This window comes from Virgibacillus sp. AGTR (assembly GCF_016919725.2).
Lineage (GTDB): Bacteria > Bacillota > Bacilli > Bacillales > Amphibacillaceae > Virgibacillus > Virgibacillus salarius.
In genome coordinates this window covers 1-47,726 of sequence record NZ_JAJERH010000029.1, presented here as the reverse complement: position 1 = coordinate 47,726, position 47,726 = coordinate 1, and the positions used below count along the sequence as shown (strand labels likewise).

General features: G+C 34.3%; 50 protein-coding genes and 4 pseudogenes. 44 read left to right on the top strand and 10 right to left on the bottom strand.

Annotated features, from left to right (window positions below):
* Positions 1–459: 459 nt before the first annotated feature.
* The 4 genes and pseudogenes from JUJ52_RS12215 to JUJ52_RS12200 form a co-directional block, all read left to right on the top strand.
* Positions 460–939: pseudogene (locus tag JUJ52_RS12215) on the top strand (sigma-70 family RNA polymerase sigma factor); the annotation flags it as partial.
* Positions 929–2,005 carry a DUF4179 domain-containing protein gene (locus JUJ52_RS12210; protein WP_228088983.1) on the top strand — a complete coding sequence of 359 codons (1,077 nt, stop codon included), beginning with the start codon at positions 929–931 and terminating at the stop codon, positions 2,003–2,005. The pseudogene JUJ52_RS12215 and the gene JUJ52_RS12210, both read left to right, overlap by 11 nt.
* Positions 2,006–2,211: 206 nt before the next feature.
* On the top strand, positions 2,212–2,499 hold the full coding sequence (locus JUJ52_RS12205) for a hypothetical protein (RefSeq protein WP_121605194.1): 288 nt from the start codon (positions 2,212–2,214) through the stop codon (positions 2,497–2,499).
* A gap of 201 nt (positions 2,500–2,700) precedes the next feature.
* Positions 2,701–2,868: pseudogene (locus tag JUJ52_RS12200) on the top strand (hypothetical protein); the annotation flags it as partial.
* Positions 2,869–3,026: 158 nt separating this feature from the next.
* Here the strand turns inward: JUJ52_RS12200 and JUJ52_RS12195 are convergent.
* Positions 3,027–3,920, bottom strand: coding sequence for a LysR family transcriptional regulator (locus JUJ52_RS12195; RefSeq protein WP_166530944.1), 894 nt, complete (start codon positions 3,918–3,920; stop codon positions 3,027–3,029).
* A 151-nt stretch (positions 3,921–4,071) separates the two neighbouring features.
* On the opposite strand from JUJ52_RS12195, the gene JUJ52_RS12190 reads away from it, so the two are divergent.
* The 16 genes and pseudogenes from JUJ52_RS12190 (at position 4,072) to JUJ52_RS12115 (ending at position 16,746) form a co-directional block, all read left to right on the top strand.
* Positions 4,072–5,139, top strand: a complete 1,068-nt coding sequence (locus JUJ52_RS12190; protein ID WP_166530945.1) for an NAD(P)H-dependent flavin oxidoreductase — start codon at positions 4,072–4,074, stop codon at positions 5,137–5,139.
* Positions 5,140–5,159: 20 nt separating this feature from the next.
* Positions 5,160–5,558, top strand: a pseudogene (locus JUJ52_RS12185) (YbfB/YjiJ family MFS transporter); the annotation flags it as partial.
* Entirely contained in the window at positions 5,550–5,939 is a 390-nt protein-coding gene (locus JUJ52_RS12180; RefSeq protein ID WP_226983659.1) for a YbfB/YjiJ family MFS transporter, read from the top strand. The pseudogene JUJ52_RS12185 and the gene JUJ52_RS12180, both read left to right, overlap by 9 nt.
* A gap of 803 nt (positions 5,940–6,742) precedes the next feature.
* Positions 6,743–7,336 (top strand): DUF1062 domain-containing protein, encoded by a 594-nt coding sequence (locus JUJ52_RS12175; RefSeq protein ID WP_026680532.1) that lies wholly within the window; start codon positions 6,743–6,745, stop codon positions 7,334–7,336.
* Between the two features lie 59 nt (positions 7,337–7,395).
* Positions 7,396–7,866 (top strand): SRPBCC family protein, encoded by a 471-nt coding sequence (locus tag JUJ52_RS12170; RefSeq protein WP_026680531.1) that lies wholly within the window; start codon positions 7,396–7,398, stop codon positions 7,864–7,866.
* A gap of 258 nt (positions 7,867–8,124) precedes the next feature.
* Positions 8,125–8,796 (top strand): hypothetical protein, encoded by a 672-nt coding sequence (locus tag JUJ52_RS12165; RefSeq protein WP_228088982.1) that lies wholly within the window; start codon positions 8,125–8,127, stop codon positions 8,794–8,796.
* Between the two features lie 251 nt (positions 8,797–9,047).
* The gene (locus JUJ52_RS12160) at positions 9,048–10,322 is read left to right on the top strand and encodes a hypothetical protein (RefSeq protein WP_026680529.1); all 1,275 of its coding nucleotides are present in this window, start codon (positions 9,048–9,050) and stop codon (positions 10,320–10,322) included.
* A gap of 252 nt (positions 10,323–10,574) precedes the next feature.
* Complete coding sequence (locus JUJ52_RS12155; RefSeq protein ID WP_026680528.1) at positions 10,575–11,177, top strand: DedA family protein; 603 nt, start codon at positions 10,575–10,577, stop codon at positions 11,175–11,177.
* A 169-nt stretch (positions 11,178–11,346) separates the two neighbouring features.
* Positions 11,347–11,610 carry a DinB family protein gene (locus JUJ52_RS12150; RefSeq protein WP_323755008.1) on the top strand — a complete coding sequence of 88 codons (264 nt, stop codon included), beginning with the start codon at positions 11,347–11,349 and terminating at the stop codon, positions 11,608–11,610.
* A 678-nt stretch (positions 11,611–12,288) separates the two neighbouring features.
* Positions 12,289–12,570: a hypothetical protein gene (locus tag JUJ52_RS12145; RefSeq protein ID WP_026680527.1), complete on the top strand. Its 282-nt coding sequence runs from the start codon at positions 12,289–12,291 to the stop codon at positions 12,568–12,570.
* Between the two features lie 489 nt (positions 12,571–13,059).
* Positions 13,060–13,239, top strand: coding sequence for a hypothetical protein (locus JUJ52_RS12140; protein ID WP_205388586.1), 180 nt, complete (start codon positions 13,060–13,062; stop codon positions 13,237–13,239).
* 715 nt (positions 13,240–13,954) lie between these two features.
* Positions 13,955–14,125, top strand: coding sequence for a hypothetical protein (locus JUJ52_RS12135; protein ID WP_162986412.1), 171 nt, complete (start codon positions 13,955–13,957; stop codon positions 14,123–14,125).
* The gene (locus tag JUJ52_RS12130) at positions 14,125–14,292 is read left to right on the top strand and encodes a hypothetical protein (RefSeq protein WP_162986411.1); all 168 of its coding nucleotides are present in this window, start codon (positions 14,125–14,127) and stop codon (positions 14,290–14,292) included. Before JUJ52_RS12135 ends, JUJ52_RS12130 begins: the two co-directional genes overlap by 1 nt.
* 76 nt (positions 14,293–14,368) lie before the next feature.
* Complete coding sequence (locus JUJ52_RS12125) at positions 14,369–14,536, top strand: hypothetical protein (RefSeq protein ID WP_161629265.1); 168 nt, start codon at positions 14,369–14,371, stop codon at positions 14,534–14,536.
* Positions 14,537–14,693: 157 nt separating this feature from the next.
* Positions 14,694–15,044 (top strand): DUF2200 domain-containing protein, encoded by a 351-nt coding sequence (locus tag JUJ52_RS12120; RefSeq protein ID WP_026680525.1) that lies wholly within the window; start codon positions 14,694–14,696, stop codon positions 15,042–15,044.
* Positions 15,045–15,681: 637 nt separating this feature from the next.
* The gene (locus JUJ52_RS12115; protein ID WP_205388585.1) at positions 15,682–16,746 is read left to right on the top strand and encodes a serine hydrolase; all 1,065 of its coding nucleotides are present in this window, start codon (positions 15,682–15,684) and stop codon (positions 16,744–16,746) included.
* Between the two features lie 169 nt (positions 16,747–16,915).
* Here JUJ52_RS12115 and JUJ52_RS23720 read toward each other — a convergent pair.
* Positions 16,916–17,017: pseudogene (locus tag JUJ52_RS23720) on the bottom strand (hypothetical protein); the annotation flags it as partial.
* Positions 17,018–17,376: 359 nt separating this feature from the next.
* Between JUJ52_RS23720 and JUJ52_RS12110 the strand changes: the two are divergent.
* The 3 genes from JUJ52_RS12110 to JUJ52_RS12100 all read left to right on the top strand — a co-directional run bounded on the left by JUJ52_RS12110 (position 17,377) and on the right by JUJ52_RS12100 (position 19,244).
* Positions 17,377–17,667 carry a MazG-like family protein gene (locus tag JUJ52_RS12110; RefSeq protein ID WP_026679618.1) on the top strand — a complete coding sequence of 97 codons (291 nt, stop codon included), beginning with the start codon at positions 17,377–17,379 and terminating at the stop codon, positions 17,665–17,667.
* Positions 17,668–17,922: 255 nt separating this feature from the next.
* Positions 17,923–18,384 (top strand): 2-thiouracil desulfurase family protein, encoded by a 462-nt coding sequence (locus tag JUJ52_RS12105; protein WP_205388582.1) that lies wholly within the window; start codon positions 17,923–17,925, stop codon positions 18,382–18,384.
* Between the two features lie 203 nt (positions 18,385–18,587).
* Positions 18,588–19,244, top strand: coding sequence for an acetyltransferase (locus tag JUJ52_RS12100; protein ID WP_205388581.1), 657 nt, complete (start codon positions 18,588–18,590; stop codon positions 19,242–19,244).
* A gap of 195 nt (positions 19,245–19,439) precedes the next feature.
* On the opposite strand, the gene JUJ52_RS12095 is transcribed toward JUJ52_RS12100, so the two are convergent.
* The 3 genes from JUJ52_RS12095 to resA form a co-directional block, all read right to left on the bottom strand.
* Positions 19,440–19,961, bottom strand: coding sequence for a CueP family metal-binding protein (locus JUJ52_RS12095; protein WP_205388580.1), 522 nt, complete (start codon positions 19,959–19,961; stop codon positions 19,440–19,442).
* Between the two features lie 113 nt (positions 19,962–20,074).
* The gene (locus JUJ52_RS12090) at positions 20,075–20,779 is read right to left on the bottom strand and encodes a cytochrome c biogenesis CcdA family protein (RefSeq protein ID WP_205388579.1); all 705 of its coding nucleotides are present in this window, start codon (positions 20,777–20,779) and stop codon (positions 20,075–20,077) included.
* 29 nt (positions 20,780–20,808) lie between these two features.
* Positions 20,809–21,384, bottom strand: coding sequence for a thiol-disulfide oxidoreductase ResA (resA, locus tag JUJ52_RS12085; RefSeq protein ID WP_166530705.1), 576 nt, complete (start codon positions 21,382–21,384; stop codon positions 20,809–20,811).
* Positions 21,385–21,779: 395 nt separating this feature from the next.
* Between resA and JUJ52_RS12080 the strand changes: the two genes are divergently transcribed.
* The 5 genes from JUJ52_RS12080 (at position 21,780) to JUJ52_RS12060 (ending at position 25,583) form a co-directional block, all read left to right on the top strand.
* Entirely contained in the window at positions 21,780–21,932 is a 153-nt protein-coding gene (locus tag JUJ52_RS12080) for a hypothetical protein (RefSeq protein ID WP_161629290.1), read from the top strand.
* Between the two features lie 15 nt (positions 21,933–21,947).
* Positions 21,948–22,415, top strand: a complete 468-nt coding sequence (locus JUJ52_RS12075; RefSeq protein ID WP_026682736.1) for a cytochrome c oxidase subunit II — start codon at positions 21,948–21,950, stop codon at positions 22,413–22,415.
* A 15-nt stretch (positions 22,416–22,430) separates the two neighbouring features.
* On the top strand, positions 22,431–24,101 hold the full coding sequence (locus tag JUJ52_RS12070; RefSeq protein WP_121605171.1) for a cbb3-type cytochrome c oxidase subunit I: 1,671 nt from the start codon (positions 22,431–22,433) through the stop codon (positions 24,099–24,101).
* Between the two features lie 291 nt (positions 24,102–24,392).
* Positions 24,393–25,022 (top strand): SCO family protein, encoded by a 630-nt coding sequence (locus JUJ52_RS12065; protein ID WP_026682738.1) that lies wholly within the window; start codon positions 24,393–24,395, stop codon positions 25,020–25,022.
* A 3-nt stretch (positions 25,023–25,025) separates the two neighbouring features.
* Positions 25,026–25,583: a hypothetical protein gene (locus tag JUJ52_RS12060; protein ID WP_026682739.1), complete on the top strand. Its 558-nt coding sequence runs from the start codon at positions 25,026–25,028 to the stop codon at positions 25,581–25,583.
* 586 nt (positions 25,584–26,169) lie between these two features.
* Here the strand turns inward: JUJ52_RS12060 and JUJ52_RS12055 are convergent.
* Complete coding sequence (locus JUJ52_RS12055; RefSeq protein WP_205388578.1) at positions 26,170–26,865, bottom strand: Crp/Fnr family transcriptional regulator; 696 nt, start codon at positions 26,863–26,865, stop codon at positions 26,170–26,172.
* Positions 26,866–27,428: 563 nt separating this feature from the next.
* On the opposite strand from JUJ52_RS12055, the gene JUJ52_RS12050 reads away from it, so the two are divergent.
* The 11 genes from JUJ52_RS12050 (at position 27,429) to moaD (ending at position 41,322) form a co-directional block, all read left to right on the top strand.
* Entirely contained in the window at positions 27,429–28,565 is a 1,137-nt protein-coding gene (locus tag JUJ52_RS12050; protein WP_205388577.1) for a TIGR04053 family radical SAM/SPASM domain-containing protein, read from the top strand.
* Positions 28,566–29,085: 520 nt separating this feature from the next.
* Positions 29,086–32,769, top strand: coding sequence for a nitrate reductase subunit alpha (locus JUJ52_RS12045; protein WP_205388576.1), 3,684 nt, complete (start codon positions 29,086–29,088; stop codon positions 32,767–32,769).
* Complete coding sequence (gene narH / locus JUJ52_RS12040) at positions 32,759–34,231, top strand: nitrate reductase subunit beta (protein WP_026682743.1); 1,473 nt, start codon at positions 32,759–32,761, stop codon at positions 34,229–34,231. Before JUJ52_RS12045 ends, narH begins: the two co-directional genes overlap by 11 nt.
* 622 nt (positions 34,232–34,853) lie before the next feature.
* On the top strand, positions 34,854–35,384 hold the full coding sequence (gene narJ, locus JUJ52_RS12035) for a nitrate reductase molybdenum cofactor assembly chaperone (RefSeq protein WP_034679621.1): 531 nt from the start codon (positions 34,854–34,856) through the stop codon (positions 35,382–35,384).
* Positions 35,385–35,403: 19 nt separating this feature from the next.
* Positions 35,404–36,102, top strand: coding sequence for a respiratory nitrate reductase subunit gamma (gene narI / locus JUJ52_RS12030; protein ID WP_121605169.1), 699 nt, complete (start codon positions 35,404–35,406; stop codon positions 36,100–36,102).
* A gap of 43 nt (positions 36,103–36,145) precedes the next feature.
* On the top strand, positions 36,146–36,622 hold the full coding sequence (locus JUJ52_RS12025) for a ferric reductase-like transmembrane domain-containing protein (protein WP_026682746.1): 477 nt from the start codon (positions 36,146–36,148) through the stop codon (positions 36,620–36,622).
* A 31-nt stretch (positions 36,623–36,653) separates the two neighbouring features.
* Positions 36,654–38,165: a tetratricopeptide repeat protein gene (locus JUJ52_RS12020; protein WP_205388575.1), complete on the top strand. Its 1,512-nt coding sequence runs from the start codon at positions 36,654–36,656 to the stop codon at positions 38,163–38,165.
* Positions 38,166–38,277: 112 nt separating this feature from the next.
* Positions 38,278–39,288, top strand: a complete 1,011-nt coding sequence (moaA, locus tag JUJ52_RS12015; protein WP_026682748.1) for a GTP 3',8-cyclase MoaA — start codon at positions 38,278–38,280, stop codon at positions 39,286–39,288.
* 12 nt (positions 39,289–39,300) lie between these two features.
* Positions 39,301–40,311 carry a MoeB/ThiF family adenylyltransferase gene (locus JUJ52_RS12010; protein WP_121605167.1) on the top strand — a complete coding sequence of 337 codons (1,011 nt, stop codon included), beginning with the start codon at positions 39,301–39,303 and terminating at the stop codon, positions 40,309–40,311.
* 308 nt (positions 40,312–40,619) lie between these two features.
* A complete protein-coding gene (locus tag JUJ52_RS12005; protein WP_026682749.1) occupies positions 40,620–41,096 on the top strand; it encodes a molybdenum cofactor biosynthesis protein MoaE in 477 nt (158 codons plus the stop codon).
* Positions 41,089–41,322, top strand: a complete 234-nt coding sequence (moaD, locus tag JUJ52_RS12000) for a molybdopterin converting factor subunit 1 (RefSeq protein ID WP_026682750.1) — start codon at positions 41,089–41,091, stop codon at positions 41,320–41,322. Before JUJ52_RS12005 ends, moaD begins: the two co-directional genes overlap by 8 nt.
* A 642-nt stretch (positions 41,323–41,964) precedes the next feature.
* Here the strand turns inward: moaD and JUJ52_RS11995 are convergent.
* A complete protein-coding gene (locus tag JUJ52_RS11995; protein ID WP_026682751.1) occupies positions 41,965–42,423 on the bottom strand; it encodes a DUF2269 family protein in 459 nt (152 codons plus the stop codon).
* Positions 42,424–42,682: 259 nt separating this feature from the next.
* Between JUJ52_RS11995 and JUJ52_RS11990 the strand changes: the two genes are divergently transcribed.
* Positions 42,683–43,117 (top strand): hypothetical protein, encoded by a 435-nt coding sequence (locus tag JUJ52_RS11990; RefSeq protein ID WP_026682752.1) that lies wholly within the window; start codon positions 42,683–42,685, stop codon positions 43,115–43,117.
* 476 nt (positions 43,118–43,593) lie between these two features.
* Positions 43,594–44,544 (top strand): sugar-binding transcriptional regulator, encoded by a 951-nt coding sequence (locus JUJ52_RS11985; protein ID WP_026682753.1) that lies wholly within the window; start codon positions 43,594–43,596, stop codon positions 44,542–44,544.
* A 94-nt stretch (positions 44,545–44,638) separates the two neighbouring features.
* Here JUJ52_RS11985 and JUJ52_RS11980 read toward each other — a convergent pair whose 3' ends face one another.
* Positions 44,639–44,881, bottom strand: coding sequence for a site-specific integrase (locus JUJ52_RS11980; protein WP_205388574.1), 243 nt, complete (start codon positions 44,879–44,881; stop codon positions 44,639–44,641).
* A 60-nt stretch (positions 44,882–44,941) separates the two neighbouring features.
* On the opposite strand from JUJ52_RS11980, the gene JUJ52_RS11975 reads away from it, so the two are divergent.
* Together JUJ52_RS11975 and JUJ52_RS11970 are read left to right on the top strand one after the other, a co-directional pair.
* Entirely contained in the window at positions 44,942–45,160 is a 219-nt protein-coding gene (locus JUJ52_RS11975; protein WP_026682754.1) for a M15 family metallopeptidase, read from the top strand.
* An 8-nt stretch (positions 45,161–45,168) separates the two neighbouring features.
* Positions 45,169–45,690 carry a peptidoglycan-binding domain-containing protein gene (locus JUJ52_RS11970; RefSeq protein ID WP_308036033.1) on the top strand — a complete coding sequence of 174 codons (522 nt, stop codon included), beginning with the start codon at positions 45,169–45,171 and terminating at the stop codon, positions 45,688–45,690.
* A gap of 106 nt (positions 45,691–45,796) precedes the next feature.
* Here JUJ52_RS11970 and JUJ52_RS11965 read toward each other — a convergent pair whose 3' ends face one another.
* Positions 45,797–46,612, bottom strand: coding sequence for a hypothetical protein (locus tag JUJ52_RS11965; protein ID WP_121605162.1), 816 nt, complete (start codon positions 46,610–46,612; stop codon positions 45,797–45,799).
* A gap of 147 nt (positions 46,613–46,759) precedes the next feature.
* Here JUJ52_RS11965 and JUJ52_RS11960 point away from each other — a divergent pair, with 147 nt between their 5' ends.
* Positions 46,760–46,972, top strand: a complete 213-nt coding sequence (locus JUJ52_RS11960) for a hypothetical protein (RefSeq protein ID WP_026682756.1) — start codon at positions 46,760–46,762, stop codon at positions 46,970–46,972.
* 183 nt (positions 46,973–47,155) lie between these two features.
* Here the strand turns inward: JUJ52_RS11960 and JUJ52_RS11955 are convergent, their stop codons facing one another.
* Complete coding sequence (locus JUJ52_RS11955) at positions 47,156–47,509, bottom strand: VOC family protein (RefSeq protein ID WP_026682757.1); 354 nt, start codon at positions 47,507–47,509, stop codon at positions 47,156–47,158.
* Between the last annotated feature and the right edge of the window lie 217 nt (positions 47,510–47,726).

Here is a 47,726-nt window from a genome sequence, read left to right as displayed (position 1 = left end):
AAATAGATAACTATTTGAAAAACCCATAATATATAGGTTTTCCTGTATATCTCGGGTTACTTTTACTATTCTTTAAAGGGTGCATTCATAACCCATTCTACAAAACCCATACGAAGCATAGAAGAATTCATATTATTTAGCCGTTTTGGTATTTTTAAGTTTAGAATCATATTTTATGAGCTCAATCATAGATTTTTTGAACTTGGTTTCAATTCGTTAATAATTAGTCTTCTCTGAAATGTTTTCTATGTGTAACCCAACTACCCCATTCCTGAACTAAGGCAATTTTCTTCTTAGGCATTCGGACTTAATAGAATAGATTACTGTTAGGAATCTCAACTTAGGGATTCCTTTTTTATTGAAACGTTTTAGGCTTATTATGAGTCTAAGTATTAAACGGGGGGAGGAAGCAAGTTGCAACAGAGTGAAATAAAAAAAGCCATATGAGGAAACAACAAAGCTTTTCAGGAATTAATCCAAAAAGAAAAAAACAAGTTATACCGCATGGCCTATTTGTATGTGAAAAATGAAGCTGATGCATTAGATATCGTTCAGGAAACCATATACAAAGCTTACGTATCTATGAAAACAATAGAGAAAACAGAATATTTTTCTACGTGGCTAACTCGAATTTTAATTAATGAGGCTTTGGATTTCATTCGGAAACATAAGAGAATGATTCCTACTGAAAAAATGGAGGAGCAGTCTACAACTGAATATAATGAGCTTGAGGGAAGCATCGACTTGATTGAAGCAATTAACCGTCTTGAAGTGCAATATAAGACAGTTGTTATTTTACGATATTACAAGGATTTTACAATTAAACAGATTGCCGAAACGCTAATATGTCCTGAAGGAACAGTAAAAACACGGTTACACCGTGCTGTAAAAAAATTAAAAGTAGATTTGAAGGAGGGGGAAACGATAAATGAAAAATGAACTACCGGATTTCAAGAAGCATGTTGATCAAATAGAAGTTCCTGGAAAGAAATTAGATCTTGCTGTTGAAAATGCCATTAAACGTGGTAAAAAGAAAAACTGGAGTTTCGGCAAGAAAATTACATTTTGTAGTAGTGCTGCTGCTATCGTATTTTGTTTGTTAATTGGGTCAGCTTTTATTTCCCCGACTATGGCAAAAGTGATGTCAAATATTCCTTATCTGGATCAAATTTTACAAAGTATGGAGCAAACCGAAGATCGGAAGGATAGAGTGGAAAACCTGAGAATTAAAACATATGAAACTTTGACGGATGACAATAATTATGAAGGTGTGAAAAATGTTATCATGTCTTGGCTTTTCTCGTCCGAACCGCCAAAATTTACTGTTACGGTGAAGGACAAAGAATATCAACAAGAATATGGCCATGAAATAAAGCAAATGATCAAAGAGCTGGCTCAATCCTATAACATTGACAAGGTTAAAGTAGAAGTAGAGGTGCAAGAGAAAGGATTGGGTAATGTAAGTAAAAAACAAATGGAGCTTACTAATCAATTATTTAAAATAACCGAGGAAGTACTGAAACAAGAAGGTTATAACTTTAACATTATGAGTATAAATCATTCAAAGAATAGTATTCAAATAGAAATTAAAGCAACTGAGCAGCAATATAATAAAAATAAGGGCGAAATGGAAAAACTTGTACATGATACAATTTATGCGAAGACGCAATTAGATTTAAAAATTGAAGTAACACGGAAGAGCGAATCAGAATTAAGAGATGAGAGCTGGCAGCAGATTTTCACATCCGTTATGGATGAGTCGCATAAAGAATTCAATGAGGTGACCGGATTTGCTTATTCCTTCCATCCAAAACCACTTGAAATCATTTTGAAAACTTCTTTATCACAAGGTAAACAAGATCAAAAGGTAGCTGAAGAAATTGCTAGGTATGCAAAACAAATTGTTAAAGTAAGTAGAAATGAATTATCAATTGAAAAGATTCCTTATAAAATAATAATACGTGATAAGGAACAAGAAAATATGTATGAGATACAAGTGAAATAAGATTAGATAGAGATCGGTATCAAGTTTGGAAAAGAACTGTGACGGCATTGCTGTAAAGTTCCAGATTGTGGAATATGCTATACTAAAACTATTATAGGTGGGGGGTGAAGTGGGAAATCATATATGGCACCCCGAATAAATGACAATTTTCAACAATAGTCTTTTTTCTTATAGCCAGTAACATTTCGTGTAAAGGGGGATTAAAGATGCAAGAGTTACTACAATCATTCTTAGAGGATGAAATTTCTGATCAGGAATTTTATGATGGAATCATTGATTTTGTATATTCCTTCAATATTAGAAGTGGAGAATATGAATGTAATCGATTTGTTATTAAAAAAATGGACCATTTAAACTTTATTATATTTGATGAATATGTAATTGATGACAAAAGAGAAATTCATAATTCCGTATCAATACATAAGAATAAATTCATAAAACTGGTCAATGAATTTGCAAAAAAGCAAGGGATTATAATAAGAAGTTCTTTTTAAGTAATCGAACACGCTTATCTGAAATAAGGAAAAGCGTCATTCTTTTTGAAAAGGTCCAGAATGCTAAACAAACAGGAAGTGTGGTGGTGTACTAAATGCAAAATGTAAGAACTATAACAAGTAATTTACCTGAGCAGTATACATAAATCCTTGGTAGGTGTATATAAACCGATTGAAACCGAAAACTGTAATACTGAATATGGAATAAGTGGTAATTTAGGTTTTAATACATACCTTATTTCAAATGCTACAGCAGCGTTTGGTTTGAAAGACCAAAATGATAGATATTATGATGCAGAAATTATACACAATATATCTCTAGCTACATTGAATGACGAATTTGCCATACGCTATGATAGCCACCTATAGGCAACAAGAATTTTGGATGCTTGAACTGATCAATGTTTCCTCTAATTCTATAAATAGGTTGGATCCATTCAAAAATTTTAAAGGTTAATGGAAAACTTCTTGAAAAAATGAGAAACTGGCTAATTGATTTAAAAGAAAACTAATAGGTGTGAATTAAATTATGATGATGTTAGGACTTTGTTTAAGCATACGCTTGAATGTATAACTGATACAAATTCGCGGAATGCGGATGTTTTAACGATATCTTTATGATTAATAAACCTTGTTGTAATCGTCCCGTATTCTGCTGGTAGTGTAAAACGTGTGATATCTCCATCCTTGTCAAGCTTGTCAGCTACTGGCTTTGTTAGAAGCGAAATGCCTAATCCGGCTTTGACACAGCCTATTACACCATCCAAGGTGTTTAATTCCATCATATTGGTTGGCCTAATTCCTTTTGAATCCAGCCAGTTTTCCAATATATCTCTGTAAAAACAACCCGACTTAAACACAATGAATGTTTGATTGTTTAGTTGGTCAAAATCTATGCTAGTGAGGATATTTTTCTTTGAAACCAAAACCAACTCTTCTTCAACAACCTCAATTTTCTCCAACTCTGGATGATTAACTTCCCCTGCTACAAAGGCTCCTTCAATTTCGCGTTTCAAAGTTGCTTTTATTAGATCTGCTGTGGTACCGGTTTGAAGAGACAACTCTACCTGTGGGTATTGTTTATGATAGGAAGACAAAATATTTGGTAACCGAGTAGCTGCTGTTGTTTCCATTGAACCAATGGACAACGTTCCATTCGGCTTATTGCTGCTCTTTAACGTTTTCTCAACATCATTCATTAGACGTAGAACCTTTTCTGCATAAGTAAAAAGAATCTCGCCAGTAGCGGTTAGATTCACACCATGTTTATGACGATAGAATAGTGTGGTCTCATAATTCTTTTCAAGTCGTTTAATTTTTGCAGTCACATTGGATTGAACAAAATTTAGACTCTTGGCCGCTTTCGTAATATTGGCTTCCTTTGCAACTTCCGTGAAAACACGAAGATCTTCCAAATTCATGACTAACATCCCTTTTGATTTCAGATATCAATATTTTTGATGACAAGCAATAAAAAACATCATTTTACGTGTGGTTTTACTCCAATTATAATCAAGATATAGGATTTTGGAAACCCTTTTAATTATTACCATTGTAAGGAGGAATAATGATTTGTGGCATGAGAACGAGATTACTAGGAAACTAGACATTCAATATCCGATTATTCAAGCAGGAATGGCAGGGGGGACTACGACACCGGAACTTATAGCTTCTGTTTCCAATGCTGGGGGACTTGGGACTCTAGGTGCTGGTTATATGAACCCGAAACATATGAAGCAAACCATTCAGAAAATCAAAAAATTAACGAATCGGCCTTTCGGAGTCAATGTCTTTATTTCTGAAACACCGAATGTATCCGAAAAGGAAATTGAAAAAGCCAATGAATTATTGCGTCCCTTTCGCAAAGAATTAAAATTAACGGAACCGAAAGTTACAAAACCGTTGACCCATTTATTTGAAAAGCAAATGGAAATTATTTTAGAAGAACGGGTGCCTGTTTGCAGTTTTACATTCGGCGTTCCTTCTAAAGAAGAAGTTCAACAGTTAAAACAGAAAGGTACTATCGTTATGGGGACAGCAACTACTGTTAAAGAAGCAATGATCAATGAAGAACACGGTATAGATATGGTCGTTATGCAGGGAAGTGAAGCTGGAGGTCATCGTGGAACGTTTTCGGCATCATTTGATAAGGCCATGATTGGAACGATGGCGCTTATCCCGCAAACAGTTGATCATGTCAATATTCCGGTAATTGCCGCAGGAGGCATAATGGACGGGAGAGGTGTTTTGGCTTCTCTTACACTGGGAGCCCAAGCCGTTCAAATGGGAACCGCTTTTGTTACCAGTTTGGAAAGTGGAGCGAATAAGCAACAAATCGAGGCGATTTTGACCAGCACCGAGGAGCATCCAGTCATCACTTCGGCATTTAGTGGTAAACCAGCAAGAGGGATTCAAAATGAATTTATCACGAAAATGGCTCCATATGAACGGTCCCTCCCAGGTTACCCGGTGCAACACACATTGACCAAACAGATTCGAAGTGAGGCAGCCAAACAAAATAGACCGGAATGGGTCCATCTTTGGAGCGGTCAAAGCCCTCGATTAAGCAAACGAAAATCCGCTGCTTCCATAATTGCAGACATCGTTTCTCAAGTTGATGATCTTGTGAAATACAGATAAGGAAAAAGGGGAGATATTGGATGAGACCTGTTTATGCACTAGTAGCTGGAATGGCTTCTTTAATGATTGTTATGGGGATCGGAAGAATTGCTTACACTCCTATTCTTCCCTTTATGCAACACGACGTCCATTTATCCGAAAAGATGGCCGGGTATTTAGCCTCCTCTAATTATCTCGGTTATCTTTTCGGCGCATTGGTTGCCAGCTTTTATAGTTGAAAAAAAGGAAAGGCGTATTATTTAAAGTTCTATCTGGTTATTAACATTATCACGACCATCCTAATGGGGGTAACTTTCAATTCTGTATTTTGGTTGATCTTGAGACTGGTTTCCGGAATAAGCAGTGGACTTGTATTTGTTTTAGCTTCTGGAATTGTGTTAGAAACGCTTGAAGCTCATAAACGTCAATCCTTGTCGGGCATTTTTTATGGTAGTAACGCTTTGTATGGAGCATTCACAGCCCAGATCCTTGGAGTCATACTACCGGTTCTGACGCACAGTGCTGTTGGTGTTTTTCTAGGAGCCTTTTTATTCGAAGGAACATTTATGGGAATTACTACTTTGACTGTATCTAAAGGGGAAAGCTTATCCTTTCAAAATAGCAACAAGACGATTGGATACTTAACAGCTTCATACGGGATCGGACAAATTATAGGTCCCATCATTGCAGGGATGTTGACATACCGTACTAGTGATTATAATGGAGCGCTAATTTTTGCATCAGTGATTTTGTTAGTAGGTATAATTTTATTGTATATTGGTAATTACAAACAGGTTGGACAAAAAGAAGCTTTCAGCTAATGGTTCGTTAATGCAGGGTATGTTGGATTACGATAGGATCCCGTAGGGGCTCTGGTTACCAAAATGATTTGAAAACCAAAAAGTTGAACAGTTTAATAAATGTTATACCGAAAGGACTTACAGTTAATTTTCCTCAATGAGCCATTGAATTGAAAAAGTTTTGAGTATATAGAATCCGATTAAGTAGGTATTTACTAAAGATAACGGCAAATAGATAATGTTGGGCCGCCCGATTAATGTCGTCTTTCGTTTTAGAATTAATCTAAAACTTTTTGCTTCTTATTTTTGATGCAGCTAACAACATTTACAAGTAAATAACGGCTATAAGATTGAGTATGCTTAATGTTAGACTTGATGGATTGGACCAGAAAATCATGCAACTTTTCATAAGTTAAGATTTTTATATTTTGCTATGTTTTTCTTTTCATCATTTTATCTGCTTACCAAAAGGAATATAGCAATGAATATAATACTGATGATTCAATTATTATTTAAATATTAGAAATTATTGATTTAAAACATAAAAGTGGTATACTATATACAGGAGAAATACGGAAGGTGGAATTGGATTTGCCAGCATACTTGTAATGGTTGAGTAACTAAATAGTACATTTCTTTTTTTGAACATGATTGTTCAATCACGGGAGAAGTGTGCCTATTTTTAACCATTACAGGGAACGCAGGATAGTCAGTTGTTTTAATTCCAGCGGGATACCTATAAGGTATTCCGCTTTTTTAAATGGGAAATCTTTCTCCATTCAACCGTTGTTGCGTTCCTCTGAATAATTAGGAGGATCGTGTGTATGAGTTTTCATCATTTATTTACTTATGAGATCATTGCTCTGGAAACACCTTATATAAAAAGAAATTGTAGTAAATGTAAAACGAACACAGAATTTTATTGTAGTGAGAAATTCAGGATGAATGCAAATCAGAAATTAGTTGATATTTGGCTTATTTATAACTGTATACATTGTGAGGGAACTTGGAATTACCCTATTTTATCGAGAGTAAATATCAATAAAATTGAGTCTACGCTCATTCAAAAGTTTATGAATAATGATAAAGAGACAATTTGGTACTATGCTTTTCAAATCAACCAATTAAGAAAGCTATGTAATGATGTAGATACAGATATACGGTACGAGTTAAGAAAAGAAAAGCTCAATCCACTATCTAGCGAAGTCACTATTAGAATTTGCTATAAATATGATTTTGGTCTTAGAATAGATAAACTAATAGCAGAAATCTTTGCCATTTCAAGGTCAAAAGTAAATGAATTGTCTCAGAATGGAACTATTTTACTAAATCCAAACATTAAAATGAAGAGCAAGGTTATAGATGAGTTACAAATTACAGTCATTGGTGATTGGTACAAAGTTGATGCTTTGACATAATATTCCATTATCGTTGTTATTAGAAATAATAAGAAACATTCTAAATAAGGGGAATATAGATGCCGACTATTAAACATAAACAATTTATAAAAACGTCTGTAGAAGTATGCTTTGACCTTGCAAGAAACGTAGATATACATCTTGAAACCACAGCAAAAACAAATGAAAAAGTGGTAGATGGGGTGACTGGAGGATTATTAGAAGAAAGTGATACTGTCACATGGGAAGCTACTCATTTTGGTATTAAACAAAGACTAACAGCTAAAGTGACAGATATGAAGAAGCCTAACGAGTTTGTAGATATTATACTAAAAGGCGCTTTCAGTTCCTTCACTCATACACATCAATTTGTAAAAGAAACAGGAGGGACCCTTATGATAGATACTTTTGAATACAAATCCCCATTCGGTATTCTTGGAGTGGTGGCCGACAAATTATTTTTGGAAAAATACATGAAAAGGTTTATAGATACTCGTGCTAAAGAACTAAAAAGAATTGCTGAAAATAACGAATGGCTCATTCAACCATAGGGCCTCGTTTTAGAAGAACTCACTCAAAATAATTAAATGAGAATTATATCATCAAATTAATACCAAGTTTTTAGGAGAAATGATGATTATGTTTATTGGTTCAACAACATTCGGATTTATGGAACACATAGGCTATGTAACGTCTGTAGAATTCAAGAAGCTGACTTATACTTTTTGTCCAGTTTAGTGTTGACATTACAAAAAGTGTTTTCTCCCTATTGTTTAGGAATAGATTTACAGAAGAAAGGTAGTGTAATGATGAAAAATAATCATAAATTTGTAATGATAATGTTTACAGTACTATTAGTTATATTAGCTGCTTGCGGAAACTCATCTGAGGATTCAAATGCTAAATTAAACAACGAGTTAACAGATAGTCACGCAACGCAGAATACAAATGGCAACTCATCTGAACACGAAGATACACAAAATGCATCAAATATCAAACCAGAGACAGGAACGGATTCTGCTGATGGCACAAACTTTGAACAGGAAGTGAAAAAACATAATAACTCAACAGGGGAACAAAGCCAAGAAGAACCTTTGGAAGAATATGTTCCAAATGAAGATGAAATTGTATTAAATAATAATCATTTAAAAAATAAAGATATACTTGAAGCGTTTATGAAAGTCGCTGGAGAAAACGGTGAAAGTGAAATTAGAGTAGTGAAGAACGAAGGGGTCAAAGGTGTGCTTATTTATGATTTGAAATCAAGGTATGATAAAGATGCCAAGCAGGGATGGATTGAGGTTTTTCCAGATTTGAGTCACTATAGAGCATCAAATAATGAAGTACAAGACGTTTTTAATAATGCGCGTCAGCAATGTGGATATATTTCAAAAGATGAGACAGAAGGGTATTATAAATTGAATGAATGTAGAACTCATTGGGAATATCGGTTGCTTCCAATTATTAATGAGGATGGATAGTATGAAACTTATAGGTATTGCAAATATCACTGGTTCTTTCTGGATGTAGAATTTTGGATAACCATAGCCTTTTACTATTACGACATTGTTATGTATTTACGCACACGACCTGTTAGAAGTTCTTAAATGTCATTTATTTTTCCGCAAAGGGGCGCAAATCTGATATAACGATGCGACAACTGTTAATTAATAGAGCCAGATAGTGGTATAATTTTTTAAAACCATATACACAAGTTGTAGGGGAGAAGTAAATGAATAGTAAAATAAAAGAATTAATTGATATTACAAAAACGAAATTTGGCTTAGATAACTACTATTTAAAAAGACACGGACTTAATCGGTATGTAAATATCTTCAACGAAACCGTATATACATTATCGATGGAATGGTTTCCTGATCATGTACAAGAACCAGAGGATGATTCTAATCCGGAAGGCACAGCAGTTATTGAAGTCAACGTCTATTCTCATAAGTTTGTTAGCGCTATTTTTGTAATGGATAAGACATATGCAAATAACGGAATTAGCTTTGCAGGTCTTCATACAAACGACATCATAAAATGGATGGAACAGGAAACTGGATTAACTTATGGGAGACAATTGAAACTTCATAAGGAAGAGGAAGGGAGACTTCTATTTAAAGAAGTAATTGATGGGGTTAGTGTTTCTCCGGCTGGCTCTGTTGAAATAGAATTTGACGCAGAAGGGAAGCTGACTTTTTTTGCTGTTCATGGCCAATTTCCTTCTAAGGAGATTATAAAAGAAGAAACATATACACTCTCTTTTGATAAGATAGAACATTTGGCAAAGGAACAATTGAAGTTGATTGAATTTCCTTCACATGAACAAAAAAGATTAATTCCTACATATGGAGTAGAAGAAGTTTATATTACCAATGATCAAATGACGGCGATTCCATTTGAATTTATCGTTGATGTAAGATCCTATATAAACATCGATAGAACCATTTTTTTGGATAAGAATAAGACAATTAAAAAACCATTTAAAAGACAAGAAATTAGCTGGACTGAAGAGGTAACTGCAGAACAAGCATTTTCATCTGAGCCAAGTCCTGATTCTTGTCCGATTACTAAGAAAGAGCAAGAGAAGTGTTTATTAGCAGTCAAAGACTTTTTACTTCAAAAGTATCCAAATGGCTCAGGAAGTTGGATTCTCAAAATGCTGTACCGTGACAGAGGTTATATTCATGCAATTTTAAGAGCAAAAAAACAAGTTAATTACGTATTTCAAAGAAAACTTATTGTCATAATTGATGCCAACAGCTTTCGATCCATAAATTATGTAGATAACAAACCGATGTTGGATATCTTTGACCAATTTCAAGCATCAGATGAAGCCACGATTGATAAGGAGGAGGCATATAAAAAATTAAAAGAACTATACGAGTTAAAGCCTTATTATGTATATGACTTCGAAGAGAAACAATATGTTTTGTGTGGTAAATTAGATTGTCAATATGGGGTGAATGCAAGCAGTGGCAAAGTCATTGCGTTAAATGATTTGTGAACCAGAAAAGTACATATTGTAGGTTGGGAGGTAAAGGTATCGGATCCCTCTTCAATAGGGTTTTTATGGAAATTATCCAAATCCACAAAAATTTGAATTGAATCTTCTTTATATATATCTATCTAAATATGGTATAATTAGGGAATGTTTTGAAGTGGGAATGCTAAAGAGAAATATGGATACCGTTCAGAATGGAAACGAGTTTTACAAAGAAAATACACACAAGCATATCTTGAAACAAAGGGGAAGAGTATGGAAAATTGGTTAGCGGAAATTATGGATGAGTTTGGTTATATGGGCATTATGTTGTTAATTGCCTTTGAAAATATTTTCCCTCCAATACCTTCTGAAGTAATACTAACGTTTGGAGGTTTTATGACAATCACTTCTAAACTTAGTATTATTGGTGTAATAACGTCAGCAACAGCAGGTTCAGTTATTGGAGCTATTGTTCTATATATTATCGGTTTACAACTTGATGTAGCAAGATTAGAAAAGATCGTGGGTAAATGGGGACATATTCTTCGTATAACACAAAACGATATTCACAAGGCTGATGCTTGGTTTGATAAATATGGTCCTTGGACGGTCTTCTTTTGTCGTTTTGTTCCTTTAATTCGTAGTTTGATTTCTATCCCTGCAGGTATGTCAAATATGAATGTTGGCATCTTTCTTTTATTTACAACATTAGGAACGTTGATTTGGAATATTGTTCTCGTGTGCTTAGGTGCTTCAGTAGGTGGTTCATGGGAAACAATTGTAGATTATATGGATGTTTATTCAAGAGTGATTTACGCTATACTGATCTTACTCGTTATAATTTTATTGTACCTATTTATCAAAAGAAGAAGGTAATTGTTATAAAGCTGAAGGCCGTGTCATTTAACTGTCCTAATGAAGTAAGAGAAGAAGATATTCAAATGTGGATTAAAGAAATGAGCACACTACCTAGTCGTATAAAGGCGTTACTGTATCCCTAGATAAATCAAAATTAACAAAAACATATAGAGAAAATAGCTGGAATATACGTCAACTTATTCACCATGTTTTAGATAGCCATTTAAACGGATATATGCGAATGAAATTAGCTTTGACAGAAGAAAATCCGTTAGTTAAAACGTATGAAGTAAATGAATGGGCAAGGTTAATAGATTGTGAGTTGCCTAGTAATGTTTCATTACAGCTCTTAGAAAGCCTACATGAGCACTGGACATACTTACTTAAAAATCTAACAGCCATTCAATTCAAGCGTATCAGTATCCTGACGGTAGTAAAATGCGAACATTAAACAGGCACAAGGACGGAATAAAAAGCAGCGCGCCATCTTACCTATAAGGAATAGTCTTGGTTTCATCCATTAATGACTGAGCAAGATTAAGCTATAACCTTTTTTATCCCTTAATAGTATGAACATAACGATTGGAGTGGTACATATCGATAAGAACAATTATAAAAAAGATAATTTATTGTTGAAGATTGTGGCTTACTGGTTTGCTATACCTCGAATATGGCGCAGAAGTGTGTTTTGGGGTGTTATGTTCACATTAGCAATAGTTGGCTGGGTTAAGATAATAAATAAGTATTTGTAAGAGATGGAACAATATTACTCCTCGTGTAAGGATCAACTTCCAATTTTGGAGAAAAGGGCTCTTATGGCAATATTTATCCCATTTTGCTTGATTTTTCCTTGAGACTTCCTAAGTCATTAAATAAACGAACAAATGATTTAATTGCAATATGGAAAGAAAACTTAGAAATGCAAAAAGAAATTCTAAACGAAATGAAGGAGCTAAGAAGAGGTTCGAATTCCAAAGGTTAACAGACGCACATCAGTAATAAGGATAAGCGCTCATTTTATGTAAAAGGAAAATTAAAGAATACATAGAAAATAGTTGAAACGAAATATGTAATAAATCGTACATTAATTATAGAAGAAATTAGGAAGCGAAATTTTGAGGAGTGTCAAATGATTTTATTCTTAATATTTTTAGTGCTATGCTTGCTTAGTTTTAATTGGGTGATGGGATATGGGAAAGGGAATATAGCGATCGATTTAGATGAGAGATATGTGAATTATGCAGAGTATGTTAAAGCAATACAGTATGAACTTGTCAAACAAGGAAGAGAGGTCAATTATAAAGGTGATGGAATTTTTATAATAGATGGGCGCTCCTATATATTCATAGAGCGAAATGTTTCAATGGGAGGCATTCCTTTACAAAGAACAACTCTAAAACCTGAAAGATGACATACCTAAACCAGTTAATAGATGTTATTCCATTTTCATCAATTGGGTAGCTATGGGCGTTATTATATCAGCTATATCGGGTTTTACTAGAATGCAAAGAGCACCACTTTATGTCATATTGGGTATGTTGTTTGCTGTTCAAAGCACATTTGGAATATAACTGTATTCTTAGGTATAGCTGCTCTTTCGTAATAAAGCAAAATTTTTATTGCAAGATGTCCGTCTATTTTTAACAACGGTTGGATTGTTGTGAGGAAATCCTATAAACATTCTTTTTAACAGGTAAGAACTTGAAAAAATAGATACCATAGCCAGCACAGTCTGAACAACATATTCTTCATTTTTGAGAATCTGCGGATGACGTTTAGCTTTCGAGAAGCTTTTCTGTAATAGGAAGCAAACACGATTCAAGAGAAAGAATTTAAATTCATATCCTTTACTCTTTAAGCGTAATAAGTTAACGTGTTTTATAGTTATCGAGGTGATGATATGAAAATAAGAAATATCGACAGAGCTCTACTTACAGGCTTATTTGTAGGAATCATCATTTTTATTTCTGAATACTTCTTTCCTGATACCAATTCTTTTATATCAATCTTTATTGGTGCGCTAGCAGCCTTAATTGGTTATTTAATCGCAGTTAAGATACTTCCGAAAGAAAATGATTAAAACCAAACGTTAAAACATGTAAAGAAACGGACGTATTTCTCAACGAAAGAAAACGTTTACCATGCATATAAAGGAATATTAATTGAGAAGTCCGGCTGTTCTAATGTGAGATAAAGGAGAGATTTTAGTTGAGTTTTAAAAGCGAAATTAGTCAATTGGTATGCAGGAAAATTATATCTGCTACAATTTCGGGTTCCTTATTCGCTATAATTTTAGGTTTATTTGTACCACATCCATTTGGTGAAGAGATTAGCTCTGTCGCTGAATACCTTCAAGCGTTCGTACTAGCTGTTCCTGTATATCTTATATATAGTTTCCCAATTATTTTATTATACGGTACAGTAACCTCTATAGTAAGCGACTATATATCCAATTTAATTTCAAATTACACAAGTAAAAATTTAAACATATTCTTCACGATAACATTACATATACTTTTTGGTTTAGTTTTACTTTGGTACAGCCTATTAGCATCTATTTTATATTTTATAACTGATTATATTTTGAGTAAAAAAGATACATATAAATGGAATAATGCTTTAAAAAGCTTAGGAACCCCCATTATAGTCTGGATTGTATTCATGAGTAGTGTGTATATTACGAATATATTCGGGTGAATATCTATTTAAGCTTTGCCTAATAAGGATTAGCGTACTTTATATATAAGATTCAGATTTTTGGATAAGATTTTTAAACTGATTAAAGTGGAGGAGAAATGAAGTACATTAACATTAGTCTAGTTTTGTTTTTAATAAGTTTATGTCTATTACTTGTTGGTCTATTCTTTAATGAAATAAAATATGATCTAATTATTACAGGACTGATTGTGAATTATCTAGGAATAGCTATGCTAATCATTGGTGCTATCATTAAAGAGAGGATATAATGGATAGTTTGATACCATTAGGAATGATTTTTGGATGTGCTCTTGGTGTGATTATGGGTATCGTTTTTGAACCATACTTGCTGTTTACAACAATTTCTGGAACTGTAATCGGCTATTTAATTGGCGTTATTGCTTATGTGATTTATAGTATGAATGAAAAATCGTAATTTGCGAAGATAAAATAAGGATTGCTCTGTTTTTGGGTTGGTGGAACAGGATTAATCCAAGAAAGGAGAGAAGTTTATGGAAATAATTTTGATGTTTGCAGCTGGTATTATTGTCTTAATAATAGCTGTTTTGGCAATTAGTAAAGGGATTACAGAACGGATCAGAACTCGGGATGTAAATGTGAAGAAAAAGATTGCAAACCTTGAAAATAGGATAGATGCACTCGAAAGTAAAAAAAGATAGGTATTCGGATAATGTATGGAAATCTCGAAATACTTCATAATTGAACATACAGAAAGGTCAACTATATTTCAGGATATCCTTAAAATGTGTATCCGGTAACTATTGAATGATATAATTGGAAACATATTCATTAAAATACCTGAAGGAGAGATATATCATGACCAAACATAAAATTTATACAATGAGTGTCGCAAGTGTCTACCCCCATTATGTTACGAAGGCAGAGAAAAAAGAACGTACGAAAACAGAAGTCGATGAAATCATCCGTTGGTTGACAGGGTATAGCCAGAAAGAGTTAGAAGCGCAACTGGAAAAACAGACAGACTTTGAGACCTTCTTCGCTGAAGCTCCTCAACTGAATCCTTCACGGACGTTAATCAAAGGTGTAATCTGCGGTGTACGAGTGGAAGATATTGAAGAACCTATTATGCGGGAGATTCGCTATTTGGATAAACTGATTGATGAGTTAGCAAAAGGAAAAGCGATGGAGAAGATTTTGCGGAAATAATTATTAAAAAGAAGACACAATGCTTCCATTCATAAAACATCAAAGAATCTGTGTTTTTTGTTAAATCTACTATAACCTTAAAACCTTGACTAATCGTGATTCTAGTAATCCGATGTTTGGCTGTAAGACTAGTAATAAATAATTTTTCCATCATTTTCAATTACCCGAAAATTGCTGTCTTAAGAGTCAAAGCTTGATTTACTGGAGAATAACGCTCTATCAAAAGAGAGCGGAGGAAAGAACATAGATCTGGACTATTTTAGTAATCGTATTCATATTTGGTTACTATTTTTTGATAAAGAGTAAATCGAAGCAATACAAAAATGTTTTTCTTTATTATCCGTTGTTTGTTTATTATTGGCACTTACTCCATTATGGGGATTGAGGTTTATGGATCTTACCATTTGTATTCGGAATATTAGGAATTATATCAGGGTGGTTTGGAATCAAAGGTGATATGAGAATACGTTTATTATTAGCAAACTTAAGGGGTTGGCTTTTTAATTTTTGTGTTTTATAGGTACATTTGGTTCTCAACAGCCATAAATTCTAATGTGGCTTCATCATATTTCCTTCTCCTAAAAAACTTTCGCTAATAAAAATGAATCCTCAATATCATATATTAGGGCGGTCGAAAATGAAACTATTAATCATAGGTTTATTACTATTACTAACTCTAATTATCGCTTTTGTTGTTTCAGGAATTGCAGTAAATAAGCATAATATGAAGAAGAATAAATACGACTTATTAAATTACTTTAAAAATCATAAAGTTTCTCTATCCTTAACCATTAAAGAAAATGGTCGAAATACTCTAGCTATAAACCCGGATAAAAAGTATCCGTTAGCGAGTACAATGAAAATAATAATAGCATATAACTTTGTTAAGAGTGCAATGAATAACAAGATATCCATTACTGAAAAGGTTAAATTAAACGAACTTGAAAAATTCTACATTAAAGATACAGATGGAGGTGCTCATCCTAATTGGAAATATTCGATAAACTATCCTACGGAAGTATCTTTATTAGAAATAGCTAAAGGGATGATGCAATACAGTTCTAATGCCTGTACGGACTTTTTGATACATAAAATCGGAGTAGACGTTGTGAATGAAAGTATCGAAGTGCTCCAGCTAAATCACGATAAAATAACTTATTTAACATCACCTATTATTATGCCAGGGTATTTATCAGATAAACGGAAGCCAGCTTTAAATAAGTTAGACGCAATGAGTAGTCAGTCCTATCACGAATTAGTAAATGAATTATTTGTAAAAATGCAAGCGAATAGGAGTGATTATCTTAAAGAAAAAACGCCTAACATGCTAGATCGCAAAATGCAATTGTTAATCACTAAAAGAATGGCTTATTCAACGACAAATCAATATACTGATCTAATGTTAAGATTAGGAAAGGAACTCTTAACCAAAAAGGAAAAAAAGTTATTTAGTGAAATAGTAATAGGTAAAAGTGTAAAAAGTGACAAGGATGACTATTTTTGGTATAAGGGGGGAGCTACACCATACGTTCTAACTTCTGCCTTATATAAAGAATCACAGGATACGACAATATCCGTTTCCCTATTTATTGAGGATGATAAGGGGGGAGATTTATATTGGATAAGAACTATATTTAATGATTTTGTAATCAGTGTTGCCACAGATACGGAGTTTAGAAAAAAGGTAAAGGAAATGGCATAACCGCATTTATTGAGGAGTTTTTTTAAAATGGAATTTAAAGTTAAAAAAGGTCATTCTTATATGACCATCATATTGGTATGTCAACACTAAATTAGACAAAAATTATAGGGGCTGTTATTTGAATTCCACAGGTGTTAAATATCCTATTGTTCCATGAATTCGAATATTATTAAACCAATTCCTTGGCGGCAAATGAACCTGTTTCTTGATGATTTTTTATCCAACGACCTAATGTAGAAGGTGTGATATTATACTCTCTTGCAATATCTGCACACGATTTGCCGTTTCATAGAGCTTCACTAATTCAGGTTTAAATTCGGGTGTAAAAGTTCGACGTTGACGAACTATCGTAGTATGCTGTATGCCCCTTCAGTTATTAATCTAAGTTTACAAGCCCTCATTTTCTCTGTCCAATTTAGTGTAGCCTATCTAAAATTTAGTACTTAAAGTAATAGGGCGTTATTTTCTGTATAAGAATACAAATGTTAAAAATTATTGTTATTATATAAAATAGAGGTTAATTTTAAATCTTTTCGTCTTGACGAAGCTAAGACATAAAATAGGAAGATCCAAAAGAAAAATTCGAATTACAATACGAATGATAAAAATAATAGGAGGTTATATACGACGATGGAGAAATTATTGAAGCAGGTTAAGCTATTAAGTGAGAAAGAACCAAAAACAATTGAGCAAATGGCATTAAAATTATCAGAAGAGGCTGGAGAAACCTCGCAAGCAGTATTATCTTATTTAAAAGCCAACGGAAGTGAGTATAAACAATTAGGTATTGATGATGTAAAAGAAGAATGTATAGATGTCATTCTTGTATCTTTAGCTTTGTTTTATAAAGTAGCTGAAAGTGAAGATGAATTACAAGAATTTATAACAAGAAAAATAGCCAAATGGCAGAGTAAAATGTAAAGAACAAAGAGATGTATTGAATTAAACCTGTAATCTAAAACAAATAATTCATAAATATTTAAATACTTCTCCAACTAAATGTAGCTTTAGTTAAAGAATAATAAGCTAATTTGCAACCGTGCTTCTATTATTGTTAACCATTATAAGAGCCACATTAGTTAAATACGGAGAAATTAGCAGTAAATAAATCGAAGCTTCTCTATTAATAAGAAGATAGGTGTACTAGGTCATACTATTAAATGGAGGAGTTAGTAAATGATATTAGTGAGTTCTTGTTTAGCAGGACTAAAGGTAAGATATACGCATAGTTTAGATCACAAGCTTAGTAAATTAATAGAAGAGAATAAGGCAATACCTGTATGCCCGGAATTGCTTGGTGGTTTCTCAACCCCTAGAGAACCTGCTGAAATAATAGGTGGTAATGGGGAAGATGTATTGGATGGGAAAGCTAAAGTAGTCGAGAAATCAGGTAGAGATGTTACAGAACTATACATAAAAGGAGCCTACTCGACTTTAAAAAAAGCTAAGGCTGTTAATGCAACAGTGGTTGTTCTTAAGGAGTATAGTCCTTCCTGTGGAAATTCCATGATTTATAATGGTGAATTTATGGGGGAGAAAATCACTGGAAATGGAGTTACTACTGCCTTACTAAAAAGAAATGGCTTACGAGTAATCTCAGAAGAACAGCTTGCCGAGTATTATGATGAGATAATATAGCGAATGCTTCTTCAATTAACGAGCGCATAACACCAATAAGGAGTAAAGTGTTCTAAATTGGTATTGTAAATTGCCATGAAGGTAAATTTCTATTATGTTACTGTACAGGAATGCTGATGCCGGAACACATCGAAAACGTTAATTAACAGGTTGTCTCTAAGTAAAACCAAGCAAATTTAGATATCCTGAGGTAGGTGTTTACATTGGAAGAGATAGTTATCATTTGTTCAGGAAGTTCAGGTGGTCATGCAAAGCTAATTATTGATGCTTTAGAAAAAGCTAATAGGAAGATTAAAGGAATAATAGATAACCAGCGGCAACCAGGTGAGAGGCTATATGGTTATGAAGTATTAGGTGATGAAGAATATGTAAAGCGAAATAGCATAGATACAGGAATCGTTGGAATAGGTGATAACTGGAAAAGAAAACAAGCTGTAAAAAGAGTTAAAGAAATAAACCCATTTTTTAAGTTTACAGTAGTCATACATCCTTATACCTCTATAGCTAGAGGTGTTACTATAGGTGAAGGAACTGTTGTAATGGCGGGAGCTATTATTAATAGTGACGCTCAGATTGGAGAACATTGTATTGTAAATACTAAAAGTTCAATAGCTCATGATTGTGAGATAGGAGATTATGTATCCATTTCTCCAAGCGCAACCTTAGGGGGAAATGTATTAGTAGGAGTTGGATCAACCGTAGCAATGGGAGCTAATGTTATCCATGCTGTAACAATCGGTCAACATACTGTGATAGGAGCAGGATCGACTGTATTGGATGATATTGAAGATTATAAGGTAGCTTATGGAACTCCTGCTAAAACTGTTAAGGTAAGAAAAGAATTTGATAAATATCTTTAGCATATAAACAATTCATTTCATCTCTGATATATCGAATAGGCAGTGAACATGAAAAGTTGTTTATCCCTATTACCTTAAGAAAGAGAATATTTACTCATCGCCTCTCTTTTTGTAGTAGGTATGTTAAAACAGTGTAAGTAAGCATACATATGCTTCATACTTACACTGTTTTTTAGTAATTACGAAAAAATAATGCTAAGACAACTGCATTGTTGTTATACACGTGTTGTCGCCTTCAAAGGTGGAAATTTCTGATTCTGTTGTTTTTCCATCATATTCCATTTTAACTTGAAATGTTTTATCTCTTGGTAACCATAAATCAATAAACCCATTTTTTAATGATGTCATGGTTTCATCAACAACCACATTACCTTCTTCATCTTGAATATACACATCAAATTCTTTTTTCACCAACTCTCCTTGACATCCGGTTAGACTATGGTTGGTACAATGGTGTGTGGTATTAATAAACGGTGCAATGGAAACGAAAAATTCCTCTTCTGGAAGATTATAAGTCGTCTCTTTATTACCACTATCCGTAACAATAAGCTCTTCGGAAGTAATGGATGCAGACACATCATCGGTACTACCAACACTGTAATTATGTACCATTTCTTTTACATTTTTTCCTTCTTTTTTATTCGAAGCACTGTCATCACAGGCCGCAACGATGAAGATGAGTACGAAACCAATCACTGCAAGAATGCCTTTTTTCATATATTATTCAACTCCTATTTTAAAAGTATAAAATGTAATTTGATAGTATTTTACCATATGTAGACAAACGATATGTAATAGATGAGAAAGGAACATATCAATTTGTCCGCCTTTTAAAAACCAGTGAAACCAAACCATCCGGCTAAAAAGGAGGTTAATTTGGTCATCCAATCAAAGAATAGTGCAACTCCCATAAAAATCATAATGTATCCGCCAATTTGTATTAATTTTTGATTATGCTTTTTAATCCACTTTATTTTACCAACAAAGAATGCCAACAAAAGAAATGGAATGGAGAAACCTGATACATAACTAATCATCATTACCATACCAACATCAGGATTAGTTGCAGCTAATGATAATACGATAGCTAATATAGGACCAGTACACGGTGTCCAGCCTAAAGAGAATGCCATTCCTATAAGATACGACCCAAAATAACCTCCTGGACGATTTTTGAATGAGATTTTTTTATCCTTCATGAGAATTTTAAAATTAAATATTCCTACAATCACTAGCCCAAAGAAAATAATTAAAACGGCACCAATTTGTCTAATGATATCCTGGTATGTCAACAAAAATTCGGATATATATGATGTGGTAAAACCAATCATTATAAAAATACTTGAGAATCCTAGTAAAAACAGAATGGTATGTAAGAGGGCTTTTTTATTTATTTTTTTATTTTCTTCTTTTATTTCACTTACGCTCATCCCAGTAATATATGATAAAAATGCTGGGTAAAGTGGTAATACACAAGGTGAAATAAAAGAGAGAAACCCCGCACCAAAAGCTAGGAATATATTTATTTCGTTCAAAACTACTTATCCCCCTTTTGTTTAGAGACTTATTTCTGAGGAAGTATTTCTTGTAAATATCCATCAAGTTTTTCTAATGTCAACGCACCATTTATTATTCTTTCTATCTTTCCATCAGGGTTTATAAAAAAGCTACTTGGAATAGGTCCTACTTTATATAGATCCATTACTTCTCCTGTTTTATCATGAGGAATCGGAAACGTTAAATCATATTTATCAATAAAACTGTCAACAGCTAATTCTGTATTATCTAAACTAACGGCGATAATTTCAATTCCTTTATCTTTATATTTGGGATAAAGTGCTTGCATGTAAGGCATTTCTTCTTCACAGGGTTTACACCAGGTTCCCCAAAAGTTTAACATGACACCTTTTCCTTCAAAATCACTAAGTTGAATCATTTCTTCTTTATTATTCTTATTTATTTGTTTTAATTTAAAGTCGGGTGCATCATCACCGATCTGATAAACGCTGTTATCTGCTTGTATGTTAGAAATTAATGCAAATACAATAGCACCTATTAATACAGCTAGAATAGCTGTTCGAAAAATGAAGCGATTTCTTTTTTTGTTCTTCTTTTTCTTTTTAGCCTCCTCCAAGCTCATATATACCCTCCCTACAATAATTAATTTCAATCTAAAAGACACGTACTGTTATTCTAAGATAAAAATTTGCAGAAATTATGTAGATGCTTTGTATAGTTTATGAACGAATGTATTTTTTCATATGAAGTGGAACCTCAAGCAGTTGGGGGGCGTTTATCCACCATCGGATTGAAGTAGGTAAGCTGAAGGATCTGCTTGCTTGTGCCCATTAACCTTTTAAAAAATAGTCACTAACCTTATTATCACTAATTATTCAAACCTGGGTGTTCAAACTATTGTCACGTAATCTATAAGCTTTGCTTTAAATCACATTTGAAGTGTGATGTAGTTCACTTATGTTAAGTAGTGCAAAATTTAGAATGTAAGTAAGAAAAAACATAAGGGAGGGGTAAGTAATGGAAACGAATAATAAAAATGTTATTGCAAAAGAAAAGGATAATAAAAAGTATTCTCTAAAAGGGACATTATTTTCCTCAATTGTATTTGTTGGAGGAACCATTATAGCTTTTATTCTACTATTATGGGTTTTGTATATGGTGAGAATTTAATAGGGGGGTATTTGTATGAAATTACATCGTGCTGAAGAAATTTGGTTAATTATTGGAATTGGAATTATTGCTCTTTCTATGGTGATAACAGGATATCAGGCATTTGCTCAAGGAATGGCACCGCCAAGTGGAATGGAAACCATTGATCCTCAAAAAGTAGATCAAACTACACCATTTGATAATCCTGGGATATTTGAGATTGGCGAAAACGAATATGAGGTAGTTATGATATTACAAGCCTTTAGTTTTACACCAAATGAAATTGAAGTCCCAGTAGGGTCAACCGTTCATTTTACAATGACTTCTAGAGATGTAGTACATGGCTTTCAAGTGGCTGGTACCAATATTAATGCTATGGTAACTCCTGGACACATACAAAAAATTTCACAAACCTTTGACAAACCAGGTGAATATCTCGTTTTATGTAATGAGTACTGCGGTGTCGGTCACCAAATGATGTCGACAACTATCACCGTTAAATAAAGGGAGGAGAAATAAATGGAGTTAGTTAAAGAAAAACCATTTGGAAAGATGCAACAGGCTCTAGGAGTTAATCCTAAAGATGCACGATTATCATTAACCTATTTTACTGTTTCATTTATTGCGTTATTAATAGGTGGATTTTTAGGTCTTTTTCAAGGATTAAACCGTGCAGGTCTAATGGAATTGCCAACATGGTTTGACTATTATCAAACACTAACAACGCATGGAATCTTATTAGTTCTTGTATTTACCACCACTTTTGTAATTGGGTATTTCTATGCTGGAATTTCCCATACAATGGGAGGATTACTTCCAAAGGTTAGAAAATTTGGTTGGACAGCATTTGGATTATTGGTAATTGGTGTTGTGTTTGTTGCAACTACTGTTGCCATGGGTAATGCATCAGTTATGTATACTTTCTACCCACCAATGCAAGCAACTCCTCTATTTTACATTGGCCTAGTTTTTCTTGTTGTGGGAATTTGGATAGCAGCATTTGGCGTGTTTATCAATGTAGCAAATTGGAGAAGAAATCATAAAGGACAGCATATTCCTTTGTTATCATTCTTTGCAACTGGTGTATTCGTTTTATTAGTCTTGGGAAGTATCGGTGTTACCATAGAAGTGTTAATGTTAATTCCATGGTCACTAGGGTGGACGGAAACCATCAATGTTATGCTTAGTCGTACATTATTTTGGAGTTTCGGCCATACTCTAGTTAATATTTGGTATTTAACTGCGATTTCTGCATGGTATGTCGCTGTACCAAAGATTATTGGTGGAAAACTATTTAGTGATGCTATCACACGTTTAGTAGTTATTTTATTAGTTATACTCAATATTCCTGGAGGATTCCATCATCAAATTGTTGACCCTGGTATTACAGAAGGCTGGAAATTCATCCATGTATTTATGAGTTTATCCATTGGGTTCCCATCTATGATGACTGCATTTGCTATGTTTGCTGTGTTTGAACGTGCAGGTAGAAGAAAAGGTGCTAAGGGTCTATTAGACTGGTTCAAAAAATTACCGTGGGGAGATGTGCGTTTCCTTGCACCATTTATTGCAATGGTTGCATTTATCCCTGCCGGTGCTGGTGGTATTGCACAAACAAATAATCAACTAAATCAAGTAGTTCATAATTCACTTTGGATAGTTGGACACTTCCATTTAACTCTTGGTGTTACGGTAGCATTAACCTTCTTCGGTATTACATATTGGTTAATTCCATATCTATCAAAGAGAAAATTAACACCAAAAATAAACAAACTAGGTATCATTCAAACCATTATCTGGACTATTGGTATGACATTTATGTCAGGAGCAATGCATTTAGTTGGTCTTTTAGGATCGCCTCGAAGAACTTCTTATACAACTTATGGAGATAACGCTACAGCCTTAAGCTGGGATCCTTACTTAATTTTCCTTGCAGTTGGAGGAACCTTCTTAATTGTTGGGGTTGTACTTATGGTTTATATCGTAGTTAATCTTATGTTCTTTGCGCCAAAAGGAAACACAGAATTTCCAATTGGAGAACCAGAAGCAGACGTACTATCAACTCCAAAATGGACGGAAAGATGGGGAACGATCATTATACTACTTATTCTAATAGTAGCCATGGGATATGTTATGCCACTTACAGATATATTAAATGTTCCAGGCTCTCCTCCATTTAGAACTTGGTAGAAAATTAAACATAATTATATGTCGCTTGAGAAAAAGAGATGGGGTGTAACTGAAACGGTTAATTCGAATGATGAACAACTAACTACTCTGTCTCCGGAAATATACATAGACTCCTTGAAAAAGAAGAGCGCTTTTGTCGTACGATATATCGCTGCCTGAGCAAAGTAAAGTATATTTCCGAAGCGAGTTAGTTGAACGAATCATCATTTCTAATTGTTTGTTTTTTTCTTTGATTAATACTAATTTCATAGTCTTTTTGATTATTAAAATTTGCAAATAGGACGTGATCAAATGAACCGAAATAGTAATATATTATCACTAGTAATAGTTATCACGTTTGGTTTTATCTTATTCTTAATTGGAACGGATGGCTTTCGAGCATATACGGCTGAAACGGCTAGAACGATGAAGCTGGTGGAAGAGATGCCGAGATTTCCTGAAGTTACCTTAGAAGATAGTAAGGAAAGACTATATGCATTCTCCGAGTTTGAAGATAAATATGTAATGATAACTTTTATTTATACTGCATGTACAGATGTTTGTCCTAAATTAGAAATGAATCTTGCTCAGGTTTATAATCGAATACCAGAAAAATATATCGGAGAGGATATTGTTTTCTTAAGTATTAGTTTTGATCCGGAGAGAGATACCCCTGCTATACTTGAAAAATATCGCCAATATTTTAATAGTGATGGTAACACTTGGAGAATGGCAAGAATCCCTGATAACCAAGAATTACAAAAGTTATTAACTTCTTTTGGAGTCGTTGTGATACCAGACAATATGGGCAATTTCACTCATAACTCTGCTTTTTATTTAGTGAATCCCCAAGGCAAGCTAGTAGAAGTTATGGATTATCAACAAATTGATTTAGCAGTTGAAAAAATAACAAGTATATTGAAAACAAATGAGGGGAGATAATGGATGAAACAAGCAATCTATGGATTAGGATTGTATATTTTCATGATGCTCCCACCAGTTATTACTTTATTCGAATCTATAATGGTAGTTCATATGCATATGCAAATGCCTTTGTTGGTTATTATTGGAATGATGTTTACACCATACCTCAAGAAAAAATTTCCCGGATTTTTTGAAGCTTGGAATCAAAATGGTATACCTGGAATAGTACTTTTTTTGATAATTATGAGTTACTGGATGCTCCCACGTGCTATGGATGAGGCCCTTACTTTACCATTAGTAGAGATTTTTAAATTTATAAGCTTACCATTTCTTGCAGGAGTACCACTAAGAGATAGCTGGCAAAAACTTATGAAATTTGAAAAGAATAGTGTGTATATCTTCTTTAGTGTATTATCAGGAATTATGGCTTGGATTTATATTGCTTCCCCTACACAGCTGTGCAATAACTATTTAGTAACTGAGCAAAGAGCATTAGGCTGGACATTTTTAATAACCGGATTATGTATTATAATTTATTTTATCCAATCGCTATTTATTGATGATACAGAAGATTACTAAACGAAATAATGTCTTTTTGGAGACAAAGAATAGAAGAAAATCGGTCAAATAGGATTTTCAACTTTAAGAATAGACTGGACTCACTAAATGCTTTATTCGAAAAACAAGGCTTTTCTATAACTGATGCAGAACATGCTATTTTTGACATTAATGGTAAACTTTTGGATGGAATCAAGACGTAATAAAGTGGTCAGTTACAAAAGAAATTTAATTTTCTAACTCTAAACTACTCTTTACACTGCTGCTAAGTAAGTAATCTCTTTTAAGGAAAAATTGAAGTTAGATGAGCAATGGTTAGAAAGCGACTAAAACAACCTAGACGATACTCTATTCGTGTGTGTTTGATCCCATATATAACTGACAGTTAACTCCACTTATCAATACTGAGGTTCACTTTTTTCCCGAAGTGGGGCGTTACTGCCAGTAATGTCTGATTGGTTCAAAGGTCTTCAGGTCATACCCTTGTGGTATGAACAATCAGTGGGGGGATAAAACAAAACCCCCACTGATTGAAGCAAAAAGATCGCTCTCTATATATTAAAATCATGTCCATTAGAAAAGGAACACCTCTCTTGAGATGCACCTTTTATTGAAATAATTCTTCCTTCAACCTATTGGTATCTAGTATCATATTTCCATTACTATCTATTAGAATTAATTGTTTCTTCTTTAATTGGGTGATCGTTCTGCTAACTGTTTCACGACTTGAACCAATCATATTGGCTAAATCTCTATTCGTAAAACGGGTGGTCAATGTCGTTGTTTCATTGATATGCTCCATTCCATGTTTTTTTCCAAGGCGAATTAATAGAAGAATAATTTGTTCGTAAGTATTACGTAGGATTTTTTCTTCTAAGCGATTCTGTAAATCCACTATCTTATCTCCAAGCACACGGAAAATCTTGATACTTACCTCTGGATTGTTGATTAAAAAATCCTCAAATAAATGGATGGGGATGTAAAATAATACTGCTTCTTCCATTACTTCAGCATGTGCAGGATAGTTATCATTACGAAAAAAACCTTGGTGAGGAAACATTTCACCTTCACTTAGAATATTGATAATTTGTTCTTTTCCTTGAATATCAGTTCGATAAATTTTTATTTTACCTTGGTGTATAAAATACACATTAGTGAGAAGGTCATCTTGCATAAAGATATGGACTCCCGATCGGTAGGTTCGATTTTTTGCAATATTTATAATCGGATCAATTTCATAGTCTGTTAAACTTTTGAAAAGGGGGAAACGTTGTAATAATTTTTTAACTGATGCTGGATACATAATTATCATCCTTTCAAATATAGTGCTCCATCTCATAATATTATCACGTACAATTTATAATTAGATGTGAAGAATATCATACTTATCAGATTGTAGTGGAGACTTTGGAGGATAACTATTGAGAAAAAATAGATTACAAAGGTAAGAGCTGTGACAAACATATGATTGTTAAAGCAAAAGCCAAACTATCACCCAATCCATGGTACTGCCTCTCGAAAGTAGAGTAAATAATCTAATTTCTGGGGATGTTTTGTAAAGTTTGTCACGGAGTATTTAGATGGAACTCTTTCATATCGTTCCTTAGCTAAAAATATAATATGGGTAGTTCCACACTAATAGGGAGAGCCACCGATAAACCAAAGCCCCGCTGATTGAAGTTTCACATTATAACTTTCTTATTATCGTTTTTTTAGAAGAACATTTAAGTTTTGTCCCAACTCTTTTCTTATTTTCTAGTTGGAAATATTCGTATTACGTCATAATTTAGTTATGTGATAAATATCACTAATTGTTTAGTTTTATTGTATTACAATTTTCCTAGACTTAAGAAGGGTGGGGCAGTAATGTTTAATAGAGATTATAATGAAAATCCGTTTATCGTAATATGGGAGCTAACACGTGCTTGTCAGTTACATTGTTTACACTGTCGTGCAGAAGCACAGTATCATAGACACCCATTAGAATTGAATTTTGAGGAAGGAAAGAAATTAATAGATAATATCTATGAAATGGACAATCCTATGCTTGTATTCACTGGCGGAGATCCATTGGAACGTCTAGATGTTTTTGATATTGCAGAATATGCGATTAAAAAAGGTGTCCGTTTATCCATGACACCATCTGCAACACCAAATGTAACCAAAAAAGCAATGAAAAAGGCGAAAGATATTGGACTTGCTAGATGGGCCTTTAGTATCGATGGCCATTGTAAAGAAGTTCATGACCATTTCCGAGGTACGGAAGGATCCTTTGATTTAACAATAAACGCTATTAACGATTTACATGAACTGGATATGCCTTTACAAATTAATACGGTTATTTCTAAATATAATTATGAGCATTTGGATGAAATGGCAGAGCTAGTAGAAAATTTGAATTGTGTAATGTGGAGTGTGTTTTTCCTTGTTCCTACTGGGCGAGGGAAAGAGTCAGATATGATTTCACCTGCTGAACATGAGAAGGTATTTAGATGGTTATACAAACTCTCAAAGCGTGTTCCTTTTGATATTAAAACAACAGCTGGCCAGCACTATCGGCGTGTGGTTATACAGCAGAAAATGCGTGAACAAAGAGGTATGAGTGATAAAGAACATATCTTTTACGAAGATGCTATCATCGCAGGAAAAACAGGGCAAATTGATGGATTAGGGAGAGCTCCAAAAGGGGTAAATGATGGAAATGGGTTTGTGTTCATTTCTCACACTGGGGATGTATACCCAAGTGGTCTATTACCTATTCGAGCAGGTAATGTACGACACACTCCAATATCAGAAATTTATAGAGAATCAGAGGTGTTTAAAAATTTAAGGAACCCTGATAAATATAAAGGAAAATGTGGAATCTGCGAATTTCGCCATGTATGTGGTGGTTCCAGATCCAGAGCATACAATGTAACAGGTGATTATATGGAAAGTGAACCTTATTGTGTATATATCCCAAGAGCAATGCGTAAGAAAGGAAAGAATATTATAGAAAAATAGATAGAAGCTGAGCAGATGGATGCTTAGCTTTTTTGTAGTCTAGGAAATGAAGGGAATTATAAAATTAGCCCATGTGAATAAAGATGGGCGTGTTGAGCTTTGTCCAGCTCTAGCGCCCAGAAACGAGGCGCCTTCACGAATCGCCCCATGTTAAGTCATCATCGGCTCGAAGCTCTCCGTGATTTCTTTATCTCCGTTGACTCGCACCAGTCGTTCGTTTCTATTCGGGCGCTTACACTTTTATTCTATGAATAAAATGCAGAAATCGGGGGATAGGAACTGTACGGAGAGGATAGCAATCACAAAAAGGCACTCAAAAGCAAGACTATTGATCAAACAATACACAACACGTTACTGTACTAAATTTGCATTACATTATGAAAAGATGATTTAAATATTAATAAGTTTATGACCGTATTTTGACACCTGTCAAAGTGTGACATACTTCACACTATAGTAGAGATTTGAATGTTTTAATAAGTTATAGGCTTCACAAAGTAACTTATTTGGAGGGACAATAATGAAAAAAAAACCATCTCCACTTTGGCAACGATTAAATTATTTAAAACCAAAAGAGACTTATTCAAATAATCATAGCCAATTACAAGAAGGGAACCGTGATTGGGAAAATGTATATCGAAAAAGATGGCAGCATGACAAGATAATTCGTTCCACACATGGTGTGAACTGTACGGGATCATGTAGTTGGAATATTTACGTAAAAGATGGGATCGTTACATGGGAAGGCCAGGCCTTAGACTATCCATCGACAGGACCAGATATGCCAGATTTTGAGCCACGCGGATGCCCAAGAGGAGCAAGCTTTTCTTGGTATATTTACAGCCCATTGCGCGTGAAATATCCATATGTCAGGAAGAAATTATTGCTTTTATGGAGAGAAGCTTTAGCTACAAATGACACTCCATTAGAAGCATGGAAAAGTATTGTGGAAGATAAGGAAAAAGCAAAGTCTTATAAACAGGCTAGGGGGAAGGGAGGATTAGTTAGAGCTGATTGGGAAGAAGTAACTAAGCTTATAGCGGCTTCAACACTTTATACAATCGTCAAATATGGTCCTGACCGTAATGTTGGATTTTCACCAATCCCAGCAATGTCAATGCTAAGCTATGCAGCCGGTAGTCGTTTTATGCATTTGCTTGGCGGACAAATGCTCAGCTTCTATGATTGGTATGCAGACTTACCACCAGCATCTCCGCAAATTTGGGGGGATCAAACCGATGTGCCAGAAAGTTCTGATTGGTTTAATTCCAGTTATATTATGACATGGGGTTCCAATGTTCCGATGACACGTACACCAGATGCTCACTTTTTAGTTGAAGCTCGCTATAAAGGGACAAAAGTTGTTTCAGTTAGTCCAGATTATGCAGAATCAACCAAATTTGCAGATGACTGGCTTTCCATTAGACAAGGAACAGATGGCGCGGCAGCAATGGCAATGGGACATGTTATTTTAAACGAATTTTATAATAAAAATAAAACACCTTATTTTGAAAATTATGCAAAACAGTACACAGATTTTCCGTTTTCAGTTCGATTAAAACAAGTAAATGGTAAGTTTATAGCAGACCGATTTCTAAATGCCGAAGATCTTGGCCTAGCATCCGAGAATAATCAATTTAAGCCAGCAATGTATAACCAAGCTACAAATGGTTTTTCCATCCCTCATGGAACAATGGGTTCTCGCTGGGATAAAAAAGGGACTTGGAATTTAAGACTTATTGACGAAAATACCAATGAAAAGATTGAACCTGTTTTAAGCTTCTTTGATATGGAAGACGAAGTAATTCATGTAGACATGCCGTATTTCGATGCAGAGGAGAAAAAAGTACTACCTCGTGCTATACCTGTGAAGAAAGTAGAACTAAACGGAGAAGTAGTATATGTTGCCACTGTTTATGATTTAATGATTGGTAATTACGGAATTGATCGTGGTCTTGGTGGAGAAGCTGCAAGTTCTTATAACGAGATTGCACCATTTTCACCAGCATGGCAGGAGGAAATAACAGGTGTGGATCGTAATCTAATCATTAAAGTTGCTCGTGAATTTGCACAGAATGCCATTGATACAAAAGGTCGTTCCATGATTATTATGGGGGCCGGAATTAACCACTGGTACAATTCTGATACGATTTATCGTGCAATTATAAATCTTGTACTTATGATCGGCGCACAAGGTGTAAATGGTGGTGGCTGGGCTCACTATGTTGGCCAGGAAAAACTCCGTCCCGTTGAAGGGTGGACTACGATTCAATCCGCCAAAGACTGGGGAGGGCCGGCAAAATTGCAAAATGGTACTTCCTTTTTCTACTTTGCAACAGGTCAATGGCGTTATGAAGAAACACCTATTTCGGAACTTGCTGCTGCAACTATAGACAAAGCTAGATATGATCACCCTGGTGATTACAATGTTTTAGCAGCCCGTTTAGGGTGGTTACCATCATATCCGACGTTTAATAAAAACGGTATTGATTTATATAATGAAGCAATTGCAAATGGAAATGAAACAACAGAAGAGATCGGAAACTTCGTTGCCAAACAATTAAAAGAGAAGAAATTACAATTTGCAATTGAGGATCCTGATAATTCGGTTAATTTTCCAAGGAATTTGTTTGTTTGGCGCGCGAACCTAATTTCAAGTTCTGGAAAAGGACATGAATATTTCTTAAAACATTTATTAGGTGCATCAAATGGGCTCTTGAACTCTGATGAAGATAGTATTCGACCAAAAGAAATTAAATGGCGAGATGAAGCACCTGAAGGGAAGGTAGATCTATTAATTAATCTAGATTTTCGTATGGCTGGAACAGCTCTATACTCTGATGTTATCCTCCCTGCATCAACATGGTATGAAAAGCATGATTTATCAAGCACGGATATGCATCCATTTGTACATCCGTTTAGTTCAGCTATCACATCACCATGGGAAGCAAAATCTGACTGGGACATTTTCAAAGTTTTAGCAAAAGGCGTTTCCGATATAGCTCAAGAAATCGGTATGGGCACAATCAAGGAAATAGTTGCGACACCAATAAATCATGACACGCCTGGAGAGATGGCACAGCCACTTGGCAAAATTGAAGACTGGTCAAAAGGGGAATGTGAACCAATTCCAGGTAAAACTATGCCACAAATTCATGTTGTCGAACGTGATTTCAAACAAATTTATAATAAAATGACAGCACTTGGTTCAAATATTGCCACTAAAGCATATGGAACCAAAGGTATCAATTGGATGATGAAAGATGAATATGAACAGGCGAAACGAACGTTTGGCACGGTAGATAACGGAAGTATTGCCGATGGATGTCCAGATATCACTAGTGCAAGAGATGCGTGTGATGCAATCTTAATGCTTTCTTCTACGACAAATGGAAAAGTTGCCGTAAAAGCGTGGGAAGCATTAGAAAAGACAACGAACTTAGAGTTAAAGGATTTAGCTACTGAAAGAGAAGAAGAGTTATTTACATTTGATAATATTGTCACCCAACCGAAAACAGTTCTTACTTCACCAGCATTTAGTGGCTCAGAAAAAGGTGGAAGAAGATATTCACCATTTACAACCAATGTTGAACGATTGATCCCATTTCGAACAATTACAGGACGCCAATCTTACTTTTTGGATCATGAAATAATTAAGGAATTTGGGGAGTCATTTGCCATATTCAAACCAATTTTAAATCAAAAGCCATTTAGTTCTAAACGCCCAGATGTCGAAGGAAAAGAAATTACATTAAATTACTTAACGCCACATAATAAATGGTCAATTCATAGTATGTACTTTGATTCACAGCCGATGCTGACGTTATTTCGCGGTGGACCAACAGTCTGGCTTAATAAAGATGATGCTGCTGAGATTGATGTAAAAGATAATGATTGGATTGAATGTTTCAATCGTAATGGCGTAGTTGTAGCAAGAGCGGTTGTTTCACACCGTATTCCTAGAACCATGGCATTTATGCATCATGCACAAGATCGTCATATTCATACACCTGGTACGAAACTAACGAAAAATCGTGGAGGTACGCATAACAGCCCAACAAAAATTCATGTGAAACCAACACATATGATTGGTGGATATGCACAATTAAGTTATGGATTTAATTATTATGGACCTACCGGAAACCAGCGTGACTTAAACGTGGTTATTAGAAAAATGAAGGAGGTTGATTGGCTTGAAGATTAAAGCACAGGTGGGAATGGTGATGAACCTGGATAAATGTATTGGCTGTCATACTTGCAGTGTAACCTGTAAAAATACATGGACAAACCGTCCGGGTGCAGAATATATGTATTTTAATAATGTTGAAACAAAACCTGGTATCGGCTATCCAAAACAATGGGAATCCCAGGAAAAATATAAAGGTGGTTGGGAACTTCAAGATGGGGAGTTACGGTTAAAATCCGGATCGAAAACAAACCGCCTCTTAAATCTATTCTATAATCCTAATCAACCAGAGATGGATGATTACTATGAACCGTGGAACTATGATTATGAGACGTTAACCAATAGCAAAGAAAGAAAACATCAACCGATTGCTAGAGCTAAATCTGCTATAACTGGAGAATTTATGGATTTAGAATGGGGGCCAAACTGGGAAGATGACTTAGCTGGTGGTCATATTACAGGTCTCCGTGATCCGAACGTTATACAAATGGAAGAATCCATCAAAACAGAGTTTGAAGATGTGTTTATGATGTATCTTCCACGTATCTGTGAACATTGTATCAATGCACCCTGTGTTTCCTCTTGCCCATCTGGTGCAATGTATAAACGAGATGAAGATGGTATTGTACTAGTTGATCAAAATGCATGCCGTGCATGGAGATACTGTACTACCTCATGCCCGTATAAAAAAGTCTACTTTAACTGGAAAACGAACAAAGCTGAAAAATGTACCATGTGTTTCCCAAGAATCGAAAACGGGCAGCCAACGATTTGTTCAGAAACCTGTGTGGGACGTATCCGTTATATTGGAATTATGTTATATGATGCTGATCGCGTATTGGAAGCCGCATCGGTAGAAGATGAGAAAGACTTGTATCATGCACAACTTGGTATTTTTCTAGATCCAAATAATCCGGAAGTTATTAAACAGGCAAAAAAAGATGGTATACCAATGGATTGGATTGAAGCTGCTCAAGCATCACCATTGTACAAAATGATTATTGATTGGAAGATTGCTTTACCTTTACATCCAGAATATCGAACCATGCCAATGGTTTGGTATATTCCGCCACTTAGCCCAATCATGAATATGATTGAAGGAAAAGGGAGTAATGCGGAAACAGCAGATATTTTCCCGGCGATTGATGAAATGCGAATTCCTATTGAATATCTTGCAAACTTACTAACTGCTGGGGATACTGGTCATATTCGTAAAGTGCTTAAGAAAATGGCTGTTATGCGAAGCTATATGCGTACAGAACAAACTGGAAAGGACTTTGATCGTGATATAATTACTGATTTAGGGTTAACCGAAAAAGCGATTAAAGAAATGTACCGATTATTAGCAATTGCGAAATATCAAGATAGGTTTGTTATCCCACACAGTCACAAAGAAGAAGTAGCAGATTTATATGAAGAACAAGGTGCTTGTGGACTTGACTTTACGGGTGGACCAGGAAGCTGTGGAGTACTTTCTTAATAGTTTCAAATGGCGATGTAGTTCTTATACCCCCTGATGATTGTTAGTTTCACAAAGATATGACTAAAAGAACCCTGACCAGCATCTAGTATTTACTGGCAGTTGAATCCTCCTGAGTTTCACTTCGTAGGATTGGAGTGAGGGTCTTACTGTCAGTTACTTACTAAATAAAATTCAATGTACGTGAATATATGGAACAGATTTCCTTGGAATGGAATAAAAGCTGAGACGTCGTGTAGTAGAAATCAACTATATTGCAATATTTATATACAGAGTGTTCGAATTTCAACAAAGCTCTTAAAATGGACCAAACAATAAAGAAATAAAGTTATGAAGTACTACCCCAGCGAAGGAAGGTCTCGGTAAGATTCCGTAATGCACATGGTAAAAAGGAACAAAAGCTATATACGTCCACGTCTTTGAACTGCGCGGTTACTCGTCCAACAGAAAGAGTTGTGGTATTCCTCCCGAAGTCAATATTCTGTTGGCACTGAGCTCACCAGCCGTTCAGAGTCAAGGTAACAATCTTTACAAAAAACGAGTGTTATAAATTAGATAATAGGAAATCGGTTTGGTAAGGTGGTTTTACCAATCTTGATTTCAATAAGAGGAGATACGGATAATGAATCAAAACATTTATCAAATGGTTTCGTTTCTTTTAAATTACCCAAATAAAGAAATGGTAAGTATACTACCAGAGCTCCAATTGGAATTAGAAGAAATAGAAAATCCTGTAATAAAAGAAAATATCCATAGATTCATTAGTTTATCTTTAAACATGTCTTTGGATGATTGGATCAGTCACTATATCGAACATTTTGACTTTGGAAAATTAACAAATTTATATGTAACATATTTAAAATTAGGAGAGCAGAGAGAACGTGGTTTGGAATTACTTAAACTGAAAAAATACTACGAAGCACATGGATTTAATGTTACAGAAAAAGAGTTACCTGATTACTTACCTCTGATTCTTGAGTTTTGCGGAAATGTTCCTGTAGAAACGAGTAATGAATTGTTATCCATGCATGGAAAGGCTATTGGTGAAATCCAAAATAAATTGAGAGAAAGTGGCAATTACTATCTTTTATTATTTGAGGCTCTTTTTCTCCACATGTCTGATAACGGATTAATTCTTACTGCTACAGAATAAAGTTTAGGAGGAAAATAAAATGGAGTTATTATTATGGGGGATATTACCTTACATTGTATTAACCATTTTTATTGGTGGTCATATTTATCGATATCAAAAAGATCAATTTGGCTGGACTACGAAATCGAGTGAATTTCTTGAGAAAAAAAGATTAAGAGTTGGATCTCTTCTTTTTCACTGGGGAATAATATTCGTGTTTGGTGGCCATATTTTTGGATTAATTATACCAATAGGGCTTTATAATGCACTAGGGATTACTGAGCATATGTACCATACTGTTGCTATCATATTAGGATTTCCAGCAGGTATCGCCGCATTTATCGGTATAGTCTTATTAACCTATCGAAGAATAAGCATCAAACGTATGAAGGCTACAACCTCTCCAAGTGACTGGGTCAGCTTGATTTTCATTCTATTGGCAATAATAACTGGATTAATTGCCACTTCATTCAATGTTGATTCACATGGATTTGATTATCGAACAACGATTGCACCTTGGCTTCGCGGCTTGTTTATATTTAATATACAGCCGGAGTTAATGGCCTCTGTACCTATCTGGTTTAAGATTCATATTTACTGTACCTTTGCGTTATATGTTGTTTGGCCATTTACCCGTTTGGTGCATGCGTTTAGTTTTCCAATTCGCTATTTAAGCAGAAATTATGTTATTTATAAGAGAAGGGTTCCTAGAAAGGCAACGGAAGAGAGTGGTTTTTAATAATACTCTATATTCTCTCTTTAGAGATTAAAGGAGATTCAGAATGAGTAAATGGTTTTATATGAATCTTGTACTTTTACTGATGGCTATTTGGCAGGTAGTTAAGCCTTTTTCGTTTCCGATCTTTTCATTACCAATTTTATTTGGTCTCATTGGATTTTTGTTATTCCTATTTAATTGGACCAGAAATGCAGTGTTTTCAACCATTCGTAATGTTCCAGAACGGAAAACAAAAATTAAATTGGCTAATCTTTCAAAGAAGGTAATGCCGTATCACCGTTGGATTGGAACTGCTGCACTGGTTTTTATACTATTACATGCAGTATTTGTTCTTCATTGGTATAGTTTCTCTTTTCAAAATATGAAAATGCTAGCAGGATTGTTAGCATTCGTAAATTTAATTTTGATGGTACTTACTGGATGGTGGAGACTTGTCAAACCAACAGGGCGAATGCGTCAGATTCATTTACGATTAGGGATTTCCTTATTTTTTATCATTTCTTTACATTTACTTTTGTAATTTAAATACAGGAATAAAGGGTGTGTATTTCATGTTTAGTAACTTAGAAAGAACGGAGGATCAGCCAAATAAATCCCTTACTTTAATGGAGGAAATTAGAAAACAAATGATTAATGAAAATAACCCTGATATAAAAGAAACTATCGAGGAAATCGAAGCTCGTTTAATCTCTAGTAAAGAGATTTCCTTGAACGAACAATTTCTTATGTTAAGTACAGTGGCAAAGTACTACCATAAAACAAATAATTACGATAAAGCGGGTAAATATAGTCGTCACGCCTTGCAGCTATCCAAAAAGATGTCAGTAGACTTTATGCAAGTGATTATCGAGACCTATTTAGACTATGCAACACTGGAAAGAGAGTATGGACAACGCTCAACTGCTAGAATGGAATTAGCAAAATTAATGGCATTTCTAGATTCCAATGATTATCAGGATGGCTATGCATATGGCGTTATATTCAGCAACTTAGGAAAAATATCTCTTGATGAAGAAAACATGGAAAGTAGTATTACACAGCTTGAAAAAGCATTAACTTATTTTAAACAAGCAGTTCCAATGACACATCCAATTATCTCATCAACTATCCACACCCTTTCTGATGTATATATTCAAGTTGAACATTATCATAAAGCAATCGAACTATATCAAGAATTATTAAAAACCTATGAAACATTACAGGATAAACCCGCTTTAGCAAAAATATGGTTACGGTTAGGTGAAATACATTTTTATATTGATTTAAAAGAAGCCCGAAAAATGATTACAAAATCTATAAAATTAATGGATGAAATGGATGCTATGAACCATTTAGATACTACAAAAGCACTCTTGATGTTAGCTGAAATAGATGAAAATATGGGGAATTTTCCTCGAGCAATTAATTATTATAAAAAGGGTTTAAAGCAGTTAACAAGTTTCTATAAGGAGAATAATTTTTTAGTTGTTTATGTTTATTCCAAGATCGGAACCATCTCTATAAAAGTATTTAAATTAAATCAAGCAAAGAAATACCTAGAAAAGGGATTAGAATTATCCAAGCATTTTCCAAAAATCAGAATGCAATTTCTCTATGCACTAGGGAAATTATATTCTAATGAAAAAGTATATGATAATGCGTTGATCGTGTTTCAGGAATTTTTGCAACGTTTAGAAGAGGATGGACGAAAAAAATCTCTAGCTTATGGCAATACATTACAAGCTATTGCCTTTAATTATTTGGAGCAGGAAATGATAGAAGAGGCATATGACCATTATAAAGAGGCATTATCAATCTATGAACATCTAGAAAATTGCATGGAAGAAAAGGGACTCACTTCTATTCGATTGGCGTATTGCTTTGAAAGTATAAAAAATAAAGATATCATACAAGCAGAGCATTATTACGAAATGGGTTTTAAATTAATTGAAAAGGCACGAAATCAGGTGCTTCTAGAAGAAGCATTTACAGGTATTATTGAATTTTTCAAGAGAAATAAGAATGTGAAAAAGAGAAGAATATATGAAGATAAATTAGTTAAAATGCAGACTACAAAAGTATAATTCTGAATAACTCTGTTGGTATTTTTTATATTCCTATGATATTCGTAACAGATATCTATATAATATAGAAAGTATATTGTATTTAAGGAAAGTAAAAGGAGAGATGATCCGCATGTCATTATTAACAGATAAATTTGGTCGGCCGATGAAGGATCTTCGCATCTCTGTTATTGATCGTTGTAACTTTAGATGTACGTACTGTATGCCAAAAGAGATCTTTGGAAGAGATTTTGCATTTATGCCAAAAGAACAGCTATTAAGCTTTGAGGAAATCGAGCGATTAGCTAGAAATTTTATAGCTTTAGGTGTCCAAAAAATTAGATTGACTGGAGGTGAACCACTTCTAAGAAGAGATTTGCCTTTATTAATTAAGAAATTAACAGCCATAAAAGGATTAGAAGATATTGGGCTTACAACGAATGGTTCGCTTCTTGCTCTTATGGCTCAAAAATTAAAAGATGCTGGGCTTAAGCGTGTAAATGTTAGCTTGGATGCGTTGAATAGTGAATTATTCAAATCCATTAATGATAGTGGAGTCGGACCAGAACGTGTTTTAATGGGAATCCAAAAGGCTAAAGAAGTTGGGCTTGAAGTAAAAGTGAATATGGTTGTAAAAAAAGAAATGAATGAACAGGAAATTATTCCGATGGCAAAGTATTTTCGGGAACAAGGAATTACGTTACGGTATATTGAATTTATGGATGTCGGACAATCTAATAGCTGGGATTTTAGTAAAGTTATAACAAAAAAGGAAATTTTCGAGAAGCTTTCTAAGCATTTTGAATTAGTGGCCGTTGACCCTGCATATTTAGGAGAAGTTGCTAAACGTTACCGCTATAAAGGATCGGGTAGCGAGGTTGGTTTCATCACTTCCGTATCTGCATCGTTTTGCTCAACTTGTACTAGAGCAAGAATTGCTGCAGACGGGAAAATGTACACCTGTCTATTCGCTTCAAATGGGTTTGATTTTAGAGAGTTATTACGTTCCGATAAAAGCGATGAAGAAATACAATCAGCGATAATGAACATTTGGGGAAATCGTATCGATCGTTATTCGGATGAACGGACTGAAGAATCGACAAAAAACAAGAAAAAAATTGAAATGTCTTATATTGGCGGATAGGGGGAAAAGGTTATGTTTGATAGATATTCTCGTCAAATACTTTTCAAACCAATAGGAGAAAATGGTCAGCAAAATATCGTATTGAAACATGTGTTAATTATTGGCTGTGGTGCACTAGGCTCTGGCAATGCAGAAAACCTAGTACGTGCAGGGATAGGAAAACTAACCCTGATTGATCGTGATTATGTTGAGTTAAGTAATTTACAAAGACAACAATTATATACAGAGAAAAATGTACATGACCAAATTCCAAAGGCACTTGCAGCAAAAACCCGCTTACAAGAAATCAATTCAGAAGTTGAAATTGAGTCTTTTGTCTTAGATGCTACTTCTAATTCTCTATATCCAATTATAAAGGATATAGACTTGGTTATTGATGCAACAGATAATTTTGAGACAAGATTTATGTTAAATGATTTAATGCAAAAGCATGGTATACCATGGATTTTCGGTTCTTGTGTAGGGAGTACTGGAATGAGTTATACGATCTTTCCAGATAAAACACCGTGTTTACAATGTTTGCTGGGTACTATACCGGTATCAGGTGCAACTTGTGACTCTGTAGGAATCATCTCACCAGCCGTACAGATGGTTGTTGCACATCAAACTACGGAAGCTTTAAAAATACTAGTAGAAGATACAAAAGCACTTCGTACTAAATTGATAACCTTTGATCTATGGAATAATCATTACCATCTAATAAATGTTAATCGAGCCAAGAAAACAGATTGTCCAACATGCGGGAAAACCCCGAGTTACCCAAATTTAAACGATGAATCTAGTACTAAAACAGAAGTCCTTTGTGGAAGGAATACCGTACAAATCCGAACATCTAAAAAACTAAATTTAGATATATTGGCAAGTCGTCTACAAAAAATTGCCCCAGTAAAACATAATGACTTTTTATTATCAATAGAATATGAATCCTATCGTCTCGTATTCTTCCGTGATGGTCGAACGTTAGTTCATGGTACAGATTCCGTGGAAAAGGCGAAAACAATCTATAATCAATTGGCAGGATGAGGGGATGTTATGGTAGACAGACAAAAACTAACTTAAGCTATTGAAGCCAATTTGAAAAGTAATTCGAGGATCCCTACCACTTGTGATGCTGTTTCATGTTGAAAGTAGTAAAATAATAAATAATTCAAGGGAAAAATCACATGCAATTAAAGCGGAAACTCTATAAAGGGGATACTATTTCTTTCACGAATATATGATTATGAGAAATGAATGGAAGCTGCAGTCATCTTATTAGAAGATAAAGAAGGAACGACAATGGAGGACTTTATGGCATCCTGCTAAAAAGCTTAGAAGGAGTCGAAAGAAACATGGCTGAGTCATTATATGAAATTGTAGAAGAACCGATTCAAGTAGAATCACTTATAAAAAAAGTAGAAAGAAGAGAATCTGGTGCTATTACGACCTTTATTGGTACGGTAAGAGAATGGACTAAAGGGAAAAGAACAATTTATCTACAATACCAAGCGTATATTCCCATGGCTGTGAAAATGCTTGCTAAGATCGGTGATGAAATAGGGGATAAGTGGCCAGATACAATGGTGGCCATTACTCACCGAATCGGACATTTGGACATTTCAGATATTGCCGTGGTTATTGCAGTTTCCTCCCCACATCGTAAAGCAGCCTATGAAGCAAATGAGTATGCAATAGAACGAATTAAACAGATTGTACCTATTTGGAAAAGGGAACATTGGGAACATGGAGAAACATGGATTGGTAATCAATTAGAAACGATTTCCTATCCGAATGGAAAACCAAATGTAGAGGATGTGAAAAATGATTAAGGTCTTGTTGTTCGCACATTTACAAGAAAAACTAGGGAAAGATCAACTGGATATAGAGACAAATCAAATTAAAATTAGCGAGTTAAAACATAAATTGAAAGACCAATATTATTTAAATGAATTAGACGGGGTTATGACTGCAATTAATGAGGAGTATGCTACGGACGAGGATGTCGTAAAATCCGGTGATACAGTAGCATTTATTCCTCCTGTCAGTGGTGGTTGATATTCATCAGATTTATTCAATTTATTGGCTTTAAAATAGTGAAAAAAGAGGAAAGGGCCTTGCTTTATTAGAACAAGTAGATAATGTAAAAGCAGTACTAATCTCTTTTCTTGAAAAAAAGATAATATTTCTTATTCTGCACCGTTTGGAAATAGTGTATTCTTTAAATGGATTTTGTAATCAAATGAAAACTCTGCTAAGGAATTTTACTGATATCGTAGTTGATAAAAAACAGACATAACATGTTAGATTGATTTAGGATCATTATATTAGTTGGAAAATAGCTCAGGAGGACCGTTAATTGATAGTATAACGGGAAACAATATTTTAATTACTTGGACAGCAGCTATTATCGCTACTATGTTAATAGTTTTTTGTAAAATCCAACAGTTACTGGTAATTTTACTTTGAACCAATCAGACATCTACTGGCAGTCGATCTCTAAGCTATTCCAGAGAGCAACTGCTCAGAAAGGAATATTGCACGTCAAATGATGTAATATTTCTTCGCCTATTAGACATGTTCTCTTTTTATTCGATGGAATGTCCTTGGAAAAGGCTCTCAAGGACATTCCATCAAAAAATATATGAAGTTAAGTCTCAGCACGCTATTATGTAATTTTAGGTTACGGCAGCGCCCCTATTAAAAAGGCTTTAAAATCATTAATGCAATAATAATAATAAAAATAATATTTTCAACATGTTCTACATGGAATAATTTCTTGGATAATTGATAGTATTCTTTGGGGATTTTCTCTCCAGTATACGCACTTAATAATTTCTTAATGGGAACAGATCTCGGTTTTAAAAGATACGGTCCAAATGCTAGTGCAATTAAAAATAGGATAAGACTAGTAATATACCATCCTTGTGTAAACCAATAATTATGAAGGAAACCCATCCCTATTCCCGTAAGAAGAAGTAGACTCCCTCCTATCATTGTTAAGATATGTAATAAATTTCGAATCTTAAAAGCATGCCGTAATTCTGTCATATTACTAGGCTTGGAATGAGTAACAACAAACGTCATAACCAAACCTGGTCCCATACCAATAATGGCAGAAAATATATGAATGAATAAGAGAAATTTATATAATGTCATTCACTGTACCTCCTATCTCCTATTTATTTTACACGATTATTGCATCGATAATGGTGATACTTATCACATATAAGCTAAAATATTAAAATCATAGTGTTATTTATAATTGCTACAGTGATTGTAGTCGTCGGAGCATTAATTATTGATGAGTATATTTTTCGATATATATAAAATGTAAAAATTATTAATCATTAGGTGTGAAAATTATAGAATATTAGCAAGTATCTTATGGTAAAATGTAGAAAAAGGGGGATTTATAATGAAAAAAATCATTGCATTATTAACATTATTTATTACCGTTGTAATTATATCAGCTTGCGGTGACGAGGGAGAAAGTGCTGAAAAATTAACAACTGATGATGTTATTAAAGCATTTCAAGATGCAGGTTTAGAAGCTGAGGAGCCTAAAGAAATGACTAAAGATGATTATGGAATGGCTCCAATGAAAGCTGATGAAGGTGTCAGATTCTTCATTCCTTCTTTAGGTGAAGATTCTGGAGGAAGAATTTTAACGTATAGTGATCAGGCTGATTTAGAAGAAATGAAAGAGTATTATGATTCAATGGGTGAAGAAAGTGCGATGTTATTTTCTTGGACAATGAAAAAGGACAATGTATTGGTACAAATTAATGGTGACCTAGAAGAAGATAAATACAATGAATACAAAGAAGCGTTAAACTCTATTGGTAAGTAAAAATGGCATATGCTCTTAGCTTGTAGAGAAACCCCTGTGTTTTCTACAAGCTTTTTTGTGGGCGGACGAACGCTGAATCCCCCTTGTGAAAACCAAACTGTGGGGCCTCGGATCGCCCGTTTTTGCAGAAGGGATGTTTTTCTGGAACAAGCTCTTTCATCGTGACCATTTTTATTTTAACTGGGCGCTCTTTTTTGGATGAAACATCGGTTGACAGCCTGCAGGAAAGACCCTTTTTGTACCAGCCGAAAAATGAAATCGCTTAATGAGGTTTGATATGTATGTCCTTAACAAACAAAATTACAAAGTATCCATAATCATAGCAGTTTACAGTTGCTAAACATCTAATTTAAGTAATGCAGGTTTCGGGTCTTTCTAAAACTTTGTATTTTGTTTAAAATAGAAGGGATATGTAAAAGTATAACGAATATATAATTTAAGCAATTCGAATTTAAAAATATAAAAGGAAGTATGCTATGGTTAATTGGGAAGAGAGAAGGCAATTGGTGAAGATTGCCAATCTTTATTATGAAGACAACTGGACGCAGGAACAAATTGCTAAGAAACTTACTGTTTCTCGGCCAATCATCTCTAAATCTCTTCAAAAAGCAAAAGATTTAGGAATTGTTGAATTTTATATTAATGATGAAACAGTACAGACAGTTAGTCTTGAAAAAAGACTAGAGTCTGAATACAACTTGAAAGATGCTTTGGTTATTCCATCTGTTGATAAAAAGCCCGAATTGACTTTACATTCGGTTGGTCGATCAGCAGCATATTATTTATCAAAGAATATGAAAGACATTCAAAGTCTTGGAATTTCGTGGGGTCAAACATTAACTTCCCTTGTGAAGGAATATCCATATGAATTAAGAGAAAACATGAAAGTCGTTCCTCTTGAAGGTGGTATGGGGAGAAAAAAGGTAGAAATCCATGCTAATCAATTGGCATATGAATTAGCTAAAAAGATGGGAGGAGAATGTTCCTTTTTATATGCTCCAGCAATTGTTGAATCAGAAGAATTAATGAATCGATTACGAAGCATGGAGGATATAAGTGAAGTAATCGAGGAAGGAAGAAATGTTGATATGGCGGTAATCAGTATAGGGAATCCATATGAACACTCTACCTTGAAAAGTGTCGGTTATCTCGAGGAAGAAGACGTTAAAGAACTTAAGAAATTAGGGGTAGTAGGTGATATGGGATTTAGGTTTTTTGACCAGGATGGAAAGCCTGTTCATCTGCCACGAGATAAAAGAGTAGTAGGTCTATCATTAGACGATTTAAAACAAATTAAACAAGTAGTAGCGGTTGTTGCTGGAAACTATAAAGCTGATAGTTTGTTAGGTATGTTAAAAGGTAATTATATTGATGTACTAATTACTGATGATGAAACAGCAAAAACAATCATACAAAAATCTGGGTAACAACTCCCTTTACAGAAGAGGGAGGGTTTTAGACTAAAAACCTTGCTATTACTGGGGGTGTAAAGGGTGGTTAAAAAACCTCCCCCAGTGAACCTTAAATACTTATCATAGAACTGAATACTGTTGCTGCTTTTTTGTCTGCTTGATCATCTGAAAGACCATAAGTTTTATAAACTTCTTCAGGAGTATTTCCGAATCGCTTAGCTACTGTTATGACTGATGTTTTTTGATTGAGCAATATCGTTGCATGTGTATGCCATAGACCATGTGGGGTAATACGTTTACGTTTCACCTTTGCTTTTTTGATCATTCTATTTAAAGCGTTATTAAAAGCCATATGACGCCCAGCAGATATAAATAAGTCGCCTCTATAAATCCCTTTTGCCCATCCATCAAATTGCGGAAATCCTGTTTCATTGTTAGCGATGATGGTCAAAAAGCTATATGGACAGTTAATGCAAAGTGGAAAAGGGTTGCAGCAATCGGCAAATCGTTAGGATTTGAATGGGGCGGGGATTGGTCTAGCTTTAAGGATTATCCTCATTTACAAATGACTGGTGGTCTTACTTTATCACAACTACAAGCCGGTAAACGTCCAAACTTACAAGTAAAGTAGACGATACAATTACAGCACCAGATCAAAAAGTAGATTCCGAAACAGTAACAAACTGGATAAAGGTTATTGGTGATTGGAAAGGACAGACACTTAGAAATGGTCAATATGGTAAGCCTGTTAAACAATTACAAACGATGCTAGCTAAAAACAACGGTATTGATGAATATTATGGAGACGAGACAGAAGATGTAGTAGAACGTTATCAATCTTATTATGGGTTGAAACGAGATGGATTGGCTGGTAAAGAGGTTTATGGATCCTTAAAAGGGAATAAATCAAATAGTAAGTCTAAACCTAGCCAAGCTAAAGGTACCGTTCATTTGCCTGCATCTGCAAAAACGTGGAGAACGTACAAGCTTAATGTTAAACCGATCAAAAAAAATAGTGATTGGAGTCTTACCCCTGCTAGGTATGGTGGGTTAACTTATAAAATACTAGATAAACCATATCCAGATGTAGTAACTATTAAGACAGGAAGAGGTAAGCGTAATATTTATGTTGGTTCTGGTACTAGTGCTGTGGTTAAGTAAATCTAGTGATAGTTAGTAGCAAGTATGCGAGAGTGGGCTATATATAAAGTTATGCTGCCAATGTCTGAAATGGACTATTGGCAGCATTTTTTAGATTCTTAAACTTTTATACGATTACATCAGAAAGGTTTGCGGTGATAATTAATTTTCCATCATGAATACTTATAGGAATCTCAGTAACTGTTAAATTTCTTTTGTAAGGACCTTCACCAATTGGTTGTTCTTGCGGAATTGAATATATATGTTGCTCTTTAAATGTTTTTGTAATACTCTTCTTTGCCAACCTTTTGATAAATTCACTATCAATTATTTTATTAACAATCCAGTTGTCAAAAGGAATTGGTAAAGACAAAATTTTGGTTAAATTTCCTAGCACATCTAATATTATGTCATCAACCCTTCCTGGAATAATTCTTTTAATTTCTTCCCCAATTTTATCTTCAATTATCTTTCCTAAATCTTCAGGTACACCAAAAGAATGTATTTTAAATTTATCTTCAATCAATTCTAAATTAATGTTATGCTTACCATCATTTAAATTACTACTAATTCCTACAGCTAAAGAGATATCTGGTCTTATGAATTCTTCTATCCCCATAGTTAAACGAATATCAGGATTATCGCCAAATATTGACACATCAGGAAGGAAAGGTAAGTCAATTGAGCGATGCGGTAAATCAACAGATATAACAATTTCTAACTTTTCAAAAACTAACTTTAAGTGTTCAATTGCTATATTACTAGGCGACTCTAAGGTCACGCTATTTGGGGGAGAAAGTCTCGCCTTAACGTTGGCTAATATTTTAATACCATGTTCTTCAAAAATTGGTATATCTGATTCCTCATGCACAAAATTTTTACTAATAATGGTTATAAAGTTTCCAAGTGATTGTTGAGTTAAACCTATTTCTGCATAGTTCACTTTTAAATCTCCTTTTTATAAGATATCAATTATATTATGTTGTGAAAAATTAATAATATAACCACCAAAAATCACTAACAGAAAACACGTATACACGTTCGTGTTTTGTGATATAATAAGAACAAACGTTCTAAAGGTGGTCTTATCATGAAAGGGTTACTTAATCGTTCTGCGGAGAATAAGCAAAAAATCATTATCTTTTATATAGATAGCAATAACAATGTAACGGAGCGTTATATTCGTGTGCTTGAAGTAAATGATAAGAGTATTTTGGCTTATTGTTACTACCGTAAAAAAGTGAGAACATTTAAGTTAGAAAATATCCTTTCAGCAGGACCAGTACGGAAGAGAGCTATGTAAAAAAAGCCCCTCATAAGAATGAGAGGCTTCATGTAACATGACACCTTAAGGGTATTAAATGACATTATATAGACTAATGGAGATGTTTGCTATCATAATATGTAGCGATTTAGTTTTTATCAACTTATTACTTTTGTTGTATGCACCTTAATTTGATGTACTTCCGACAATCACTTAATTAGCTTAACACTGGCAAACCATTAGTACATTACCGTCCGGGTCACTAATATTGAACCAGTGCCCATCTTCAATCTCGGTCAGTATCTCAATCCCATTTGATTTGACGTATTCATAGGCAACCTTAATATCTGTGGTGTCAAAGTGAAATCTCGGCATTTCATCAGGTTTATACTTTTCAAAAATTTTACTATCAAGTACAAGATTAACGTTTTCTAAAGAAACCACATAGATATGTCCATGTGCAATTTCCCCATCTGCCATAATGCCTAACAAATTGCAATACCAATCTCTTGCTTTTTTAACATCACTTACTGGGATGAAAATAGTGCTAATTCTTTTTCCAATGGGTTTGTCCATAACTTCTCATCTCTCCTTTTTTATATCCATTAAAATATTTCGTGAAAACCCATAAAAATTCCTTCTCAAACGTTTTTTTAATTATCTCAGGAGCAATCTTCAATTATCTGACACTTTTCTTGAATAAACATCATTTAAAAGTTAAAAGTGTATGTACATAAAAATCAACTAGTAAATAATTTTCATTAGAAATATTATTAATATGTGCATAGATTAG

What these genes read in the sequence shown, in the direction of transcription:
- JUJ52_RS12210 (WP_228088983.1), top strand. Translation starts at nt 929, where the DNA reads ATGAAAAATGAACTACCGGATTTCAAGAAGCATGTTGATCAAATAGAA.
- JUJ52_RS12205 (WP_121605194.1), top strand. Translation starts at nt 2,212, where the DNA reads ATGCAAGAGTTACTACAATCATTCTTAGAGGATGAAATTTCTGATCAG.
- JUJ52_RS12195 (WP_166530944.1), bottom strand. Translation starts at nt 3,920, where the DNA reads ATGAATTTGGAAGATCTTCGTGTTTTCACGGAAGTTGCAAAGGAAGCC.
- JUJ52_RS12175 (WP_026680532.1), top strand. Translation starts at nt 6,743, where the DNA reads ATGAGTTTTCATCATTTATTTACTTATGAGATCATTGCTCTGGAAACA.
- JUJ52_RS12170 (WP_026680531.1), top strand. Translation starts at nt 7,396, where the DNA reads ATGCCGACTATTAAACATAAACAATTTATAAAAACGTCTGTAGAAGTA.
- JUJ52_RS12165 (WP_228088982.1), top strand. Translation starts at nt 8,125, where the DNA reads ATGAAAAATAATCATAAATTTGTAATGATAATGTTTACAGTACTATTA.
- JUJ52_RS12160 (WP_026680529.1), top strand. Translation starts at nt 9,048, where the DNA reads ATGAATAGTAAAATAAAAGAATTAATTGATATTACAAAAACGAAATTT.
- JUJ52_RS12155 (WP_026680528.1), top strand. Translation starts at nt 10,575, where the DNA reads ATGGAAAATTGGTTAGCGGAAATTATGGATGAGTTTGGTTATATGGGC.
- JUJ52_RS12145 (WP_026680527.1), top strand. Translation starts at nt 12,289, where the DNA reads ATGATTTTATTCTTAATATTTTTAGTGCTATGCTTGCTTAGTTTTAAT.
- JUJ52_RS12140 (WP_205388586.1), top strand. Translation starts at nt 13,060, where the DNA reads ATGAAAATAAGAAATATCGACAGAGCTCTACTTACAGGCTTATTTGTA.
- JUJ52_RS12135 (WP_162986412.1), top strand. Translation starts at nt 13,955, where the DNA reads ATGAAGTACATTAACATTAGTCTAGTTTTGTTTTTAATAAGTTTATGT.
- JUJ52_RS12130 (WP_162986411.1), top strand. Translation starts at nt 14,125, where the DNA reads ATGGATAGTTTGATACCATTAGGAATGATTTTTGGATGTGCTCTTGGT.
- JUJ52_RS12125 (WP_161629265.1), top strand. Translation starts at nt 14,369, where the DNA reads ATGGAAATAATTTTGATGTTTGCAGCTGGTATTATTGTCTTAATAATA.
- JUJ52_RS12120 (WP_026680525.1), top strand. Translation starts at nt 14,694, where the DNA reads ATGACCAAACATAAAATTTATACAATGAGTGTCGCAAGTGTCTACCCC.
- JUJ52_RS12115 (WP_205388585.1), top strand. Translation starts at nt 15,682, where the DNA reads ATGAAACTATTAATCATAGGTTTATTACTATTACTAACTCTAATTATC.
- JUJ52_RS12110 (WP_026679618.1), top strand. Translation starts at nt 17,377, where the DNA reads ATGGAGAAATTATTGAAGCAGGTTAAGCTATTAAGTGAGAAAGAACCA.
- JUJ52_RS12105 (WP_205388582.1), top strand. Translation starts at nt 17,923, where the DNA reads ATGATATTAGTGAGTTCTTGTTTAGCAGGACTAAAGGTAAGATATACG.
- JUJ52_RS12095 (WP_205388580.1), bottom strand. Translation starts at nt 19,961, where the DNA reads ATGAAAAAAGGCATTCTTGCAGTGATTGGTTTCGTACTCATCTTCATC.
- resA (WP_166530705.1), bottom strand. Translation starts at nt 21,384, where the DNA reads ATGAGCTTGGAGGAGGCTAAAAAGAAAAAGAAGAACAAAAAAAGAAAT.
- JUJ52_RS12080 (WP_161629290.1), top strand. Translation starts at nt 21,780, where the DNA reads ATGGAAACGAATAATAAAAATGTTATTGCAAAAGAAAAGGATAATAAA.
- JUJ52_RS12075 (WP_026682736.1), top strand. Translation starts at nt 21,948, where the DNA reads ATGAAATTACATCGTGCTGAAGAAATTTGGTTAATTATTGGAATTGGA.
- JUJ52_RS12070 (WP_121605171.1), top strand. Translation starts at nt 22,431, where the DNA reads ATGGAGTTAGTTAAAGAAAAACCATTTGGAAAGATGCAACAGGCTCTA.
- JUJ52_RS12065 (WP_026682738.1), top strand. Translation starts at nt 24,393, where the DNA reads ATGAACCGAAATAGTAATATATTATCACTAGTAATAGTTATCACGTTT.
- JUJ52_RS12060 (WP_026682739.1), top strand. Translation starts at nt 25,026, where the DNA reads ATGAAACAAGCAATCTATGGATTAGGATTGTATATTTTCATGATGCTC.
- JUJ52_RS12055 (WP_205388578.1), bottom strand. Translation starts at nt 26,865, where the DNA reads ATGTATCCAGCATCAGTTAAAAAATTATTACAACGTTTCCCCCTTTTC.
- JUJ52_RS12050 (WP_205388577.1), top strand. Translation starts at nt 27,429, where the DNA reads ATGTTTAATAGAGATTATAATGAAAATCCGTTTATCGTAATATGGGAG.
- JUJ52_RS12045 (WP_205388576.1), top strand. Translation starts at nt 29,086, where the DNA reads ATGAAAAAAAAACCATCTCCACTTTGGCAACGATTAAATTATTTAAAA.
- narJ (WP_034679621.1), top strand. Translation starts at nt 34,854, where the DNA reads ATGAATCAAAACATTTATCAAATGGTTTCGTTTCTTTTAAATTACCCA.
- narI (WP_121605169.1), top strand. Translation starts at nt 35,404, where the DNA reads ATGGAGTTATTATTATGGGGGATATTACCTTACATTGTATTAACCATT.
- JUJ52_RS12025 (WP_026682746.1), top strand. Translation starts at nt 36,146, where the DNA reads ATGAGTAAATGGTTTTATATGAATCTTGTACTTTTACTGATGGCTATT.
- JUJ52_RS12020 (WP_205388575.1), top strand. Translation starts at nt 36,654, where the DNA reads ATGTTTAGTAACTTAGAAAGAACGGAGGATCAGCCAAATAAATCCCTT.
- moaA (WP_026682748.1), top strand. Translation starts at nt 38,278, where the DNA reads ATGTCATTATTAACAGATAAATTTGGTCGGCCGATGAAGGATCTTCGC.
- JUJ52_RS12010 (WP_121605167.1), top strand. Translation starts at nt 39,301, where the DNA reads ATGTTTGATAGATATTCTCGTCAAATACTTTTCAAACCAATAGGAGAA.
- JUJ52_RS12005 (WP_026682749.1), top strand. Translation starts at nt 40,620, where the DNA reads ATGGCTGAGTCATTATATGAAATTGTAGAAGAACCGATTCAAGTAGAA.
- moaD (WP_026682750.1), top strand. Translation starts at nt 41,089, where the DNA reads ATGATTAAGGTCTTGTTGTTCGCACATTTACAAGAAAAACTAGGGAAA.
- JUJ52_RS11995 (WP_026682751.1), bottom strand. Translation starts at nt 42,423, where the DNA reads ATGACATTATATAAATTTCTCTTATTCATTCATATATTTTCTGCCATT.
- JUJ52_RS11990 (WP_026682752.1), top strand. Translation starts at nt 42,683, where the DNA reads ATGAAAAAAATCATTGCATTATTAACATTATTTATTACCGTTGTAATT.
- JUJ52_RS11985 (WP_026682753.1), top strand. Translation starts at nt 43,594, where the DNA reads ATGGTTAATTGGGAAGAGAGAAGGCAATTGGTGAAGATTGCCAATCTT.
- JUJ52_RS11980 (WP_205388574.1), bottom strand. Translation starts at nt 44,881, where the DNA reads ATGGCTTTTAATAACGCTTTAAATAGAATGATCAAAAAAGCAAAGGTG.
- JUJ52_RS11960 (WP_026682756.1), top strand. Translation starts at nt 46,760, where the DNA reads ATGAAAGGGTTACTTAATCGTTCTGCGGAGAATAAGCAAAAAATCATT.
- JUJ52_RS11955 (WP_026682757.1), bottom strand. Translation starts at nt 47,509, where the DNA reads ATGGACAAACCCATTGGAAAAAGAATTAGCACTATTTTCATCCCAGTA.